Source organism: Paenibacillus solani (genome assembly GCF_050475945.1).
In the GTDB taxonomy this organism is placed as follows: Bacteria; Bacillota; Bacilli; order Paenibacillales; family Paenibacillaceae; genus Paenibacillus_AQ; species Paenibacillus_AQ solani_A.
On sequence record NZ_JBCMXJ010000018.1, the window covers coordinates 115,343 to 173,013 of the forward strand.

Below are 57,671 nucleotides of genomic sequence, written 5' to 3' on the forward strand. Positions count from 1 at the left end.
GATGATTTTAACGCAAAGGTAACGAAGAAAGAAGGCGACAAAACAACACGTTACGCGTTCTCTGTTCCAGGTTGGGATACATGGTACTATGACCCGTGGAACATTAACGGTGGCGGACAGATTCTAACGGATGACATGAGCGCTTCTGCGGTAGAGAATGAGGCCTCCCTCCGTTATATCCAGAATTTCTACAAATGGCAAAATGAAGGCAACATGCATATGGGCTTCGGTAAAGGGGCCTCCGATAATATGCGTCAAATGTTCCTGAACGGCGAAATTGCCATGGTCCAGCATACTTCGGCTATGCTGAAAATGTATCGTGAGAATGCAGACTTTGAAGTTGGCGTATCCTTTATTCCTGGCGACAAGGTCCGTACCTCCAACATTGGTGGAGCGGGAATTGTGATGATGGAAGGTGCCAAGGATTTGGAAAAAGAAGCGGCTTGGAAATTCATCGAGTTCATGACTTCAGCAGAGCAGAATATTAAATGGGCGGAATCCGTTGGATACCTGCCGACAAGAAAGTCCGCGATCGAGTCCGAGGAAGGCGATCAATATTTTGAGAGATGGCCACAATACAGAGCGGTATACGAGCACTTTGATGAAGTGACACCGCGTCTGCAGCACCCGGCTTACCCTGAGTTCAGCGAAGTTTACAAAGAAGTTGTAGGTGAAATGGTATTGAACAAAAAAGATCCGACACCACTTATGCAGGAAGCAGCCAAGAAGATCAACGATATTCTGGCTGACTATGAGTGATGCATATGGAGACCAGTAAACAAATGACAAAGGCGGCGTCCAAACGGGCGACCGCTTCGGTCTCTAAACGGATGTCCCATACGGTGATCGAAAAGTGGAAGGACTTTTCGTTCGCGGTCCCGGCTTTGTTGTTCATGGGCGTGTTTTTGTACTATCCGCTGGGCTACTCTATTTATCTCAGCTTTACGAATTGGAATATGACGCGGCCCGTGAAGAAGTTCGTGGGTGCTGATAACTATACGCGCCTGTTGTCGAGTCCGGATTTCTATAATTCTCTAAAAGTCACGTTCCTGTATACGTTTATGGATGTGGTGCTTACACTGGCGATCGGTTTGTTGTTCGCCCTGCTGCTGAACGTATCATCGTCCCGGTTGTTCGGTTTCATGCGCGGCGTGATATTCATGCCGTACTACGTTTCTATGGTTGTCGCAGCCATGGTATTTACCTGGATTTATAACGGGCAATACGGGCTTTTGAATACCGTAGTCTCCTGGTTTGGCATGGATCCTGTCGAATGGCTGAATAATCCGTCCACGGCGCTGCCGGCACTGGTTGCTGTTTCGGTTTGGAAGGGCGTCGGATTCGCGATGATCCTCTTTATTGCCGGCATGCGGGGTATTCCCGCCGAGTATTACGAGGCGGCCTCCATTGATGGAGCCAGCAAGATCCGGCAGTTCCGCAATATTACGCTGCCGCTCTTGTCGCCGATGACGCTGTTCCTTGTTATCACAAGCTTTATCTCTTCTATGCAGGTGTTCCAGTCCATCGACGTAATGACAGCTGGCGGACCGCTGAAGGCGACGAACGCGATCGTTTATTGGATTTATACAATGGCATTTAGCGAATTCAAGACAGGCAGAGCCTCGGCGCTTGTCATGATTCTGTTCGTTATTATATTGCTGTTAACATTAGTACAATTTTTGGTCAGCAGGAAGAAGGTGCACTATGAAGGATAATTATATGGCTGGATCTGCCAAGAACCGAAAGGCCATGATGGCGCTCCGCATTACTGGAGCCGTGATCGTGACTCTCGTTATGTTCTTTCCAGTGTATTGGCTGCTGATCAGCGCGTTCAAGACGCAGTCTGAGATGCGGATGGCTGTTCCAACGTTCTGGCCGGAAACCTTTGCCTGGCAGAACTTTGCCGAAGCCTTCAGAGTTATCCCTTATGCGCGTTACTTCGGTAATACGCTGCTCATGGCGGTAGGAACGATCATTTTGCAGCTAAACGTAGCACTCATGGCCGCTTATGCGTTTGCCAAAGGGCAGTTCAAAGGACGGGATACCCTGTTCTTACTGGTTCTGGCTGCGTTGATTGTACCGGAGCAGGTCATTTTTGTTCCGGTGTATGTGATGATGTCCAAGCTGGATTGGCTGAATACCTTCTGGGCACTTATCGTGCCGCACGGAGCTTCCGCCTATGCCATATTTCTGCTTAGGCAGGCATTCAAATCGATTAACAACGATGTGCTGGAAGCAGCTCGGGTGGATGGAGCAGGGCGCTTTTCCATCCTGTACAAGCTGTTGTTCCCGATGGCGATGCCAACGATCGTTACCATGGGCGTATTGATTTTCATCTCGTCCTGGAACTCGTATTTCTGGCCGTTGATCATGACCAATAATAACGACATGCGCGTACTTACAGTAGGTATTGCCATGCTGCGGGATTCCATTGCCGGGAACGAAGCCATGTTCTTTAATGTTATTATGGCATCCAGTGTCATGGCGATTATCCCGATCGTTATCGTATTTACGGTCATGCAGAAACACATCGTTGCCGCGATGGCAAATTCGACATTCAAATAATCTTGTACCAGGAAAGTCGTGAAATGACATCAAGATGGAGGGGATCGATATGGAAATACGGGGATTGGCCCATAGGGGATATCCGCTGAAGTACCCGGAGAATACGATGCTGGGCTTTCGAAAAGCTTTGGAGCTGGGCTTCTCGCATCTGGAGCTGGATGTTCAGCTGACGAAGGACGATGTGCCTGTTGTGATCCATGATGCTACGGTAGACCGGACAACCAATGGAACAGGAGCTATTAACTCCTTCACATTAGAGGAAATACGCAAGCTGGATGCAGGCCAGGGGGAGGTCATTCCCACACTGGAGGAAGCACTGCGTTTTGCCAAGGATCGGATGATCGTTGATATTGAATTGAAGCAGATGGGAGATACCTACCCGGGTCTGGAGCAGAAGGTCATTGACTTGATTAAGGAAACAGGAATGGAGAAGCAAGTATTCCTGACCTCCTTCGATCATTATTCTATCGAACGGGCCCGATCCATTGATCCTGACATCGAGCTGGGCTTGGTGATCTACGGGGCGACACCGTCGGTTTTTCCTTACTTGGATGAAATCGGAGCACGATATGTGTCTGTGAAATATGTGTACGTGACTCCTGCCTTTATGGAGGAAGCACGGAAGCGAGGCATACAGCTGATTGTCTGGACGCCGGATGATGAGGCTGTGCTGGCAACTCTAGCCCAATATCCTGAGCTTCTCATCGTAACGAACAATCTTGAAGGATGGGCTAAGGTATACAAAGATAAGATTGCTATGGTCTAGAGCTAGTCTATTGTTAAGGATCTGCCCTACGTATTAAAGAGGCAGGTCCTTTTTTATATGGAAGGCTTGTATTTATGAAAATGTAGTGAAAATTTTCAGTTGACCTGCGGACAATTGTCCGTTACAATAAAAAACGCACTACCGGACAATTGTCCGTGCACACGGATTAAGGGAGGATAAGGTCTTGGATATGGGAGTGGGGCCGGGTTCGGCCAAGATTGACTTAAGTAAAATAAAGAGAGGGCCGATTGTTGCCGCCCTGATTATTGGTGCGTTCGTTTCCATCTTGAATGAAACGCTGCTGAATATCGCTTTTCCAAGTTTAATGGAGCAGTTTGGCATTGGGGAATCGACCGTGCAGTGGCTGTCAACAGCATACATGCTGGTTGTGGGCATATTAGTGCCGGTTACGGCACTGCTGCAGCTGTGGTTTACAACAAGACAGATGTTTATAGGCGCGATGACGCTGTTTCTTATTGGTACGATAGTTTGTGGTTTTTCACCGGTATTCGGTGTGCTGCTGGTAGGTCGTATTCTGCAAGCTGTCGGAACGGGGCTTATGCTTCCGGTTCTGATGAACACGATACTTAGTATTTATCCGCCACAGAATCGCGGAGCCGCGATGGGTATGATCGGTCTCGTTATTATGACCGCCCCGGCGATTGGTCCAACGCTTTCCGGCTTGATCGTGGATGCGCTGAATTGGCGCTGGTTGTTTTATATGGTGATTCCACTCGCAGCATTCTCCATTGCGTTTGCTGCGGTGTTCTTGAAGAACGTATCGGTACTTACCAAGCCGAAAGTCGATTATATCTCGATTCTTCTGTCTACCATCGGTTTCGGGGGAATTGTGTATGGATTCAGCAGTGCCGGGGAGGGCACCTGGTCTGATCCGAAAGTAGTATGGTGCATTACGGCAGGAGCCATCAGCTTGCTGCTCTTCGTATGGCGCCAACTGAAGATGGAAGAACCAATGCTGGATCTGCGCACCTTCAAATTTCCGATGTTCTCACTCGTGACGGTGCTGATGCTGGTCCTGATGATGAGTATGTTCTCCACCATGATTATGCTGCCATTGTTCCTGCAGAATGCACTTGGCCTAACAGCGCTTGCCGCAGGTCTCGTTATGATGCCGGGCGGTATCATCAACGGTCTGATGGCGCCGATTACAGGGAAGCTGTTTGATAAATTCGGACCGAGAGTTCTGATTATTCCAGGGCTTGCTCTATTGATCTTGGCAATCTTCCTGTTCTCGCGCATTGATGCTTCATGGACCGGTGGTTACGTCATCTTCCTTCATGTTATGATGATGATAGGGATTTCAATGGTCATGATGCCTGCTCAGACAACTGCCTTAAATCAACTGCCACGTCTGCTGTACCCGCATGGTACAGCGATCATGAACACGCTTCAGCAAGTAGCCGGGGCAGTAGGTATGGCACTCTTTATCAGCATCATGACAGCAGGTGCCAAAAACTACGTGACAACAACCGGGGATCTCAATCCGGTACAGAGCATGGTTGCAGGTCTTCACAATGCATTCGTCATCGGTCTCATTCTTGCAATCGTAGCCTTTGTGCTGGGCTTATTCGTGAAACGTACATCTTCACCCGTTGAAGAAGAACAGTCTGCTGCATAGGGTTCCCGTGTTTTAATTAGAAAGGGATGCGTGCATGTCGAAAGAGAATGATGAGTTGGGTCAGAAGATACTGGACACGGCCCAGGCCTTATTTGATAAATACGGAGTCGAGGACGTATCCATGCATCAGGTAGCGAAAACGGCGGGAATCGGGCAAGGTACGTTGTACCGCCGCTACCCCAGCAAGAGCAAGATTTGCTTTACGCTAATGGAAGCGAAGATCGATCGTTTTATAGAAGGGCTGGACGTATATCTGCGTGAGAGCGAAGAAGATTTGGTTGCCCGCAGGCTGCGAAAGGTTATAACGAAGGTCATTCTTCATTTCAATGAGGACTTGGAGTGGTTGAGAGTCATGCTGACCTCCGACCGATTGGAAGATACCAAGAACATTTTGTGTGAGAATCCGCCCTTCACGTACTTGCGATTACAGATTCAGCGACTGTTGGAACTTGCGGTGGAGCGTGAAGAATTGATGCCGCTTGATCCGCAGTTCACCTCTGTGATGCTGGCATCTCTGCCACGTGCCGATATTATCCTATATATGCGCGATATGGGATACAGCGCGGAGCAGATTGCGGAGGAGTATTGCAGAAGCTTTGTCGACCCGTTGTTTATTCAGCGTTAATCGCATAGCCGTTAGTCAAGGGACCGTTTTGAATAGACTGAAGAGTCTGTTTGAAACGGTCTTTTTGCATATAGTTTGCACAAGCATTTATGGATTCATTGCAACATTTAACCATATAACCCGTCAGTATAAGAGTACAGGATAATTTAAGACACCCCAGAAAGGACGATGAGCATGAACAAACAATGGAAGAAGCAAGCAGCAACTCTGATGGTAGCAGCCTTGGCTGTATCCGGCAGTGCAGCGGCATATGCAGCACCTCAAGCAGTAAGCAACCAGGAACAGAAACCGGTCGTCATATCGGCTGCGATTGATTATGCAATTTCAGTTAATGGACAGGAAGCGGCAGGCGCTGGATATATGAATACCGATGCGAAGCTGGTTATGATCCCGCTGCGAAGCGTATCGGAGGCGCTCGGATTTGATCTCAAGTGGAATCAGGAGAATCGTTCTGTCGAGTTGACAAAAGAGGGATCGCCGATCTGGACCCAGGTGCAGACGGGCAAAGATCAGTATACAGTGAACAAAATGTACAAGTCCCTTGGCGCTGCGCCGGTGAATGTAAAGGGCACGCTCTATGTCCCGGCTATCTTCTTCAGTGACGTGCTTCAGGCTAACGTATCAGTCGATGGTATGAAAGTCAGCATCACATCTGAGGATGAAGTGAAGAAGGAAAACGTAAGCGGAACAATAACAGAAATCATCAATACTGAACATCGGACAGCTATTCACATTAATGGTACTGAAACAGAAGGCATCGTATTGAATGTCGATGAGAATACGATCCTGCGCGATGCAGAAGGCCAGAAGATCGAGCTGAAGGATCTTGCGAAAGGGATGGAGATTAAAGCCGTTCACAGCTTGGCGATGACCATGAGCTTGCCGCCACAGACGTATGCGTATGAGATTCAGGTTCAATCGGACAAGGAGGAGACAGAGATGCTTGCCACTTCGGGTGCGATTGCAGACATTCAGGCAAATGGCGACAGCCTGCGTGTAACCATCAAAGGCAAAGGATTAACCGCACAGTCTCCGGATGTAGTGATTCTGAATTTGACGCCTGAGACGGTGATCGCGCATAAAGATGGCAGAGCCGTGAAGTCAAGTGAGCTCAGCAATGACGATGAGATCATTGGTTACTATAGCCCGATGCTCACCAGAAGCCTGCCGCCAATCGGCACAGCTGCAAAAATCGTTCTTCAATAAGGAATAATGGAAGAAGCCTGGCGGTACCGCCAGGCTTCTTTTTTTGCTTGCGAACGGTACAGCAGAGGTAGCACCCTCATCCTTATTAGCAGCCCATCTTGATACGGTTAAAGAGAATCCCACTAGCCCCGTTAGGAACAGGAATATTCAAGCTGCATACCGAATACTGTACAACAAAATCTTCCATAAGGGTTGGAGGGAAGCAGATGAAGCGCAGCTGGGTGAATTCGCCTTATTCTTTTTCACTGGGCATGTTTGCCATGATGGTTCCAAGTCAGGCATTCAGCTCATTCTACATCTTTTTCTACGTGGATACATTGGGTCTCGGCATCGGGTTGGCATCCTTGGCACGGACCGTATTTCTGATCTGGGATGCGGTGAACAACCCGTTGATGGGATATTGGTCTGATCGGACGAAGACCAGGCTGGGGCGGCGCAGGCCATGGGTATTCGGTGCCATTCCGTTGTTCATGCTGACCTTCGTACTCGTATTCTCGCCACCGGAAGGATTAACACAAAACGGGCTGTTTACCTGGTTTTTGGTTGCGCTTATTCTATATGAAGCTGTAGCTACGGTCTTATGGGTCAATTACGGCGCTCTCTTCCCCGAATTGTTCCGTGGAGACCGCATCCGGGCAAAGGCATCAGCGATCCAGCAGGGTTATCAGGTGGTAGCTTTGTTGATTGGTACCGCGCTTACACCAATCATCTATGACGCTCTGGGATTTTCGAATATGTCAATGCTGTATGCGCTGCTGTTCGGTGTGTTCATGTTCCTGTGTATGATGAGTGTCCAAGAACAAGAGGTGTATAGTACGAACGAGCCGCTGAGGCTCGTCCAAGCTTTCCGGCAAACGCTGCGCAATAAGAAATTCTGGGTATTCAATATCTCCAATTCATTTGCCCAGACGGTTAACGGGCTCATCAGCTCGACAATTCCCTTCTATGCAAAATACGTGCTCCATATTCCCGATAATCAAGTCTCGATTCTGCTTGCAGCCGTGTTTGTATCGGTCATACCGCTGGTATTCGTATGGTACTGGATTATCCGCAGGATGGACGGCGTGAAGGCGTGGCGCCTGTCGCTCGCGGTGTATGGCCTATCTGTCATCCCCCTCTGGTTTGGTTTTGATTTGATCAGCGGAATTCTGGCAGGCATCGGTGTCGGATTCGGTCTGGCGGGGTTCCTGGTAACGCCGGCTATGGTGAGCGGCAATATCATTGACGAGGATGCTGAGCGGACGGGTCTGCGCAGGGAAGGCATCTATACAGCCGTCAGCGGATTTATTACACGTTCCAGCGGATTGATATCCGCCCTGGCTTTTTTTGCGGTAGGCATCATCTTCGGATATGAAAGCGGTGACAATCCTGGTCGTGATCCTGAATCGACTTTCAGATATTTGATCAGTGTCGTTCCTTTATGCTTGCTGGCTATTTCCTTCCTGTTATCGTATGCAACCAAAATCGAATTTTCAAAAACTATAGGAGGCGGGCATGACCATGGAACGAAGATTGATCATCAACTGTGATGATTTTGGGCAAAGCAGGGCCATGAATGAGGCAATCCGGCATTTGTTGGAGGAGAATAAAGTCTCCTCGGCAACCATTATGACCGTAGCCCCCGGCTTTGAGGAGGCTGCCTCATGGGCCGCGCGCCGGCGCCAACCGAATGTAGGATTGCATTTGACCATGACCAGTGAATTTGAGGCTCTCAGGTGGAGCAGCTTAACCGGACATCCTTCCCTGCATGACGCAAATGGTTATCAATACCGAACAGTGGCGGAATTCGAACGGGGGGCAGAAACAGGTGCAGTGATTAAAGAGATGGAAGCGCAGTATCGGCTGGCAAGCAAGGCAGGCATTCGCATCAGTCATATCGATAATCATATGGGCAGTCTGTATGGGATGGAAACAGGGCGGAGCTTCATTCCGCAGATGCTGTGGAAGTGTTCACGGTGGCGTCTTCCGTCACGGCTATTCCGCTGCATCCATCCGGAAGACCCGCTGCTGAGCTCGCTGTCCAATATCGAGCGTCCGGTCGCGCTTGCCTCGGGACTCGCTGATACGTTCGGCGTGCCGATTCCTGACTATTTGCTTTCCCATCCGTTTCCGATTGTCGAGGGGGAGACCTACGAGACTTTCAAACAATCGCTGATTAATAAGCTGTATAGACTCCCTGAAGGGGTCAGTGAAACTTATGTCCATCCCGGAGCCGAGGATGAGTGGATGCTGGCAAATATCCCGAATTGGGAGAAGCGGGTGTGGGAGTACCGGCTGCTGTTTGATGATGATTTTGCTTACGGAATGCGGGATGCCAAGGTTATCCTGACGGATTACCGTTATGTGGAGGAGCACTTGAAGCGTCCCCGCGTGCGCTCTGCCGTTAAACTTATGAAGGTCATGACGAAAAAATAGTGATATAGGCCTATACAGAAGAACAACCCCTGCCGCGGCACCGGTAAGGGTTGTTTGTGCTTTAAGTAGGATCGGCTTGCGCCGACATGTGCTGCTCCGTATAACCTTACTTCGCTTCAGCTTCCAGCTTGGCGATCTGTTCCTTGTATTGGTCCAGCAATTCCGTCAGCGCCTTTTTGATAGAGTCGGAGTCCTTGGAATCCACCGCTTTGAAGAGGTTAATTCTGGCATGGATGAACGCCAGATCCTCATCGTTGATCTTCACTTCCAAACTTGCTGCATCACTGATCTTCACTGCCGCGAAACTTGCTGCCTCGTCTTGGATCACGTCGTATTTCACTTCACCGGACTCTGCATTCACCATTTCGGCCCTTTCCAGCGTTATGCCTTCAAGCGGCGTGATAACGTCCTTAATCTGGGTTGCTTTGAATTCCTTGATGTCCCCGCTGTCTATTAATTCCTGGATATCTTTTGCCGGAGAAGTCTTCAGAGCAACGGAAACCTCGAACTCGCCTTCAGCCACAACCGGCTTCATCTCTCCGGCAACGGCAGTTGTAGCCTCGGAGAAAAAGAATGCTCCCTCAGCTCCGGCAAGCTTGCCGTACTTCTCAAGCGTCTCCTTCCAATCCTTTACCGTTTCCGGTGTGTATTTCTCAGCCAATTCCAGCGGATTCGGCAGAATGGAAATGGTTGCAGTAGTTTTAAGAGGCGCGCTTTTGCCTGTTTGATTCGGGACGTCATTTGGGGTATCAGCACCAGAGGCATGTACGGGCAGGGCGGCTGATCCCAGCAGGGCAGCGGATAGGGCAAGTTTACCAAACAGTTTGTGTTTCATCGTATAACACTCCTTATCGGGTTGGTTGTCTTACAGTACCCAGTGTACGAGTCAGCATTGGCAGAACATTGGTATATTTGTGGAAAAATAATGGCATTCCCCTTCATCATTCCGGAGCTTGGTATACTGGGAGGAGACGAAGCTCGGAGGTACATGGATATGAATCAAAATTATCTCATCGCCGTGATTGACGATGATCAGCATATACGAAATTTGGTGGAAGCTTATTTGCGTAAGGAAGGTTATCGAACCGTGGGCCTTGGCACGGCTGAGGAAGGGTGGGAGATGTGGAGAACGAACCCGCCGGATATGTGGGTGCTGGATATTATGCTGCCCGGTATGGACGGTTTCGAATTGTGCCGGCGAATCCGTGCGGAAGCCGAGGTCCCGATCATCATGATCTCTGCCAAGGATAGCGAAGTGGATAAAATACTGGGGCTTGAGCTGGGAAGCGACGACTACATGGTCAAGCCATTCAGTCCCCGCGAGCTGGTTGCCCGAATCAAACGGCAGCTAAACCGATGGTACAAATTCAATCAGGCGGAGAGCGTTTCACGGCTTGCGGCCGCTTCCCCTGAGCTTAGCAATGGACGGCTTCAGTTAATGCTGGAGGAGCGGCGCGTGTTCTGGAACGGGGAAGAAGTGGATATGACGAACAAGGAATTCGAGATGCTAAAAGTGTTTGCCGAGCATCCGAACCGTGCGTTTACCAGGGACGAACTGCTGACCTCCGTATGGGGGGACGACTATTTTGGAAGCGACCGGGCGGTCGACCATCTCATCAAACGGCTGCGCAAGAAAGTGGAGCAGCTGCCGATCGAGGCCATATGGGGACATGGATACCGAATGAGAACGGATGGGGAGGAAACGTTGATATGAAGCTGGTGCATCAGATCAATCTTGCTTTTGCTATATCGCTTATACTCGTGCTGTCCGTGACGGCCGTCGTTATTCATTATGTGCTGCTGGATCACTTCATTGGTACGCAGCGAAAGGATATGCAGTCCATTGGAGCCGAACTATCGGCAAAGCTTGAGACGGCCGCTGCGCAGAGCGTCCCGTTCGATAGCACGCCGCTCGCTGTTAGTGGCTTTGCCGCTTCCCGGATTGCGGATGTCGAAGTCATTATTCAGGATGCTCAGGGAAATGTGGTGGCTCCTATGGCGACTGCTCCTTCCTATCCATATACGGAGATAGCCCGAAATACACCGGAATACAGGGCAACCTTCCAATCCGCGGCGAAGAGTGACATGTATCTGACAGAAGTTACCGCGGTTCCCCAAGGCACGGTAACACTGATTACGCCGGTCAGCAAGATCAAGGCCATTGAGCAGGCGCTGCTGGGGCGTTTGATGCTCGTATTTGGTGTAGGGGCCATGCTCATGGTGATCTTAAGCCTGTTCATTACCAAGAGGCTGATTAAGCCGCTCATGCATCTGCGCGAAGAATTGAAGAAGGTGAAGGAGCGCCAGTTCTCCGAAGTCCGGCGTGTGTCCGCAAGCGGGGAGATCGGTGCAGTTGCAGAGTCCGTCTACGATATGGCGGGTGAGCTGGAGCGGTACAACCATGTGCAGAAGCAATTTTTCCAGAATGCCTCCCACGAGCTGAAGTCGCCGCTCATGTCCATATCCGGCTATGCGGAGGGAATTCGGGACGGCGTATTCGAAGGGGAGGATATCCGCAGAGGGCTGGATATCATTATGAGTGAGAGCAGCCGGATGAGAAATATCGTGACCGAGATGACGCTGCTCGCTAAACTGGATAGTGAAGATGATATATTCAAGGCGACAGAAGTGAATTTGAAGGATCTCGTGGAAGAGACGATCGAAAGAGTCAATCCTCTCCTGGTGAAAAAAGGACTGTTCGTGCATCCTTGCTATGGAGATGATGAATCGTTAACGGTGTATGCCGACCGGGATAAGCTGCTGCAAGCACTGCTGAACATTGTTTCGAATGGAGCAAGGCACGCGAGCAGGCACATCTACATCCAAGCGGACATCCAGAAAAACCAAGTGGTGCTCACCGTTTCTGATGATGGCGAAGGCATATCAGAGGAGCTGCTTCCGTATTTGTTCCACCGTTTTGTGAAGGGCAAGAACGGGGACTCGGGTCTGGGCCTGGCGATTGCCCGCGCCATCGTGGAACGCTGTGGAGGGTTGATCACGGCGGGGAATCGGAAAGAGGGGGGCGCCGTCATCTCGCTGGGCTTTCCTCATTATCGAGAGGCTTCCATGGCTTAATTAACGTGTGCTAAGTCGGGTGTCCACGAACGGAACTGCCATCCAAATTGGGTAAGAGGGGGCTTTTTTGGGTATATCTCTACTTAGAGCATATACTCGGGAAGTGCCCTTTTTTCTGTGATGATTCAATAGGTTCCAATAAAACGAGTAAGATATAGAGGAATTCCAGCCGAAAAGCAGAATTCTCTATATATCCGGGCAAGCTGGATGATAACAGAGGATAAGCATGATACAAAATAATCAAAAGGCGATGGTGATGTTGTCCATGGATACGCAGTTTCGAATTGAAAAGGATTTTCTGGGGGAAAAGCAGCTGCCTGCGGAGGCCTACTACGGCATTAATACCGTCAGGGCTGTAGAGAATTTTCCGATCAGCGGGGTGCCCATTCATGCGGAGCTTATCTCTGCGCTCGGCGAAGTGAAGAAAGCCGCGGCTCTGGCGAACATGGAGCTTGGCCTGTTGCCCAAAAAGATAGGCAGTGCCATCATAGAGGCTGCCGAAGAGATCGTTTCAGGCAACCTCCGTTCCGAATTCATTGTCGATTCCATTCAAGGCGGAGCCGGCACTTCAATCAATATGAATATGAATGAGGTACTGGCGAATCGCGCACTGGAGATTATGGGAAAACAGAAGGCGGAGTACTTCTATTGTAACCCCAATAACCATGTCAATATGTCGCAATCCACCAATGACGCGATTCCTACGGCAATCCGTATTGCAGCTTACCGTCTGGCACAGGATCTGCTTGCGGTATTCCGGACCCTAGTTGCTGGTATAAAGGACAAGGCCAAGGAATTCGACGACGTGATCAAGATGGGACGTACGCATCTGCAGGACGCGGTGCCGATCCGGCTTGGCCAGGAGTTTGGGGCCTATGCCAATGTTCTCACACGTGACATCCACCGCATCGAGCGGGCAGCACAAGGCCTGTTAGTCGTCAATATGGGCGCAACGGCAGTGGGTACGGGGCTTAATGCACCGCCAGCCTATATGCATAGTGTCGTTTCGCATTTGGTTGAGCAGACAGGCTACCCGTTGAAGCAGGCAGAGGATTTAGTCGATGCTACTCAAAATACGGACGCGTATATGGAATTGTCAGCTGCGCTTAAGGTATGTGCAGTGAACTTCTCAAAAATATGCAATGATATCCGGCTCATGGCTTCCGGGCCGCGAGCGGGCTTGAACGAGTTGAATTTACCTGCGAGACAGCCGGGCTCATCAATTATGCCGGGCAAGGTTAATCCGGTTATGGCTGAGGTTATGAACCAGGTATCCTTCCAGGTCATCGGCAATGATCATACGATCAGCTTGGCGTGTGAAGCTGGACAATTCGAGCTGAATGTCATGGTTCCGGTTGCTGCCAACAATTTAATGCATTCTCTCAAAATCCTGAAGAACGGCATGGATGTATTCTATAAGAATCTGATGGTCGATCTTCAAGCGAATAAGGAACGCTGTAAGCATTTTGTAGATACAAGCTACGGCATCATTACAGCACTGAACCCGCATCTGGGCTATGATGTGGCCTCAAGGTTGGTCAAGGAAGCGCAGAGGACAGGTCTTGGGATCAAGGAGATCATTCTGGAGCAGGGACTTCTGACAGCAGAACAGATACAGGTTATCCTCGATCCGTATCATATGACTTCCCCAGGCATCGCGGGAGAAGAGTTTTTATTGAATCAATAGCCAGCGAGCAGCTATGATGTGAATTTAATACCTCTAATTAGAGTCGACCAAGAAGAAATCCTTGGGCCGGCTCTTTTTTTGCCAATAGGTCCCGAATCGTTTCTAACAGTCGCAGGCTCTATTTTCCGATAAAAGTGTTAGAATGAACATGGCACTATATAAGAGATATGGCAGTATGATAAAAAGGGGCATGTGATTTTGGACAATCGATTTGGTGCAATAACCGATCAGGAGATCATTCGGCAGGCGAAACAGCATTGTATAGACAAGGGGATGACCCCGGAGCTTATTCCAACACATACTCACCAATTGGATCATGAAACATTGGCCGCAAGGCGTGAAAAATATAAAGAATACATCGAAGTCATACAAGTATTCGTGAATAAGTTCCTAACCTCCGGGTCAGGAAATCCGGTTGTAATTACGATTACGGATCATGAAGGATACATTCTGGATCAAGCTGGCGACCCCACCATCATAGAAACAGCAAGGTTTTTGGGCATCATTGACGGGATGGGCTACTCGCAGGAGGACGGTCCAAGCTCGATCCATTTATGCCTCCAGTATAAGCGGCCTTTTACGTTAATAGGGGAAGATCATTTCCACCAGATTCTTCACCGTATGGCGTGTTACTCGGCACCTTTTCACAATGAGGACGGGACCGAGATTATCGGAACGATTTCTTTAATGACCCATAAGGAGTATGCTCACCCTCATCTGTATGCTTTACTCTGCACTATGGCTGATTCTCTGGAACGGGAAATTGTGACTCGCAAGCAGAACACACAGCTGCAAACATTGAATCAGGTGCTGCTCAGAACCAATCATTACGGCGTGATTATTACGGACGCAAAGGGCCGGATTCTGGAGTTGAACCAGCACAGTCTAAGACTGTTGTACCCCGAAGGCAGCGACAAGGACCGGGACAAGTACGTAAACCGATCTGTATTCGATTTGAAACCGATTGGTGAATATTATGAACGTGTGATATATGAGCAGGAGATCTGTATCGGTAAGGAGCTTTCGTTTGAGATATCGGGAAGCTTGAACCATTATATCCTCGATGTTCAGCCCGCCTATGACCGGGAGGGGAGACTCATGCGGGTCGTAGGTTCTCTTCGCGATATTACGGAGATGAAACGAACAGAGGAAGTGCTGAGGAATACGGAGAAGCTGGTATTTGCCGGCCAGGTTGCGGTAAGCATCGCCCATGAAGTGCGGAATCCGCTGACGACGGTAAAGGGTATGCTGCAGCTAGCCAATAAGGAAGTTTGCCTTCGACATTATGATTTGATCATGTCAGAGCTGGAGCGGGCAAATCTGATGGTCGGGGAATTCATGATATTGGGTAAGCCCCAGGCCGCCATTTTTAAGCTTGAGGATTGCGGTGAAATATTGCAAGAGGCACTTCACTTGTTTATGATTCAGGCGAAGCTCAGCGAAATTGAAATCACGCAACACTTGGCTGAGTCTGCCACGATCTTGTGTGACCGGAATCAAGTCAAGCAAGTGTTCCTTAATATTTTGAAAAATGCGATGGAAGCCCTGCTTCAGGGCGGAAATATTCATGTTCTTCTGGATGTGCATGAAGGATATCAACGCGTGACCTTTACCGATAACGGCTCCGGCATGACGGAGGAAGTTCTTCGGCGGATCGGGGAGCCCTTTCATACTACCAAGCCGGACGGCAATGGCCTGGGCATTATGATTGTTCAGCGGATCATGGAGAGCCATCAGGGTAAAATGAACATCCGCAGCGAAATAGGGCGCGGAACCACTGTCGAAATCATGCTGCCCATACCAATATGTAGAAATGAAAACTCTGTTTAATAGAAACAGCGCTGAGCATGTCAGCGCTGTTTTTTGTCGTGCTATTGTTTTACGAAAAATGCCCGTTCGTGCGGTAGCGCCGCCTCGCGATTCATCTGGATGCAGAGCTACCGCATACTGCCAGCCTTATAACCGGTTCCAAGCAGTTCATTGACATTGTGCGTGGTCACATAGGCATGTTTATCTACTCCACAAATCAGTTGTCAGAACCGTCAGTCCCCCGGACATCGCCGTTGTAACGTTCTGCAATGCTCAATGTTCGACACGATAGCGAACTTATGGAGGGGTTTCACTTGCCAAATTTCCGATAGCGGGTATGATTTAGGTATCCGTGCCGGCTGCCATTCAGGGCTTCACGGAAAATGGTAATGATGGGAGTGAGGGAATCATGGCAGAACAGAGCCGGCCCCTTGTCCAGCAAATACGTATCGGGATTATCGGAACCTCGACGATCGTTGATAAGATCATGAAGGGGATTGAAGCTTTCCCTTCCTTCGATGCACTGCCGTTGGTTTATCGGAATGAAGAGGAAGCACCCGCCTTGGCTGAGCAGATCGGAAGCGAAGTTGAAGTATTACTCCTCTCGGATCCGTTATCACAGCGCAAAGTGAAGGAGCTTGGCAAGGTTGCAATCCCAGTTCATCATGTACCCGTTACGGACGCGGGTTTATATAAAGCACTATTTCATGCGGGACTGCAGGAAAGGCTAGATGGAGGCATATCGGTGGATACCTTGACGGAGACGATGGTAGTCCGGACTCTGAAGGATTTAGACATCCCTGGTATGCAGGCTGCCGTTTATGATGGACCCGCCTATGCTCCTAAAGAAAGCCTGATTACTTTTCATCGGCAACAGTATGAATCCGGGGCAAGCTCTGTTGCATTTACAGGTGTGGAATCTGTATCTCAAGAGCTGACACGGCTGGGGATCCCTAACGAATGGCTGCTGCCATCGGACCAGGATATTGTGGTATCCCTGGAGCGGGCGCTGTTGTCTACAGCCTCCCGCAGAAGCAGGGAAGCCCAAATTGTGGTTGGGATGATGAATATGGATGATTTTGGCACCCAGGCGCTCAGACGAAACAGTGAGCATGAGGTGCAGAAGTTGAAGCTGGATATTCACCGGATGGTGCTGGATTATGTGGAATCGCTGGATGGCTACCTGACCCATCTGGGCGGTGATGAATATCTGTTCTTCACGACCAGGGGGATCTTCGAGCGGGAAACGGGCGGCTATAAAACGATACCACTCGCCAAGGATTTGAACAAAACCCATGGAATATCGCTGAGTATCGGCATGGGGTTTGGTCAGTCGGCCAGTATGGCGGGAACCAATGCTCGCATTGCGATGCGCAAAGCCAAGGAGGTTGGCGGCAATGCCTGTTTTATCGTCCGGGAAGACGGCACGCTGATCGGGCCGCTGGAAATGGCTGATCCTGTGCAGGAGGTCCTTTCCTTTACGGATGCGGAGCTGATCAAGCGGGCTGAGGATGCGGGAATGACCAGTGCCTACTTAAGCAAGCTGTTGAATCAGCGTGCCCGTTCCGGCAAATATGAGTACAAGGTTCATGAGCTCGCTCACCTGCTGGATATTACCGTCCGCAGCGCGCATCGGCTGCTTCAGCTGTGGACCGACAATGGTCTGGTCGAGATTTCGGGAATCGAGAAGGTGCCGCGGGGCAGACCAAGGCAAATCTTTAGATTCGTCTTTTTGGAATAGGATCAGGACAGTGAGGTGATAATGGAATGAATAGATTCAAGACTAAGCTTTCCCGGTTTGAGAAAATCATCATCAGCACGCTGTTAGGACTGTCAGCCTCTCTTATCATTGCATTCTTCGTGCTACGATATATTGTACTTAATGTTTCGTTTGCTCCCTGAGAAGGGGGCATTTTTTTTGCTGTTTTAGCCTGGCAGGCTTCATGTTTCCGCAGACAGTGTTGAAGCGGATGCAGCAGCAGCGCCGTACATTTAAAGACTATTTAAAGATTTGTCTTTATATCAAAACCGACCGTATGATGAAGAGGAATCATCAATCCGAGGAGGTAGCGTATGAATCAGAAGATCCTTCATATAACAAAAAAACCGCCGGTTATTTGCCATGATCCGCATCCTCATTCTGTCATTCCAATCCATGAAGATTACATGAACTGGATATATGAGAACTATATTCAACTCAGTTCCTTCAAGAATATTACCGATAGAGTGAATTTGACATGGATTGAATACATATTCCTGAATGATTATTACCATAATAATCCGTTTGTCGAAGTCGAGATTTTATCTGAAGGAATTGTAACGGAATCCATCGTAGAATTGATCATTGACCATATCAATCAGCATCAATATATCGGTATTTGTGTAGACCGTTTCTATATTCAAGAACATGTGAATTACAAGCTTGATCATCTCCCGCACGGTTTGTTGATATATGGTTATGATTTAGATCGACAAGTGTTCTATGCGGCAGATTTTTTTAAAAGAATTTATTCATGTAAAGAAATACCTATAAATCAACTCGTAGAAGGGTATACTGCCGCTACGAATGAACCCAAGGTCATGAAGTTTAGTTACAAGGACAACGTAAAATATGAACTGAACGTTCAGTGCGTTTTTCAAGCGTTGGAAGATTATTATACGTCGAATGATTATCATATGAAGGTGGAATATTCATTGCAGCCGAGTATTCCAAAAACATTTGGTTTAGACACCTACAGGGTGTTGAAGCAGCTCTATGAGGTGACGGCGATTGAAATGATACGATTGGATATCCGTCCTCTTCATACACTTTATGAGCATAAGAAAAGGATGACCAGCTTATTAGAACATCTGTCCAGAGCTGGAATGGTAGAGATCGATCCTAACTGGATCCAAGGCTATAAGGAGCTGTTGAGAACATCCGAAAGCATAAGAAACTTATTTATAAAATGTGAACTTACGAGGGACCAGCAGTATTTAGCCAGAATTATTCAATGGCTTGAATGGCTTTCAGAACGGGAAAGAGGTATTTTGGATCCGATGCTTAACCGATACACGAGCATTTCCTAGGCTGAAAGGAAAGACTTCATACATCAGGGACAAGGACTCTTTGTGAGTGCCAGATGTCCCTTTTTTTCGTCCATGTCTCTTATTATGTAAAGCAGTTATTAGAGTCCAATGCCAAATTACAACTGTAATTATATGGAATAAAAGGCTCAGCTCTTTGTTTTATGAAATTCCTCTAAGATTTTATGAATTTCTATCAGTTTAGCATTTTCCACAGGCAATGAACCCTTGATACATAAGGGTTTTTTGTGTTTTCTTATGTTTTTATTCAAAAATGAACAGATTGTTGAAAACGCTTTATTTACAGCGCCTAAAGCCGTACTTATACTTTGGGGAAATCAAGTCAGTCACAAAAAAGGAATGATGAAAGGGAGGCATACAAGGGGATGATCGTGGATTAGATTAGGGGTCAAAGGGGAATTTTTGCAGGGAAAGAAAGTGCCTTTGTTTACGAAAAGAGATAACGTTTCAACTAATGATTTGATCGATTTTGTATGGAATGGTTCTCACTACTAACTTTCAGAATTAGAGGGAGGAAAAGAAATGTCGAAGAAACTCTTCAGTTTGGTCGTTATATTCACGATGGTCTTCTCTGTACTGGCAGCATGCGGAGGGGGCGGTAAAAATAATGGAGCCTCGAGTGGCGGCAATAATGATGGTGACACGAATACGGGCGGAAACAATGGCACCTCTACCGAAGTAGCAACAGCTGATTATGGCGATACAGGCGGTCTGAAGCTTCCGATCGTTGATGAGCCGGTTACTTTAACCTGGATGCATTCCGGGAACGCGACGATTACAGATGAAATGCTGGTTGTAAAGGAAATTGAAAAGCGTACAGGAGTTAAAGTGAAATTTCAGACCTACTCTCCTCAAACTTATGAAGACAAGCTGAGAGCGACGGTTGCTTCGGGCAAGCTCCCGGATATCTTTAACGGCTTGAAGGCTGCCGAGTTGAAGGATATCGGCAAGCAGAAAGGGGTCGTAGCTATTACCGATTATGCGGATATGCTGCCGAACTTCTCAAAGCTTTATTTGGAAGAGAATCCTTGGGTGCTTAAGTCCTATGGGGATCAGGAAGGCAATCTGTATACATGGCCGATCTACCAGTTGAATCGCGACGTTAACCATGGATTTATGTATCGTAAAGATATTTTCGACAAGCACGGCATTAAACCTTGGACGAATACGGAAGAATTCTATGAAGCTTTGACAAAGCTAAAAGAGCTCTATCCGGACAGCTACCCATACGCTTCCAAAAACACGGAGTATATTTTCAGAGACTGGGCATACGGATGGGGAATTAGCGGGGATAACTACCCGACTTACTATGATGAAAGCGATGGAACCTGGAAATTTGCCGCTGTGCAGGATGCTCATAAAGAGATGCTTGATTTCATGAAGAAGCTTTATGCTGAAAAATTGCTTGATCCTGAATTCTTGACAGATACACAGGAGTCTTGGACGACGAAGATGACAACGGATAAAGCGTTCGTTACATGGGATTGGATCGGCAGATTGGAATTGTTCCCAAATCAAGTGAAGGAAACGATGCCGGAGTATGATTTAAGATATGCGCTTCCGATCGGTCCTACAGAGAACGTAAAATCCTTGCCAGAAGTCAGTGACTTCAGTCTTGCCGTTGCGAACAATAAAAACAAAGAAGTGGCTTTGAAGCTGCTCGATTACTTGACGAGTCCATCCGGAGCAGATTTGATGACACTCGGCGTAGAAGGCGTAAACTTCGAATGGGGTGAAGACGGATATCCGGTATATCCTGAATTGAAGGATCTGCCTATCGTAGATATCAGTGTTCTTGAAGATCGTTACGGAATGTGGCAGGAAGGCGCGTATTTGAGACCGAACCGCAAGAGCGTTTATTTCAAATATTCCGAAAGAGAGCAGGAAGCTCAAGATATGATCATGAGCGAAGACCGCAGGGAAGCACGGGATCCGATTCTGAACTTTACGGATGAAGAAATTAAGGCTTTGTCTGAACTGCAAACCTCTCTGCAAAAAGCGGCAGAAGAGTTCAATTCCAAATATGTATTAGATAAGAATTATGGCGACAAGCAGTGGGAAGATTGGAAGGCCAAGGCTGCCAAAGCGGGCGTTGATAAAATGCTTGAAATCTTCAACGCAGCGCAACAAAGATATGACGCTGAATAATTAGAAACGAATTGTAACGGTGCCAGGCGCCCAGAGATTTACTTTCTGGGTGCCTATCATTAAATAGGAGGGAAAGAATGTGCAACAACCAAGTGTCGAGACTGGCAAACTACGCACAAAGAAACCGCTCGATTCCCGTTTCGCCGCTGCGCTTAAGCACATCCGGCGGGATCGACAGCTGCTCTTACTCTTTATTCCATGTGTTTTGTTCTATGTTATATTCCGTTACGGACCTCTATATGGACTGGTTATTGCCTTCAAGGACTACAGTGTGTTTCAGGGGGTATTGGGAAGTGAATGGGTAGGACTGGAGCACTTCCAGAAATTTTTTAGCAATCAAGACTTTTGGATGCTGTTCAGAAATACGTTCCTGCTCGGCTTTTTTACACTGATATTTGGCTTTCCATTTCCGATTATTTTGGCGGTACTGCTTAATGAAGTCCGGGTCAAATGGTTTAAAAAATCCATTCAAACCTTTAGTTATTTGCCTGCATTTTTATCAGTTGTAATCATCTCTAGTATGATCATTGACTTTTTGTCCCCTACCAATGGGCTGATTAATCAATTTATTTCCTTTTTAGGCTTTGAGAAAAAGTACTTCCTCGTAGATCCGAACTGGTTCAGACCGATTTATGTCATTTCTGAAATATGGGCGACGATGGGGTATCAGGCCATTATTTATTTGGCGGCTATTGCCGGTATTAATCCGACCTTGTATGAAGCGGCCAAAGTGGATGGTGCGAACCGATGGCATATGATGAGAAACATTACGATTCCAGGACTGATGCCTACAGTGATTGTCATGTTTATTTTGAACACAGGCAACATGTTCCGTATCGGTTATGAAAAAGTATTGCTGCTCTACAATCCATTAACCTACGATGTGGCCGATGTATTCTCCACCTATGTTTATCGGAAAGGGTTGCTGGAATCAAGTTACAGCTATGCTGCGGCCGTAGGGATGTTTGAATCAGCAGTGGCACTGGTCATGCTTCTGGGAGCGAATCAGTTAAGTAAGAGGATGGGAGGCAGCGGTTTATGGTAGGAAAACGCAAACTATCGATATTTAGCATACTGAATACAATCCTTTTGATCGGGGTTGCGATTGCCACGCTATATCCGGTCTGGTATATCACCGTCATTTCTTTCAGCGATACCGTTTCTGTACTGCAGGGCAAAGTGTTTTTATGGCCTAAAGGCTTCAATTTTGATGCCTATGTACAAGTGCTGAAGGATAGTAAAATTCCAAGAGCTTATTTGAATACGATCTATTATACCGCTTTGGGCACCTTTATCAATTTGCTGTTTACAGCGGTTGCAGCTTATCCTCTCGCACAAAGGGACTTTTTCGGGCGTAAATTCTGGATGCTTGGGATCATACTGACGATGTTCCTGAATGCAGGAATTATCCCTACTTACATGATCGTACAGAATTTGGGATTGATCGATACGGTATGGGCATTAGTTCTGCCGAACGCTATATGGACTTTTGAATTAATTATTCTGAAAAGTTTTTATGAGAATATGTCTTCTCAGATCAGAGAGGCGGCAAAAATCGACGGTGCTTCGGAATACCGTATTTTGTTCAGTATCGTCATTCCGCTTTCCAAGCCAGCACTGGCATCCATCGGATTATTTTATTTTATGGGACACTGGAACAGCTTCTTCCTGCCGCTCATCTATCTGAATGACAAAGATATGTTTCCTTTGCAAATCGTTCTGCGAGATATGTTGATCTTTAACTCGGAGTCAGATTCAGCCTTGGTGGATAGAGCTGCACTGGCACCTCAAGCGATGAAAAACGCCACGATTGTATTATCGATGATTCCGGTGCTGCTCATCTATCCGTTTGCTCAGAAATATTTTGCCCAGGGCGTTATGTTAGGTTCTGAGAAAGGGTAATGCCCAAACGCGCACAATTAGTTGGGAAATATGTCATGAATTCAATGAGGGGCACGGGGTAAGAAAACGGTGAATGCTCTGCTATATAACAATGTCATAGCATACAGTTTACGGTAATATTTGACAAAAAATATAAGATGTTTTACGATATGCTGAGGCATACGGGTAACGGCTCGGCAGAAAGCAAATCTTAGTAACAACTAGAGATGGACTTTCTGCTTCATGGGCTGCCCATCATAGCGATTCCCCTACCTCTGCATGAAAAAGTCCAGCTTTTTTCAACAACTCCACATCGTTCACACCGAATATTTTTCAGGGAATCAGGATTCCTCAGCATTCACGACAACCTTCAAGAATTCACTTTGATGTATCTCCTAACGATTATAGTAAAACAGTCCATAAACTATTTGGAGTGTGATGTCATGGAGAAAGCACTTCCTGTTACTTACCCCGCAATTGATGCATACAACAACACTGCCAATGTGCTTTCTATTATTCAGGGAGACGACCGAGTCGCAGAATGGCTCCACAGTCATTTTATTCAGTTGTACCATGATAAGTCTTTCAAGGACGGCTTCACATTAAGCTTTTATGCCCCTTACTTGATCAAAACATGTCCATGGCTGGATACTCAAATCATTCATAAAAGAATCATGGAAAAGGGTTGGAGTGACATCACTTCCTTTTTAATCGATTGTATCGATTCGGGCTGTTATGTGATTTTGCTCGTAGACCAGTATTATATCCCCAATTCCGTCTATTATCAGAAATCACACCGTCCTCATGAATTGTTTGTATACGGCTATCATTTGGAGAACGAGGAGTTTTATATCTCTGATAATTTCGCAAGCGGAAAATATAAAAGACTTGCATGCTCGTTTGAGGACATGAAAACAGCCTATACTAACCTCTCAGCTGAACTGGAATTAAATTACAATAATTATGACGGAATGATGCTGGTTCTGTCGAAAAAAGAGTTGGCAAAGCCAATTCCTTTTCATCCGCAGCTGGTAATTTCTCAATTGGAAGATTACTTGCACGCTAAAGATTCCTCTGATGCCGATCAGACGCTTTATGCTCACAACAAACCGGATTGGAATTATGGACTGCAGTGCTACAGTAATCTGATCAGGTACGTGGGCCATGTATGTGATGGTCAAGAATACTTGGATATACGCCCATTTCACGTTATCTATCTTCATAAAAAGCAGATGTATTCCAGAATACAATTTATGCAAACAAAAGTTGATTTGCTGAGTGGCGAAGACTTAAAATCTCGTTTTTCCGAACTGGAGAGAACGAGCTTAATTAATAGAAATTTGGCGATGAAATATAACTTCTCGAAGAATCCCGATCTGAAAAAAGACATGATTGACCATTTGGAAGCGATGGTGAGTATGGAGAAGTTGATCATTCCCCAGCTTATCGAACAAATCAAGCTCGGTTTTAAATTGAAAGAGGGAGGGAAAGGATATGCTGTTCGTTAATAAAGCCTTCTTCACTTCTGGGAATTTGGAACGGGTTCAGCGTCACATTTCCCAGATGCTCTCCGGTAGCCAAATCACAGGTCATATCATCGCAGCGGCATTGAGAGATCCGATCGAAATCATCGCTTTGGTGAAGGAGGTCATTCATGCTGGCGGCTCCATTCTGCTCATGAATGGAGATACACCGAGGGAACAAGCAGCACAATCAGCGCAAGAGGCTGGCTGCCATGCCTTATTTCACGGCTCTTTTCAAGAGGGACCTTACATGCTGAATGGCAGAGCACACATAGATATTCCTTCTCTCTTTCAATTTAGTTCTGGCACGACAGGGAAGCCCAAGATGATCAGAAGAGCTTGGAGCCATGTGGAGAGGGAGATTGCAAATTATAATGAGGCTTTACAATCCGATTCAGCGGAACAACCGATCGTGCTTGTTCCGGTCTCTCATTCCTTCGGGTTAATTACAGGTGTTCTTTCGGCCCTCGAGCGAGGGGCGGCTCCGATTGTGGTAACGGATAAGAATCCAAAGTTCGCGGCCCATCTGATCCAGACCACACCGACCTCGATTGTATATGCAGTTCCGTACTTATTCCACATTTTGCATTCCATCACGAAAAACAGCATTTCATTCCACAAGGTAGTAAGCTCAGGGGCACCGTTAACAGGGGCTCTTTTTGAAAAAATGAAAAGCTGCACACAGCATGTTTATCAGCAGTACGGTTGCTCGGAGCTGGGATGCATTTCCATCGGATCAGATCCCTCATCGCATGCGGATGTAGGAACACCTCTGAAGCATCTAAAGGTGGAGGCGGAAGGCAGCGAGAAGGAGCCGGGGGAAATTGTCGTTACGATGGACGAGTATACCGTTCACACACACGATGCGGGCTGGAAGAATGCTGAGGGAAGATTGCATATGGCAGGACGAATGGATGATCTGATCAATGTTACAGGCTTGAAAGTCATACCGTACGAGGTAGAACAGGTTCTGTTCAGCGTAGATGGAGTGGAAGAAGCCGTGGTGTATAAGACGCGCCATAAGGTTTGGGGTGAAGCGGTGAAAGCGATGGTCACAGCTACGTCTAGTCTTTCCCCGGAAATGTTGAAGCAGCGATGTATGGAGCGACTGCCCAGCCACAAAGTTCCAAGCACGATTGTTGTGGTGAATGAAATCCCTAAAACTGCTGCCGGAAAAGTTAGCCGAAAGTTGTTGTCTGAACACTATTAATGATAGGAGTGGAACACAATGAACAGAATGGAAGTTTTGGAAGCGTTGAAAACGATGATCGTTGAAAATTTGGAGCATACGTTACCGGATGAGATACATGAATCGGACCGAATCTATGAGGATTTGGGGATTGATTCTATCATGGTGCTCCAGTTAGTGGTCTATCTGGAGGAGGAATTTCATGTCGAGGTCCCTGAGGAAGATGTGGATCCAGCCGTATTCGGGACGCTCGGATCGCTGATTACGTTTATTGAACAACTGCAAGCTGCGCAAACCGCATAGGGGGCCGGCGATGAACATTAAGCTTGGAATTGCGGGCTTTGGGAGAATTGTTGAACTGGTTCATTTGCCGCTGATCAAGCAAATCCCGGAAATTGAAGTGTCTGTCGTGTATGACATTACGGAGCAGCGGCGGGATTTGGCTGCAAAACGAGGGTTTCGTACGACGGACAAGCTTGAGACCTTGCTCGAAACGGACGTGGATGTCGTTCTCGTCTCCACCCCGCCGAATTCCCATTATGAGATCGCAAACCAAGCGCTCCTGTTCGGCAAACACGTCATTATCGAGAAGCCGGTAACCGTTGAGTATAGTGATGCGGTAGCTCTTAAGCAGACGTCGGAGCGTGTTGGAAAGTCCGTAACCGTGTTTCACAATCGAAGATTTGACCCTGATTTTAAGCTGGTTCGCCAGCTTATCGAAGATGGATCGCTTGGCAATCTGTTATTTGTAGAGCGGCGGCATCACATGTTTGGATCAGGTGGCAGCTTCGGAGTGAAATCATTTCATCCAGGCTGGCGCAACACGAAGCAGTACGGTGGCGGGGCTCTATATGATTGGGGCATTCATCTAATTGATCAGCTGCTTCAGCTAAAAGCGGGAGCGGTGAAAGAAATTCACTCTTTCATGCATTGCTTTGATTGGACTCAAAATCAAGTCGATGACTACGTTCGAGCGAGTCTGGTGCTGGATAACAGTGTCCTTCTCAGCATGGAGGTGAACTTTGCTTCCCATAGCGCCGCGCCAATGTGGGTTGTAGGTGGCGATGAGCGGACGGCCGTCGTTGTCTCACCGCAGGAAGCACTACTCCTTGAGAAAGGAAAACCGGATCAAAAGCTTCACCTTGAGCCTGCTTCAAGGACATCAGCTTTGGCGATCTATCAATCGCTGGCAGAGCATATTATTCATGGCAGTCCTCTGGCCGTAACTTTAGGGGAAGCCGTTGAAAGCATGCGCGTGGTCGACGAGATCATGATGAATAAGAAGTGGACTGTTCAAAAATAGGAGGGGATCTCAGTGGGCGTTTTATTCTCTAGTCCTCAGGTCGAATTTGAAATAATCAGGGACAAGTGGTTGGAGGGAGTGGCGGAATTAGGGCGGAAGGGCGTTTTTGTCGGAGGAATTTCTGTGACGTCCTTCGAATCCAAATTTGCCCAGTATATCGGAACCGGCCAAGCCATTGGCGTAGGCAACGGAACAGATGCCTTATATTTAACCCTGAAGGGGCTTGGGATCGGTCCGGGGGACGAAGTGATTACAGCAGCCAATACGTTCATCGCTACCGTGGAAGCCATTCACCATACAGGTGCTATGCCGGTGCTTGTCGATTGCGAGCCCGATACCTATCTACTGAATGTGGAACAAGCCAAAGCGGCGGTTACGACACGGACGAAAGCGATCATTCCTGTACATCTATATGGCCAAATGGTGGACTTGTCCGAATTGACTGTATGGGCTGCAAAACGGAATATTGCCATCGTGGAGGACAGTGCCCAAGCGGCAGGCGCCAGAATGAACGGTCAAATGGCCGGAAGTATCGGTACTGCCGGCTGCTTTAGTTACTACCCGGATAAAAATCTGGGAGCTCTGGGTGACGGTGGCGGGATTACAACCTCGTCCGATTCCCTTGCTTCGGTGATCAAAAAGCTTCGTAATCACGGTGGTGAGGTTAGGTATCAGCATGAGATTCCCGGGTTCAATAGCCGCTTGGATCCGATGCAGGCCATCGCTCTCGGATTAAAGCTTGCCTATTTGGACAGTTGGTCTGCGAAAAGACGAGAGGTTGCTTCGATGTATGAGGACCATTTGCACGATATAGGGGGCATTGTTCTGCCGAGGCACAGAAACGATGAGAGCCATGTGTTCCATCTGTATATTGTCAGAGTAGAAAGAGAAGTAAGGGACAAGCTTCGAAAACAGCTGCAAAAGAAAGGGATTTTAACAGCCGTTCATTATCCGAAACCAGTTCATAGAACAGCAGCTTTTTCATATTTGCCATATGATGAGGGGACTTTCCCGAATGCGGAAAAGTACGCGGAAGAAATCATCTCCTTGCCGATGAATATCTCTGTAACCGAAGAGCAGATTGGACAAATCGCACAAGAGATAAAAGCCGTATTAGGCAAAGTACAAGTTTGATTGAGGAGGATCATAACGATGGAGACGATACAAACCGAGCAACATATCCAGAGTTTTTTGAAGGATCGTATTTGCGATCTGCTAGAGCGTCCGGGTTTATCGGACGAATTGACGATCGGTACTCAGCTATCGGAGGTTGGTATGGACTCCGTCATGCTTGTCAATTTGATGGTACAAATTGAACAGCATTATCAAATTTTTTATGAGGACGACGAATTGCTGGCCGAGAACTTTGCTACGATTCAGATCATAACTGACAAGATCCAAGAAAAACTAGGCTTGGGAGATTAATCGTCGTGCAGCAGATTCATTGCCTGCTGAATTCCTTAGCGCATTGTATTTCTCCAAAGGCAGATGCCCGTCCTCTGTTTTTTGGCGCATGGGACACCCCTTTTGCCGTAGAAGAGGACCGTTTGACGTATTTCTCTTCTCAGATCACGAATGAAACCTATGTTTCAATGTTTGAACTGCTCTATGAAAAGAAACTAGAAACATGGTATGACTATCAACTAACCAAGGAAGCCAATTATGAGCGGCTGCGAAATCTGGCGGAATCAGTTACACCCGGAAAGCACCTGCTTGTTCAACTGGACTTATATTATTTGCGGTATGAAACACGGAGTTTCGGAAATATTCATCAGCCGCATTTTGTGATCATTCTTCATCAACAGGACGAAAAGTGGTTTGTTCTTGATCCATACTTTGCATGGGAAGGAACCCTGACAGAGGAAGAGATGTACAGCGCATTTTTTAATAATGCTTTGGGTGGAGGCTTTTTTCTGGATACAGAGAATTTCCGTTCGCCCTTGAAGGATGCGGTTTGCGCGCAGTTTGAACAAGGATTCGCTTTAGAACGCAATCAGCTGGCACATGAAACCAAGGAGCTGGTTAGGCGGTTCATGGATGAGCCCTATGAGAATAGCAAAGCAGTTCTTACCAAAGCCTTCTCACAAGTAGGGATTATTTCCAAGCGGAAGTGGTGCTACGTGCTGGCATTTGATTATTTTAGCGAATCCGAGGGGATTCATAGTGATACGCAGGGCTTTGATGAAGTGGAGAAGCTGGTGAAGGGATGGAATGCATTCGGATATTTAGCGATCCGGGCATCGATGGGTGTGACCCCATTGCATAAACTGCTTGAGAAGGCGGAAGAGCTGGAACTTCAGGAGCATCAGCTCAAAGAAAAGCTCTGGAACTTATACAAGGCATGGAGGAGGGCGCAGTCGACTTGAAGAAGATGCGGATTGGATATATCGGTGGCCATTCGCCGAAGGTGAATGAGCGGGCAATCGATGACCAGTGGACTCGTTATCTTGGGGAATATGCAGAATTGGTAAGGATCCCTCCTTTATCCTTTATGAAAATGTTCGGTGGCTCGATCGATAGTTGGAAGAGGCGTTTCCCTGATAATGTAATGGAGCTTGGAGAAGGGCTGCAGTCCTTATGCTTGAAATATGATATTCAGACATTCTATCTAAATCTTCCCTTCGTCATACCATATGTGATGATGGCAAGAAACGCCAGGGGCATCGATCTCTCCATGCTGTTTATCGCCCATTCGGTAGCTACGCCGTTTTGGTTGAAGCAATGGCTTGCGCTGGCTCCGTTTGTAACGGAAAAGGACGTAGTGCTGCATAGTACGGCTTCCTGTAAAGAAGCGTTATTGCGAATATCACCGCGATTTGAACTTTCCGTGCATGCGCCGCTGTGTATTGACTTAAGGAACGCAATCCCGAATACAGGGGGCAAGGACCGGGTCATGCTGGCCATCGGCCGAATTGAAGATGTGAAGAATGTTGATTTCCTGCTGAACTGCTTCGCAAAAATTCGCGGACAGGTTCCGGACGCGAGATTGGTCATTGCAGGGGAATATACCGGAACAAAGCAGCAGATTGAGAAGTACAGAGGCCGTATAGAGGAATACATGAATCGTAACGGTTTGCACGATGCTGTGGAGTTTACCGGAGCTGTTTTGGGAGAACAGAAGCAAAAATTGTTTGCTGAGTCGAGATTGCTGGTCAATTTATCAACCGATCCAGGGGAAACGTTCGGGTTTAATTTGCTGGAAGCAAAGGCTTCTGGTCTGCCTGTAGTGTGCACACGCTGGAATGGATTTCAGGAGCTGGTCGCTGAAGGAGAGGACGGCCTGTTTGTCGATTGCAGCTGGGCATCTCATATGCCCGTTATCGATGAAGAACATGCAATTGAGCAGTGTGTGAGGGTTTTGACGGACAACGATTTACATCGCAGGCTTTCTCAAGGCGCTCTGTCAAGGGTCAAGGCGTACAATTACCAATCAGTTATGCCCCGAATTGTTGAGCTTGCGATTCAGGCAAAAAGCCACTCTTTCAGTGGAATAGAACAAAAACACGTCGTCCGCATTGCAAATACTGCAATGGAAGAGATGCAAGAAATATACTTGCTGGAACATCTACAAAGGTTCGGATGGCTGAACCAAACGCCGTACACTGTATTATCCGTTTCAGAGGATGAGCCATTATCCGAATGGATGAATAAAGTAAAGCCGATCATTGATCATTTTACAGGGGAGGCTCCAATTCATGCACAGCATTAAATTGTTTTTGCGATTAGTGCCACATGTAAATATTCGCTGGAAACTGACCCTCCTAGCTTATCTCTCTACTTTTATACAGCTTGCCGCACTCATGTGTCAGCCTCTCATTTTTGCTTATCTAATTGATCATGTGCTAATTGAAAAAAAGACAGAAATGATAACGCTGCTTCTCTCTCTCTCCGGAGGATTGGCTTTGGTCGCGGTAATCTTTTCATTGATTCGTTCGGGTATTTTCAGGTATCTCGGAATCATGCATACCTTGGATATTCGGGATGTGCTGCTTCGGCATATTCGCAAAATTCCGATTCCCGAAATTGAAAAGAACGGTGCCGGTAAATTCATGGCACTGCTCGGATATGATACGGGGACCATGGGCAATTATCTCAACCATGTTATCGTCGAGCTTATTTCGCAGGTGTTTATGATGCTGCTGGCCTTCGGGGTGTTGTTTACGATGGACTGGAAGCTTGGCTTGCTTGCAGCAGCCGGCCTGCCGATATTGTTTTGGCTGCCGCGCATCGTAAAAAAACCGCTGGCTCAACATATCAGCCATGTGCGTACCCACAATGAGGAAATCGGGACAAGTTTGCTGGAATGCATTGACGGTTCACGAGAGATTCGTGTGTACGGACTCGAAGGTTGGGAACACGAACGCAATCAAAAAAAGTATAAAGGGCTCGTGAGCTCAAGCACAAAGGAAACTCTGTTTCGAGTGCTGTCCTTTCAGTCCAGCAGCCTTTTCATCAGCTTGATCATCGTGGTTGTCTATGGGGTAGGAAGCCATCAAGTCCTTGGCGAAGCGCTGACGATCGGTATGCTGGTTGCATCCGTCACCTATTTGCAAAATGCCCTCAATCCGGTGCAAGCCATTAATAATTTTTATGCTGAACTTCAAGGCTCCGAGGTTGCCCTGCAAAGAATTGAATCCTTTCTTCAGACGCCGCCAGAAGAATTAGCTGCCCGTAATGGGGAGGCTCTTAGCAAAGATGAAGACAACAACGTTCACGCCCAGCACTTTGATTCTGCTGCGTCTATGAACGAAGAATCACAGGCTGCCGTAGAGGTTGAATGTTTGCAGGTTTCATATGATGGTGTTCACATTTTGAAGGACGTGGACTTGTCAGTGGAACGAAATCAAACGGCTGCCTTTGTCGGGCGGAGCGGTTCAGGGAAAACGACGTTGTTCAGAACCCTTGCCGGCTTTATGGGCATCACTTCCGGGGATGTGAAGATTGGCGCCCGCTCGCTGCACGAAATGAACAGGCATGAGTTGAATGCTCAAATAGGCATTGTTTTTCAAGAATCTTATATTTTTAAGGGAACCATTGCCGAAAATATTAGACTGGGCAATTTGCAGGCATCCGATGAGGAAATCGTTGAGGCGGCCTATAAGGCGAATTTGCAAGAGCTGCTGGAGCAGCTTCCGGATGGAATTCATACGGTCATTGACAATAAAGGTTTTCAACTGTCGGGAGGACAGCGCCAGAGGGTTGCGATTGCCAGAGCTTTTTTGAAGAAACCGGATATTCTCATATTGGATGAGCCAACATCTGCATTAGACCGGTTGACAGAGAATGAAGTCATGACGGCACTGAAGGAGCTCATGCGAAACAAAACGACGCTGATCTCGACGCATCGTCTGAATACGATTATGCATGCCGACACCATTTTTGTGATGGAACAGGGCAAAATTGTAGATCAAGGCACACATACGGAATTGCTTGGGCGAAGTAAGCTGTATAAAGCATTGATTGCGGATATGGATAAACAGGAGAGTACAGACGAACAGCTTGAGGCCGTTCCGGTTGCGGCAGGTGCGGAGCATGAATGAGCTGAGTTACTTTTTTCGACAATATCCTCGTGCAGATCGCGGTGTATTCGAGACGAGGCGAGGAAACACCCGCTACGTTTCTTATGCAGAGCTCATCGAATCTGCGAAGGAATTATCAGCTTCGTGGGAGAGGTTGAAGTTAAGAGATCGATTTATCGCTGTACTATGGATGGAGCAATCGATTGAGGGTATGCGATCAATGATGGCGGTAGTGCTGGCTGGCGGAATTCCAGTACCGATGCATCCTTTTTCATCATTTGCGGATATCGTGCGTATCACAAAGGAAACAGAAGCCGAGATGGTCGTTGTGCCGAAGGACAAGTATCTCGCAGTCAGTCAGTCTGCAATCCAGAACGATATAGAGCATGCGTATGTTATCGCGTGTGAGACCGGGAAGCTGCTGAGAACTCCGCTAAGCGATGTCATATCTTTCGGAATAAAGAGAACGTATACACCGCCGCAAGAAACGGCCGTCATCTTTATGTCTTCCGGATCGACGGGTACTCCGAAAGGGATTATGCTGAGCGATCGAAACGTACTGTCCAACGTAGCGTCCATACAGAGCTATGTGGACCTGCAGCATGATGATCGGGTATTGCTGTTCAAGTCGTTAGGTTATTGTTCTTCCATTACCGGAGAGTGGCTTAGTGCACTCTTTGCCGGATGCAATCTTCAGTTAACGGAATCATTTATGCATCCTTTTGAGATGCTTCGATTTATCAAGGAACACGAAACGACGTTTATGTGCACCGTTCCTTCTGTCCTGATGCCTTTGGTCAAATCGGATAAATGGGGTGAGAAAGATGTTGTCTCTCTTCGAAAAATGACCATAGTGGGGGGACCTATGCCGAGTGAAGGGCTGCTTCAATTAAGCAACAGGTTGCCATCCGTCGAACTCATGCCTTCGTACGGACTGACAGAGGCTTCGCCGAGGGTCTCTTATTTGCCTGGGACAGAGCTGAGACATCGGCCGGATTCTGTTGGAATTCCGGTAAAGGATGTAGAGATTTGTATCGTCCAGGGGGGACGAGAGGCTTCGGCCGGAGAAACAGGGGAGATCGTGGTTCGAGGCCCCAACGTGATGCTTGGCTACTACAATAAACCGGAAAGCACCGCCGAAAAATTGGGTATCCTGGGCCTGCATACATCTGATATCGGTCATCTCGATGGAGATGGTTACCTGTATGTCACAGGCCGGAAAGACAACGCAATCAATATCGGGGGACATACCATTTATCCGGAAACGACAGAGCGGGTATTGCAGGATTTTGCAGGAGTACATGAGGCTGCGGTGACGGGAGTTCCAGATGATGTATGGGGAGAGAAGATGGTTGCATTCATCGCTTTTCAGGACCCGTCCTCCTCTCTGGATGAGTTGATCCGCTATATTAAGCAGCATTTACAGCCTCTTTTTAGACCGAGAGCCTATTTCCTTGTAGAAAGGGACGGGCTGCCCAAAACGGCGGTAGGCAAATTAAACAGGGCCGCGCTTAGAAGCATGGCAAAGGAGTGGGAAGATGCAAAGTAATAGTCATGGGCATGTTGATGAAGCTGTTATCGCTACCATTGCACGATGCTGTAACAAGGAAGTTTCTGAGATTCGACTTGACCATTCCTTGGCGAACGATCTTGACGTCGACTCGATTTTATTCCTTGAACTTCTTTTCGCCTTGGAGGAACGGTTCGGCTTTCAGATGGACGTTGATGACTTGCACCCCGAGAAATTCAGGTCCGTTCAATCCGTCATACGCTTCGTAGCGGGGAAGATTGCAGCATGAAAGCGCCCGTCGATATGGAACGCAGGCTTCACCAATTTATGGAGTCGTTAACTGAATATCCATACTATCGGGCACTGCAAGATGTTCGGCAATGGTCCGACCTGCCCGTGACGGATAAGGCATTAATCAATGAAAAGAGAGAGCTGTTCGAGCTCCCCCATCATCAGGGGAAAGTCTATGAATCTTTCACTTCAGGGACGACAGGGATTCCTTTTCGGTGTGTAAAAACAGCAGAGGAACGTTGGCGCTTGGCGATGGCGTTGTATCGTCATCGAAAAAAATGGGGGCTGCCTCCAAAGCATCATATGTTATTGCTTAGCAATCGCAGTCTGTCTGAAAGTCATCACTTGGACTACTACGCGAACCAGCTTCAGCGACAGGACTATCATATGATCCAGGGCAGGGCGTCGGCGCTGGTATCGCTAGCCCAGCATATCTCGCAAAAAAATATGGAAATCCCGAGTTCATTGTTATTTGTTCAAAACTGGGGAGAGCCTGTGCATGCTTCTCAAAAGCAGACAATCGAACGGGCTTTCCGTGTACCGCTGGTCGATTATTACGGCTTGGAAGAAATATGGTGTATCGCATTCTCCAATCAGCTGGGACAGCTGGAGATCGATGAAGATTCCGTCTACGTGGAAGTGCTGGAGCCGGGAACGAACCTGCCTGTACAGGATGGAACTTACGGGGAGGTTGTCGTTACTTCATTTCTTATGAGAAGCATTCCTTATGTGAGATATCGGACGGGAGATATTGGACGCATCAGGCGAAATGAACACGGTGCACAAATTATTGAGCTTTTTCCAATAAGGAATGCACAGATTAAGCTGCCAGGACGCGAAATCCATTCCTCTATTTTTCGGTATTTGGACAAGTTCTTTTATGAGCTGGCACAAAATGAGCAAATCAAGCAATTTCAAGTCGTTCAAGAATCGTATACCGAGTTTCGGCTGCTTATTGCAGGGAGTTTATCCGAAGAACAGCACTTGAGAACAAGGCTGGAGAAGTTCCTGCAGCAAAGCTTAAAGACAGAAGTAAGCCTGACCATTGAAAGAAAGGAGCAGATTCCGCTTACGGCAAGCGGGAAGCTGCAATCCTTTATCAGTCTCGTGAATGATAACGCGTAAGGGATGAGGTGGCTAGATGGAACAGACGAGTCAAACGGTGGTTAAGCTGGCGGCTATGGAGTGTGCCGCCTCATGTTTATTGACGCTGCTGCAGATGAAGCAAGTCAGTTCTCAGTATTTTTTAATGAATTATTGGAGTTTGAACTACAGCTCCGGCCTCTTAATGTCAGGAAAGAACATCAGACTGTATAAACTCGACTATCTCTACGGTATCCAATCTGAATTTATGAAGGGGACAGAGGAAGATCTCGTTCAGCTCATCCGTGAAGGAGGAGCGGTGCTGCTGATGTGCCGTGCCGCGGATATGGATTATTTCCCGAGAGGGCTTCTGACACATGAGGAAAATGGTATCCAGCATTTTGCGTTGATTTACGGATGTGATGCTTCTGGGAGCCGGTTTCAAGTGGCCGATCCTACCGCAGACTATATCGGTACTTTGACAAGGGAACAGTTAGGCCGTGCGCGAGTTAAGGGGAAAGACAATTCATTATATTACTATACACTCGTCCCTCCGAATCAGTTTGCACTGCCTGATCCGAAGGAAGCCTTTCAATTTACCTCGAGGCAAAATCTGCAGCTCTACACAAAAGGGGATCTGAATTTCGGATACCGGGCAGTTGAGCTGTTTATAGCGGATTTGATGCAATCCCTTCAGTGGGATAAAGAACGAAGGAATTCATGGATCTATCAAAATAATATCACGATATCCTCGATCGTAAAAACAAGGAGCGCGGTTTGGAATAGCATTTGCGAGCTGCAGCTGCTCAGCCCTTCACAATTGGAGGAAGGGAATTTAGGAATCGATCGATTACTGAAGTTGTGGACAACCGTAAACTTTCTCCTGATTAAATATAAGAAAAACTACACAGACATGGCGCTGCTCAGTCAATTGAAGGATAAGCTCATGGAAGTCGGGGACCATGAAAAGCAGTTTTTGCTGCAGATGGAACAGATGGGGAGTGAACTGTTATGAAATATAGTTTATGTACCATTTCTTTTCGACATGAATTAGTCTCCTTCGAACATCTGATTGAGTATGCACATCGGACGGGTTTTGCCGGGATCGAGCTATGGGGAGTTCATGCTAGAGCCTTGGCCCATACATTCCAGTCTCAGATTGAACCGTGGATGAGTAAGCTCAAGTCTTATGGTCTGAAAATCCCCATGATCAGTGATTACGTCGGGCTTATGGACAACCAGTCGCCGCCGTCCGCCATGAACATGAAGCTTCAGGAATGGATTGATCTGGCTTACCGATTTGAGACAAGACAAATTCGCATCTTTGCAGGGCATTTGGGGAGCTCGCAAGCGGACGATGAGCAGTGGGAGTTGTGCATGGACAGGCTGAGGAAGCTTACGGAGAAGCTTGCAGAGAACGGTTTAACACTTGTGCTGGAAACACACCCTAACACCCTCGCTGATACGCTGGATTCGACACTGCGGATTTTGAAAGAAGTTGATCATTCTTCTTTAAGGATTAATCTTGATTTTCTGCATATTTGGGAGGGGGGCTCGGATCCGATAGAAGCCTACCAAGCATTAAAACCATGGATTTCTCATTTCCATATGAAGAATGTAACGGAGCCTGAGCAATTGGCGATTTTCCAACCTCAAAACGTGTATTCTCCCAGCGGATTAAGGGAGGGGATGGTCTCTCTAAGGGAAGGGATCGTTGACTTCGAACGAATCGTCACATGTTTAACAGACGACGATGTGGATTGCTGTGCTTCATTAGAATGGTTTGGCAAGGAGCCGTTTCAATACTTAAGTGGTGAGATGGAATGGCTCCGTCATGTATCCACTCCATCAATTCCATATGAGGTGAGGAGATGAAGGCGGAACGTTTTATTAGCAGCTTGCTTGACATTCAAAGTCCGAAGCTATGGTATTCCAACATCAATTGGGAGCAGAAAAGCAGAATCGGCGTACGCCTTCCGCAAATCCAAAATGCGACGACGGATTCTTTGATGAATCAGATGCATATTCACCAAATCTATTTGGCGGGTCCGGAGGATGAGGTGATCGTTCAGGAAAGCCCCGACCCCGAGTTTCTGAGTTATCTGGAAGAGCGGGGAATTCGTATCCCCAAACTGCTTGTAGGTCATCCGGAGGAGTTTGCCGGCAAACTGAAGGGAACATATACAATACCTTATCTGATGGATGTACAGCAGGCTGAATTTATAAGTTCGAACGGGGGCATCGGGGTTGGTCCGCCGCCGGAGTTGGCTTTAAAGCTGAACAATAAAGTGTATACCCGGTTATTTTGCGAACAGCATTCGATTCCCGTGAGCGACGGCATCGTTTGTACAAGCTTTGATGAGCTGGAGGGAGCGTTCCATCAGCTGCAGCAAGAAACGAATGCAGATCGTTACGTATTAAAAACGGCCTACGGCTCCTCAGGTAAAAATTTGTTCCATATTCGAAGCCGGAAGGAATTTGATTTTATCTGCATGTATTTATCCAGACAACGCCATGTGGAGGATTTCATGGTGTCGATCGAACGCTGGCATGATGTGGAGTATAACTTGAATGCGCAGCTGCTGTTGTGGAATGGGGAATGCCGTGTGCTGGCCGTTACGGGGCAGGACAACAATGATGTCGGTGTCTACAAAGGGAGCGATTTGAATCCTCTCATTCCTGAGCATGTGATGAGGCACTATTTGCAAGAGCTGGAATCGCTGGGGCAGCTTTTGTTAGAGGAAGGCTACCAGGGTTTTATGGGAGTCGATTCGGTGATGGACAGGCACGGAAGATTGATTCCCGTCATCGAAATCAACGCGAGACTCACGATGGTCACCTACACGCTGTCTATCCGGGAACGATTGCTTGGGGATGGCTTTCCTCATATTTGCGTTCAGTTCTTTGATGTAAAGATACCGCGGAGGATGGAATTTTCGGTACTCCGAAGGCAGGTTGATGAGATAACGGCCACCTATTCAGGAGGAACTCTCATTTACGGTTTTCATGAGGTGTTTGACCCCAAACAGCAAGTGTATGTGTACCGGATTTTTATGATGTTCTGGGAAAAAGACAGGCATCGGCTTGCTACGATGGTCCAGCGCATTGAGCAATTCATGAGTGCGACTAAATTGACGGAGATGAGGTGACTTCCTTGGAAACGATTGTGCGAGAGGCGGATACAGTTTCCGAAGCATTGGAGCGTTTCGGTTCCCCTTTGTTTCTGTACAGCGAAAGACAATTGGAAGATGATTATGCCAGAATCCGCAGAGCCTTACCGGAACAAGTCGGGCTGTATTATTCAATGAAAGCGAATCCAAATCCTTATATTTGCAAAATGGTCCACCAGTATGGGTCCCCGATCGAGGTGGCTTCGATTGGAGAGTACCACCGAGCTGTTTCCATTGGGGTGCCAGCCGAACAGATTGTGTTTACCGGACCGGGAAAAAGCAGGGAAGAAATTCATACCTGTATAGATGGTGGTGTTTTTTGTATCAATGCTGAATCGGTGCAGGAGCTCCAGGTAATTCAAGAAGAGGCTTCTCGCTTGGGAAAAAAGGTGCCGGTTACGCTCCGGATCAACCTGATGACGACACGGCAAGGATCACGCATGGCGTCGGTCGGTATCCCTACGCAATTCGGCATTGATGAGGAACAACTTGATAATGCTGTGGAATATGTAATCGGTCAATCCGGGCTCAAATTAATCGGACTTCATACGTATCAGGGGACACAAAATTTTCATTTGGATTATTACAGGGAAAGCATTCCCAGAATGTTTGCCTGGATTCGAAGACTAAAGGAAGTATATGCCCTGCCTTTAACGACAGTGGGCCTAGGCGGAGGCTTTGGAGTACCTTATTTCAGGGGAGATGATCCGTTCCCGATCGATGAGTTTGGACAGCTTCTGTCTGAAGAAATATCGAAGAATGAGGATTTGCACTTACCGTATATTTTCGTAGAGTCGGGCCGATATATCACCTCGCGTATGGGCAATTATGTAACACGGGTGCTGTACACCAAGCAGTCGCATGGAAAGAAATTTGTAATTGTCGACGGGGGGACCCATCATCGTGCATTCAGCTCCGTGATGGGCAGAAGCTTTAAGACGCCCCTGCCTAACCGCTATATGCTGCATGACAGCGAACATGAAATCATGGAAGAGCCTGCAGAGTCCACGAATGGATTTGTTCCAGCCCAAATCGTTGGCAAGCTCTGCACACCTACGGATGTAATCCAGAGCTCCGTTCTGCTGCCGGAGAATATAGCGATGGGGGATACGATCCTGTTTCCCAATTCAGGAGCTTACGGCCTAAGCTGCGGGAATATGCATTTTTTATCCCATACGCTGCCTAAAGAAATATGGGTTGCAAAAAACGGTACCTTGCAAGATATTAGCTGGCTATAAATGGTGTGCTGATCAATAGTGGCATCACTATACGGAGGGGATTCGATGAATATATTGGCACTTGGTGGATCGAGTCATGATTTTTCCGCTTGCCTGATGTTGGATGGAAAGATAGCTGTCGCGATTGAAGAGGAGCGCATTACCAGAATCAAGCATTCCCTGGATCTGGATGTCAAATCGTCTGGAAATCAAGCGGCTCTCTATTGTCTGGAAAGCCAAGGTCTAACGCTATCAGAGATCGATCTCATCATAGGCAATGATATTATAGACCGCAATTATTACAAGCCGTACCGGGACCGGATGGTCCTGATGAACCATCATCTTGCCCATGCATCCAGCGCCTATTATCCATCGCCGTTCGAAGAAGCGGCCATTCTCGTCGTCGACGGGGCAGGCAGTGAGATAGGCGGTCTCAATGAGACCACAACCTATTACTATGGGAAGGGCACTGAAATTCAAGAGCTCTTAAAAATAACAGGGAAAATGGAATGGAACCAGGTGCTTTCGCCTGTGGAAAATTCAATGGGTTATTTTTATGATGTGTTAAGCAATGGCATCGGTTTTCACAAGCTGACGAACGGAAAGACCATGGGATTGGCACCTTATGGTTCAACGGCATACGTCAAGGAATTCGAACGCTTCTACACGATGGATGACGAAGGACGGTTTATCCAAAGCAAAGAGCATATTCAGGAAATGAAAAAATTTATTCGCCACACCGTCGGGGTCATTCGGGATGAGGAGCAGCGTTTTCAGGCCAAGGCGGATATCGCATATGCCGGACAATATCATTTGGAAAGAGCAATGATCAAAGCCTGCCGGTATCTACATGCGAGAACGGGGTCCCGTCACTTATGTCTTGCAGGTGGTGTGGCGCTGAATAGCGTTGCCAACTATAAAATTTTGGAGGAGACTCCATTCGAGCGTATTTTTGTGCAGCCTGCAGCCGGGGATGCTGGAACGGCGATCGGAAGCGCCTATTACGGGCACCACGTCAAGATGAATCAGCCGAGAGGGGATGTATCCATCCCATTTTCTCCATACTTGGGCAGAGCATATAGCGCAGAAGATTACGAGAGTGCACTGCAGCGGTATAGTGAACATATTACTGTGGAGTCGCCGGACGATCTGTATGGCTCTGTGGCCAGCATTTTAGATCAAGGCGAGATTATCGGGTGGTTCCAGGGCTGCTCTGAAATCGGTCCGCGTGCGCTCGGAAACCGAAGTATTTTGGCTGACGCCCGTAGGAAGGATATGAAGGATTTAATTAACTCCCGGATCAAGCATAGGGAAGCATTTCGTCCGTTCGCACCGATCGTACTGGAAGAGGAGCAGCCGACATATTTTTCGATGGAGCACCCATCCTATTATATGCTGCTGGTTCCATATATTTTGGAAGAGAAGCGGAGTGAAGTTCCCTCGATTACACATGAGGACGGTACGGGGCGGGTGCAAACGGTATCGAGAACGATTAATCCAAAACTGCACCAGCTATTGTCTTCTTTTCAGCGTTTGACGGGGACACCGATTCTATTGAATACCTCATTTAACGATAATGGGGAACCGATTGTTGAAACGCCAGCGGATGCTGTACGCTGTTTTCTTAATATTGATCTTGATGCTCTCGTATTGGACAAGTGGCTGATCCGCAAAAAGAAATGAGAATCGTGTTAAAAGGCTAGATTTGTTATGAAATGAAGTACTCTGGTAGAAGTTCTCATAATAAGATATAAAAAACACATAATGAAGTGCTGGAGGTAAACCAAATGAAGGCAGTAGCAGCTAGAGATGGAAAAGCAGCCGTAATTGAAGTGGATGTACCGGAACTAAAGGAAGGCCATGTTCTCATACGAACGGAGTTTTCAGGAATTAGTCCAGGAACGGAAATGGGCATCATTAAGAATTCGGCTGGAAAGAGCGTCATGATGGGATATAGCGCGGTTGGCCGAATCGAACAGTTAGGAGAAGGGGTAACCGATTATGAGATTGGCGAGCGTGTCGCATGTTACGGCTCTCCTTTCGTACAGCATGCAGAGATATTGGCCGTTCCAACGAATCTGATCACCTCTGTACCCGAGCATGTATGTTCACAAGAAGCCGCATTTACCGGTTTGGGTGCCATTGCGATTCATGCTTTACGCATCGCGGATTTGCGATTCGGAGAATCGGTACTTGTTGTGGGGCTGGGGATATTAGGGAATTTAGTGGCGCAAATTGCTTCAGCTGCCGCCTACAGAACGGTAGGTCTGGATCTAAGCAGTGAGCGTGTGGAATTACTTAAGCAGCAAGGCTTGTCGCAAGTTTTTGAACGTACGGAGGATTTGGAAGAACAGCTTGATGTTTTAACGGATGGTCATGGCTTCGATTCCATCATTCTATGCGCAGGCGGCCCCGGTGAGGAATTGATCAATAGCTCGTTTGAGTGGCTGCGGGACCGGGGAAGTGTGGTCATCGTCGGCAATTTAACGATGGAGTTCTCCCGGGCAGCAATGTTCAAGAAGGAAGCACGCGTATTGATCTCCAGAGCAGGCGGACCAGGACGGTACGATAATCAGTACGAAAAAGAAAATCGGGATTATCCGGTCGGTTTTGTGCGTTGGACGGAAGGAAGAAATGTTGGGGAGTATGTTCGGTTGTTATCAGAGAAAAGGATTTCAGTACAGCCTTTAATTACGGATCTGTTCGAGCTGGACCAAGCGGATCATGCCTATGAAAAATACGAATCGGACAGCAAAATACTGGCTTCATTAATTAAGTACTAAAATTATTTTGTGAAACTATTTGCATCGGTTATTTCGCTTGCTGATTTTTCGATAGATTGCAGACTATCCATGGATTGGTCTGAATCTGAGGGATCGAGCAGGTACCTAGGCGCAGACCAAGGCAGATTTACAGATTTAGTTTTTGGAATAAAATATGAAATTGCTTTGCGAATGTGCGCCTCTTCTGTTATGCGACGGAGGAGGCGTTTTTTGCGTTGGACCAGACCCGATGTGATAATTTTTTATCTCCCCCGCAACCATCCATATGATGGAACCGTTAGTAGATAAAATGGAAAAATATCCATCTATAGGGGGGATAAAGTATGAGAAGGCGGGGTTTATGGATTGCTGCGTTGATGCTTATCGTATTGCTGTTTAGCGGCTGCTCTTCAGGTTCTCAAAGCAAAAATGCCGTAGGTGCTGCGGAAACCCATACGCAAGCATCAATGGCGGATCAAGCCTCAAACACAGAGGGAGGGGCGGCGGCCGAAAATGTAACCGAGGCGGAGAGCAATGACAGCGCAGAGGTGCCGGCATCGCCTGATGCGGGGCTTCCGAATATGCCATCGCCTGCTCAGACTTCCGGCGCAGGTTTTAATTCGCAGGATTTGTCGAGCGGGCTCAACAAAAAGCTGATGTACAAAGCAAATATTGTGATAGAAATTCAGGATTATGGGAAGGCACAGTCAGAAGTCCGGAACTCAGTGACGCTTTCCGGCGGCTATATCGTTAATTTCAGCGAAACTCAATCCAGCAGTGAAAAAGGCGGCACATTTATTGTGAAAGTTCCTGCGAACGGTTTCTCCTCCTTTTTAAACCATTTGGAGAACATCGCGCATGAAAATCTGCAGCGAAGTATCGAAGGGCAGGACGCGACCGAGGAATACGTCGATTTGGAATCCAGGCTCAAGGCCAAGCAAATTATGGAGGAGCAGTATGTAGCCTTCATGAAACAGGCGACCAAAACAACCGACCTTGTTGCTTTTGCTAACGAGCTGGAGCGGATTCAATCGGAAATCGAGCAGATGAAAGGACGGATGCGTTACATTGACCAGAACGTGTCCTATTCCACAGTAGAAATCAGGCTTTACGAGATGCCGCAGAAAAAGGATGATCCCAAAGGGTCCGCCATCCAGGCGCCGCTCGGGCAGCGGGTTTCCGAAGCTTTTCAGGGCAGTATCGATGTGATTACCATTATCGTCCAATGGATAATCGTTATCCTTTCCGGATCACTTCCAATATTGGTCATCGCGGCCTTCGTTCTGCTCATTCTATGGCTGGCCCGAAAATCGGGACGGCGGAAACGGGAAGAGGCAGCCCAAAAGCGAAAGCTGCTCAACAGCGGAAAGGCACCTGAGGAAGAGCATCCGAACGGCCAAAAGGACGAGGAAAAATGAATGAATCTTGAATTCAGCCCGGGCTTAAGCAAATGCTTCCGAAGGCGTTTTCTGCGAAAATGTGTAGCTCGCTCCTAACGCCCTAGCTTCATCTAACCTAAAGCGTTTTGAAAAAACGCACTTCGGAAGCATAAGCTTGGGTGCTTAAAAACCGACTTTTTGAACTCGCACGAATAGGTTCTATAAAATCAAGAAATCTGAAACCAACAGCGATTGCAGGAACATTTTACGTACTTGCCCTAACCTCCATCGATTTAAAGACGATTTAAAGATTTGTCTTTATATCATGTCTCCTCGTATGATGAAAAGAGAATCAATACGAGGAGGAGATGGAATGATGTTAACCGTTGCAGAACTGGAGCGTAAGCTTGCCGAGCCTTCGGAACAGCTGGTCGCTGACCTAGCGTCATTGGATGGCGATATTGTAGTACTGGGCGTCGGGGGGAAAATGGGTCCGAGCCTTGCGAGACTGGCAGCAAACGCTGTTCGTGAAGGGGGCGGGAACAAGCGGATTATCGGTGTGTCCCGGTTCTCCAACCAGGAGGCCAGACGCGAGCTGGAGGAAGCGGGTGTCCACACAATCTCGTGCGACCTGTTAAACGATCAAGAGCTCCAGATGCTGCCGGAGTCTCCGAACGTTATCTATATGGCCGGAAATAAATTTGGTACGGCAGGACGCGAGTATTTCACTTGGGCGATGAATTCATATTTGCCGGGACGGGTCGCCGAAAAGTTCAAGCAATCCAAAATCGTTGTGTTCTCGTCGGGTAATGTATATCCCTTCTCCCCAGTAGGGAGTGGTGGTGTGAACGAATCGGTTGCACCGGAACCGATTGGCGAATATGCACAGTCCTGTCTGGGCCGGGAACGTGTCTTTGAATATTTCTCTCATCAAAATGGAACGCCGATGGCTATTTACCGTCTTAATTACGCCATCGATATGCGGTACGGCGTGCTGCATGAGCTGGCCAAGTCTATCCACGAGGACCGCCCGATTGACCTGACAATGGGACACGCGAATATTATATGGCAGGGGGATGCAAACGAAATGGCGCTACGCTCTCTCTTGCACTGCAGTAACCCGCCGGAGATTATCAATATTACCGGGCCGGAGACGATGTCGATCCGCTGGGCGGCACAGGAATTGGCCAAACGGATGGGGAAAGAGGCACAGTTTAATGGCACGGAATCCGAGACAGCACTGCTGAATAATGCGTCGAAGTCGCATCAGCTGTTCGGCTATCCAAAGGTATCCCTGCTGCAAATGATCGATTGGACCGCAGCATGGGTACAAGGTGGAGGCGAAAGCTGGAATAAGCCAACACACTTCCAAGAGCGAAAGGGGAAATTCTAAATGAGCGGACAGACCTGGGCAACCGTGCAATTGGCACCTGAAAAACTGGAAGCGCTTCATCAAGGGCTCGTTATTCCCGCTCACCCTCTCGCCTTGGACGAGAACCGGAAGCTGGATGAACGCCGTCAACGGGCACTGTCCCGTTATTATGCGGCCTCTGGCGCTGGTGGTATCGCAGTAGGCGTGCATTCGACCCAGTTTGAGATACGCGAGCCCGGCATTGATCTGTATGAACCGGTGCTGCGTCTGGCGGCTGAAGAGATCAGCAAGGCAAAGCTTGAGCGCCCGTTCATCATGGTCGCTGGCGTCTGCGGCCCGACTCCGCAAGCACTTGAGGAGACAGAGATAGCGCGGAAGCTCGGTTATGATGCAGTGCTCCTCAGCATGGGCGGCCTCGATAGCTGGAGCGAGGAAGACATTCTGAAGCGGACCGAGTCGATCGCAGCTGTGATGCCGGTCATCGGCTTCTATCTGCAGCCGTCAGTTGGCGGAAAGATCTTTTCCTTTGATTTCTGGCGGGCCTTTGCCGAGATCCCGAACGTTGTTGCGATTAAGATGGCACCTTTCAATCGTTATCAGACGATTGATGTTGTGCGTGCCGTCTGCTATTCAAGCCGCAGAGACGAGATTGCGCTGTATACTGGCAATGACGATAATATCGTGAACGATCTGCTGACCACGTACCGCTTTCAGGTCGACGGGGTGCCTGTAGAGAAGGAGATCGTTGGCGGACTGCTCGGTCACTGGGCTGTATGGACCCAAAAAGCGGTCGAGCTGCTGGAGGAAATCAAGGAGGCGAGGAAGGCTGGAAGTGTATCCAAGGAATGGCTAATGCGCAATGTGGAGATCACGGATTGCAATGCGGCCTTCTTTGACCCGGCGCACGAGTTTGCCGGATGTATCCCGGGGATACACGAAGTGCTCCGGCGTCAAGGATTGCTGAAGGGCACCTGGTGCCTGAATCCGAATGAGACGCTGTCGCCCGGGCAGGCTGAAGAAATTGACCGGGTTTACCGCGAATATCCGCATCTGAATGACGACGACTTTATTCGTGAACAGTTGGAAGAATGGCTTTTAGACTGATAGAATGAAGGCAGAATAGTCGAAAGTGGGGAATCGCGCATGCGGTTTAAAGATGTGTTTTCAATTATAGGACCGAGTATGGTGGGGCCATCGAGCTCCCATACCGCGGGAGCCGTCCGAATCGGAAGGGCAGCGCGGCGCATATTCGGTGCGTTCCCCGACCAGGCGGAAATCGTATTTTACGGCTCCTTTGCCGATACTTTCCGCGGTCACGGTACGGACTTGGCTGTCGTCGGCGGGCTGCTGGATTTTGCTACGGATGATATGCGCATCCGCAATTCTATTGAACTGGCCGAGGCGGCAGGTATGCATCTGACCTTCAAGACAGCGCAGAATGTTGCTTTTCATCCGAATACGGTGGAGCTTAGATTAGCAAGCAGAGAACGTGAGGAGCGCGAAGATCGTATTGTGGGGGCTTCCATTGGCGGAGGCAGCGTTGAGATGCTGCAGGTGAACGGCTTTGACGTTAAATTCACGACGAACTACCCGGTGCTGCTGGTCTTCCATGACGATACGCCAGGCATGGTAGCGCATATCACCCGACTGCTTGAGGGCGGAGGCGTCAATATTGCCTATATGGACGTTGATCGTAAGGGACGAGGCGGCGATGCCATAACTGTCGTCGAATCGGACGAGGCCGTTCCACTGGAGCTGATAAAGCATATTGAGAGCTTGCCGAGTGTGCATCGCGTCGTATTTGCGGATCTGACGACAGAGGAGGAGGCAGCCTCATGAAGTTTTCCACATTGAAAGACATCATGGCCTGTTGCGAGAAGGATCAGGTAACGATCGGTCAGCTGATGCTGCAAGAGCAGATCAAGGAAACCGGTAAAAGCCGGGAGGAAATATTTAAGCAAATGTCCGATTATTACGGCATTATGAAGGAGGCCGTTCACCGGGGCATCCATGAACCGGTTCCGTCGAAGAGCGGTCTGACCGGAGGGGATGCCGTCCGCGTCCACGAATATATGTCGACGGGCGTGCCTGCGCTGGGCACCGATGCTTGCACGGCGCTCGCCTATGCCCTGTCCGTATCGGAAGTGAATGCGTCCATGGGACGGATTGTTGCCACCCCAACCGCTGGCTCATGTGGCATTATTCCAGGTGTGTTTGTCAGCGTGCAGCAGCGATTTGGATGGGATGACGATTACCTGGTCATGGGGCTGTTCAGTGCGGGAGCCATCGGGTATGTGATTGCAAATAATTCATTCATATCGGGAGCAGAAGGAGGCTGTCAAGCCGAGGTGGGTTCTGCGATCGGCATGGCGGCAGGTGCATTGACAGAGCTTCGCGGCGGCACTCCGGAGCAGGCAGTTCATGCCGTAGGGCTTGCACTGAAAAACTCGCTGGGTCTCATCTGCGACCCGGTCGGAGGACTGGTAGAAATCCCATGCATCGTACGCAACGGTTTCGGTGCAGTTACCGCGCTGGCGGCTTCGGATATGGCGCTGGCCGGCGTTCGAAGCGTTATCCCGTCGGATGAAGTGATCGATGTTATGCTGGAGGTTGGCACGGCCATGCCTGCCAAACATCGGGAGACCGCCAAGGGCGGGCTTGCGCAGACGCCGACTGGTAAGAAAATTTTGAAGGATCTCTACGGTAAGGAAGGCAAGAAGCTGCGCGAAAAGGGAGCAAAGGGAAAGGGAGAATAGCCGAAAACTGGGGTTGTTTTGGACATTATCGTGGAGTCACTAAGGTGGCTCCTTCTTTTGATTCGGGAAGGTCAAGGTTGCGAACACGAAGTATCCTTAAAATAAGCCAGGCATATTGGACAGGAACGGCGAAGAACCCTCTGGTCTGTCGAAGAAGTGAGTGCTAGTATGAGTACAAAAGAGAAGTCTGTGTAGTTGTATTGTAGGAACGTGTGAGAAATCGTGAGCAAACTTTACATGAAAGTAGGGGACGCCTGTATGAGAAGACCAAAATCATGGTTTTTATTTCGTATGGCAATTGTATTAACCATGATCGCGTCGATGCTTGCTGCTTGCAGCGGGAGAGGCGGGGGGACGGCACCTGAGATGGGAGACGGTCAGGAAGCAGCACCTGCTGTGGTTGGTCTGGCCCCATACGGAGATACAGGTGGGCTTACGCTACCGCTGGTGCATAAGCCGACCACAATTACATGGATGGTGGTAAGTGAGAAGACCAACCTTAATGATTCACTGCTTGCCAAAGAAATCGAAAAGCGCACAGGGATTAAAATCAACTTCCAGGCGTACTCAGCGTCCACGTACAACGACAAGCTGAAGGTGACGGTCGCCTCCGGCAAGCTGCCGGATATTTTCCATGGCTTGACGCCATCGGAGTTGAAGAAGATCGGCAAACAGAAGGCGGTTGTTGCGATCAACGATCATCTCGACATGCTGCCGAATTTCAAACGTATGTATGTTGACGAGAATCCTTGGGTGATTCCTTCTTACGGAGATGAAGCCGGGAACATTTATACCTGGCCGGTGGCGAATATCAACCGTGACGTGAATCATGGCTACCTGTACCGTAAGGACATTTTCGACGAACAAGGCATTAAGGAGTGGACGAACACCGAGGAGTTCTATCAAGCGCTCAAAAAACTGAAGGAGGCTTATCCGGATTCCTATCCGTACGCTTCCAAGACAAAAGAGAATATTTTTCGCGACTGGGCATACGGATGGGGCATTGGCGGCGCGAACTATCCGGTATATTACGACGAGGCGGCTAAGGTCTGGAAATATGCAACCGTACAACCAGAGCATAAGGACATGCTCGATTTCATGAAGAAGCTGTACAAGGAAGAGCTCCTCGATCCGGAATTCATGACGGATACCGACGATTCCTGGACGGCGAAGATGACGAGCGGTAATAAATCCTTTGTTACCTATGACTGGATCGGCCGACTGGACCTGTTCTATAACCAAGTAAAAGACCAGAACCCTAACTATGACCTCCGCTACGGCAATCCTATCGGTCCAACGGGCAATGGCAAGACGCTTGAGAGCATTACGAATGGCTTCAGTATCGCCGTAGCGAACAATGATAACAAAGAAGCAGCACTGAAGCTGCTGGATTATTTGACTAGCCCATCTGGTGCGACACTGGTAACAATGGGTGTAGAAGGCGAGACGTTTAGGATTGAAGGTGATAAAGCTATTTATCCGGAGCTGGCGGACGTTCCACTGGTGGATATCAGCGTGCTGGAGGACCGGTATGGCCTATGGCTGCAGGGCTTGTATATCAATGCCGACAAGCGCAGCGTGTATTTCAACTATACGGAGAAGGAACAGGAAGCTCAGAATAAGCTGCTGGATGGCAACAAATTTGAACAGCTAGATCCAGTTCTGAATTTCACGGACGACGAAACATACGCCATTGCGGAAATTCAAACATCACTGAAAAAAATGGCGGATGAATTCAATGCGAAATACATTCTGAACAAAGACTATGGCGACATGCAGTGGCAGCAGTGGCAGGTACAAGCCGAAAAGCAGGGCGCGAAGCAGATCGTCGATATTTTCAACGCCGCCCAGAAGAGACTGGATAAAGCTGCGAATTAAGCAGGGAAGGGACCGTAGCCATGCATGTTGAATATGAAGGGATGACTTCAAGAAAGGTGAATCCATAATGAATCGATTGATCGCCAAGAGAGGACTGCTTCAGATATTCTTCGCTCTGCAACTGGTCATCGGCATCATGTTCATATTCAATTACATTGTGTACAAAAATTCTATCAGCGGAATATATGAAAAGGTGAGCGACAACAACCGAATGGTGATCAAAAACGTCATTCAATCGTTTGATACCAGCTTCTCCTCCGTCAACAATCTTATTTTCAACATTCATGCGCTTCCTTCGGACCGGATTCTGACGGACGCGGGTGGGCTTGACATGGAGAAGGTCATATCCTTGCAGGACAGCTTAACAAGCATTGTGTCCAATTTGGATATTGTGGAGGACGTGATCATCTCATTCAATGATCGTGATCTTGCCATTACGACCCGGGGAACGAGCAGCCTGGACACTCTCTTTGATAGACGTTACATATCGCAGCGCTATAACTCTATGTTTTGGCGAAATTTTATGCGTTCCGAGCATGGATTTACCGTATTTCCAGCCGAGGATTATGCGGATCTTAACAGTGGCTATGGACGCAATTTGATGGTTGCGGTGGACGGGAACAAGGTCCGGATGTCAAACAAGAACCTCATGATTTTTATCGATGTAAGCAAGCTGTTGAAAGGAATCGATCTGAATTCAATGATTCCTGGTGCTTCGCTGATCGTTCTGGACTCCAATCGTAACGTCATCCTCAGCACGGAGAAGGACCTGGACTTGGTCGACATTTTGAACGACGTGTACTTTAATCCTTCTCAGGAAGCTTCCCTGACGAATGGCAATTACGAATACAATTTTTATAAGTCTGACTATAACGGGTTCATCTATATCAACAAGCTGCCTTACAAATTTCAAAATATCGATTCCGTGACCAATGCCAACCAGTGGATTATGTACGGAGCGATTGTACTGGCCGTGCTGTTGTCGCTTCTGCTAAGCGTCTACCTGTATCGACCTGTCAAAAATATCGTCAAGCTGCTTGGAGGCAACACGCTCAAGGGGAATGATTTTGTAAAGATTCAGAGTGGCATCATCAAAGTGCAGCGGGAGAACGAATCGCTCAAGAAGCAAATGGAACTTGTTGAGGAGGAAATACGGAGAGGCGTGTTCCTGCAGACCCTGGACGGACAGAGTCATTCGCGTGAACAGGAAATTCAAATGCAGAAGCAGTACACGCATTTTTTCCAGAGCAGGCATTTCGTTATGGCAGCTATCTACTTAAAGCCTGACACTGAAAGCGAGTTTGTGCTGGAGGAATTAACGGCAACAATCAGGAAGGATCTGGCTGAGTGTTATGAGCATGCGATCGTTTACCATACCGAGCATTTGAAGTTTCTGGCGCTGATCGGGTTTGACCAGCCATCGGAGCGCATGAAGATCGTGCAGAAGTTTGAGCAATTTCTTGAGGCCGCCAAGAAGGGTTATTTGCAGTCATTCGATGTATGGGGATGTGTCAGTCGCTCTTACGAATCTAAGATCAGCAACTGCCGCGCTGCCTCTGAAGATATTAAGGACGGGCTGTTGTACAGGCATGTAAACGAGGATAACTGTGTCATCGACACAGAACGAATCCGGTATGTCCCTGAGCTGTACTTCCCACTCCAGGAGATTGAAAAGCTGAGCAATTGCATGCTGAGTGGTAAAGTGGAGGAAGGGCTGCGGATCGTCAATGAAATCATTCAGGAAAATGTCTCAGTACAGATTCATCATCATCAGATGATCCATATTGCCAAGAGCATGTTTTTTATCGTCCTACAGCAGGTGGAGTCTTCTAAGGCAGACCGTACCGAGTTGTTTCGTTTGGAAAGCGCTTTTATCGACAAGGTCGATCAGGCATTTACTTATAAGGAGATTGTGGATGCGCTCGTTGAGGTGATCCCGGTGATTGCGAACATGCGTAACCACGATCCGCGCAGCAAGCTGAACCCGGCGTTTATTACTCAATATATCGAGCTTCATTATATGGAGAATCTGTACCTGGACCATATGGCTGAGGTGCTGGATACGAGCCCCAAATATTTCTCGAATTATTTTAAGAAAACATTCGGCGTGAATTATGTAGAGTATTTGAACAAGGTCCGATTATCGCATGCGCGTGAATATCTGCGCAATACAGACCTCAGCATTGCCAAAATCGGGGAGATGACGGGGTACTCGAACTCGTCCACATTCACGACAACCTTTAAAAGATATTACGGTGTCTCACCGAGCGAATATCGAAAGACATCAGGAAAATAAAGCGGAGCAGAATCGTTCATATGAAGGTGCTATCCGCGAATCAACGAAACGGCTGCTCCCTAAAACCGATTGACTACAGCGCGCTATCGAGATACAGTCATTTCATCAGAGTATCCGTCATTGACGGGTACTCTTTTTAATTCCGGCAGGCCTTTTAGGAGTACCAGGTGGATAAACAAGCCATTTAGAAAGCCTTTACAAAACCATGGTGCGGGCCCTAGACTTAGGGATAGAAGCATGCATGTCAGCAGGGGGGATGACCTTATGATGGAGCGTTTCAAGCAATGGGCCAGCGGATTGAACTCGATCCGCAACCGAATTTTTTTCTCCATCCTGCTGTTTTTGGTTATTCCATTTCTGCTCTCCAATCAGTATTTGGATAAGCCTATGGAGAGAGCGATCGAACAGAAGATTTCAAAGTCTTCGCAGGATGCACTGGTTCTGATGACCTTTAACGTTCAATTGTTTTTGGAGGATATGCTGAACTCCGCAGTCGATATCACCACCAATGATGACACAAAGAAAATGCTTAAGGATCCGGATGCCTTCACTCATTGGCAGAAGCTCAGACTGAATGATGTTACGCTTAACCGTTCGTTCAGCTCGTATTTCTCGAATACCTATGTTACTCTTTTCGACCGTCACGGGAATTGGTATAGCACCCGCTATCTGGAGGAGAGCCGTTATCAGGAGTACATTCATTCCGACTGGTATGAGAAGATGATAAGCCGCCCTTATCAAATCCGCTGGATGTTTAATAACCAGCAGTTTCTATATACGGACCGTGAGCCGATTTTATCCCTTGTGAAGAGTATCACAGAGCTTCAGACCAATCAGAATATTGGCATGATCGTATTCAGCGTCACCGAGAAAGACATTCGCAAATATTTGACCGGACTTGAGGGCGATGTGTATCTTGTGGATAAAGAGGGGAATATCGTCTCCAGTCCGAACAGGGAGATGATCGGCAAGAGTGTCGCCGAAGAGTCTTATATGTCCAGCTTGTGGACAAAACGCAGAGGGCAGGCCATGGTGGAGAATGCGGACCAGAAATACATCGTGAATTTTGATACCGTTGATTTGAACGGGTGGAAAATCGTACAGAAGGTTCCTTACGATGCGGTCTTTAAAGAGATATACGATCTCCGCAAAACCAAATCACTCATTGTGCTGCTGATCTTTGGTATTTTTGCTGTGATCACACTGTCTATTTCATACGGGATGTCTCGTCCCCTGAAGCTGTTGAAGAAACGGATGCAGGTGCTGGAGGAGAAAGATTTCCATTCCGTATTGTCAGTGGCAGGTCCGAAGGAAATTTCGTCTCTTATTGAAACTTACAACAAGATGGTCACTGAAATTCGTCAGCTGCTAAACCGGGTGAAAGACGAGTATCAGCAGAAGGAGGATATGCGGTTTCGCGCGCTCCAGGCGCAGATCAACCCGCATTTCGTATTGAATACACTGAACAATATTAAGTGGATGGCTTATATACGCAATGATAAAGAAGTCGGCGACATGCTCTCCAGCCTGGGAGCTGTTCTTGAGCAGAGTATCGGGCGTGGCGGAACGCTGATTCCGCTGCGGCAGGAAATTCAGTATATCGAGAATTATATTGAGCTGATGAAAATGAAGTTTAACGACAAGCTGTCGATGGAATATGACATTGATGATGAGCTTATGGATCAGGAAGTCATCAAAATCATGCTGCAGCCTGTGATCGAGAACAGCCTGATTCATGGCATTGAGCCGATGAACGGAGCAGGCAGAATCCTTGTCCGAGCCTGGTTGGAGGACGACCACATCCTATTGACGGTTGAAGATAACGGTGTCGGCATTTCTCCCGAGAAGCTGCAGGAGCTCGAAGCGAGGCTGGCAGCTGGATCGGAAGAGCTGCCTGAGCGCATCGGCATCAAGAATGTGCATGATCGTATACGACTTCAGTATGGAGAGCCTTACGGTATCCAAATTCACAGCAAAGTTGATGAAGGGACGACGGTGGCATTTTTGCTTCCGTTCAAAAAAGTGCAGGAAGGGGATCACGATGACCTTAAAAGTGATGCTGGCCGATGACGAACTACTTGTACGCTTGGGGATTAAATCGTTGATCGAATGGGAACAGCACGGCTTTTCCTTTATTGGTGATGCTCCGGACGGTGTAAAAGCGCTTGAACTAATGGAACAGGAAGTGCCGGATATTCTGCTTACCGATATAATCATGCCCCGGATGGACGGGCTTGAGCTGATCGAGACAGCCAAGGAGCGGTACCCGGATACGCTGTTCATCGTGCTGAGCAGCCATAACGAGTTTGACTATGTCCGGAAAGCGATGAGAATGGGCGTGGAGGATTACATTCTAAAGACGTCTTTAAAGCCGGCTGAACTGCTTCAAATATTGGAGGAGGCGTCTCATAAGATTGCCAAGAAGCGGGAGCATCATTTCTCAGATACCGCTTTGGCAGAGCAGCGGCTCTCGCGGAAGGAAGTTATATCCGGGAAGCTGCGATCCTGGCTCGAGACGAGCTACACCGATGGAATGGAGGCGGATTGTCCAGAGGAAACTGAAGGACTGCCAGCTGACAGCTTCCTATTGATTGCACAGCCCCGCCTTTTGCGCGAAGGCGTGCAGGAGTCCTCGGCCATCAAAATGCTGGTGCATCTCTTTCAGTCGGAGCTGGGAGAGCGGCTCGTCTGCAGCCCTATTGAGACAAAAGGCCAGGAAATCGTGCTGCTGATCTCGGAACCGGATTCTGCTGCCGTGCCGGAGCTGCTGATTGGAGCGTCCAGCCGGATGCTTGGCATAACCCTGAACGTGGGGGTCAGCGAAACCGTAAGAGCTTGGCAGGATCTTGGCACTGCTTATGCCCAGGCAATGGACATGCTGAACGAGAATCGGGTAAGCGGTACGGCGAGGGAGGATATTAAGCGCCTGCTGGACTTCATGAAAGAGAACTATGCGCAGGACATTTCACTGAGAACAGCCGCAGACATTGTTAACATGAGTGAGAGCTATCTCAGTTATATTTTCAAGAAGGAGACTGGGACTGGTTTTACAGATTACCTCAACCAACTGCGGGTAGATAAAGCGGCTCATTTCTTGATGAACTCCCAGCTGCCTGTTTATGAGATTGCCATGGAGGTCGGGTACGAGAATATCAATTACTTCGGCCGGATTTTCAAAAAAATAAAAGGAGTCAGCCCGCAAAAATACAGAGCGCAATATAAATAAAGAAAAGTGGGTTGAAATCCTTGCGTAACCAAGACTGCTCTTTAAAAGGTCACGATCTTTTAGAGTGCAGTCTTTGTGTGTTTTATGACGGAACTGTGCGTCAGGGCGAGCAGAAAACTAAAAATATTGAATGTTTCGCCATGAAATTGTGAATATGTATGCGCTATCAAAACATTGTGAATAAAGTCCGTAAATCCGTTCCTGTTGCCTCCAAACTCCAAACCCTATACTTGGTGTAAGCCCTTTCAATTGAGGTGAAAGGGAGAAATAGAAATTGCAATAAGAAGGGGAGCACAGCACAATGGAAAAACATGATTTGAACAAGTTCAGAGGTGTCATTGTTGCTTTCTATGGTTGTTATGACGGCAATGGAGAGATGGATCCGCAAGCAGTGCGCAAATTGGCCCGTTATTACAAGAATGCGGGGGTGAAGGGGCTTTACGTGGGAGGCAGCAGCGGCGAAGGTATGCTTCAATCGGCCGCAGAACGCAAGCTGGTGCTTGAAACCGTCATGCAGGAAGTCGGCGGGGAAATGACGATCATCGCCCATGTCGGAGCACCTTCGACCCTGGAGAGCGTAGAGTTGGCCATCCATGCCGAATCGGTATCGGCGGATGCGGTATCTGCGGTTCCTTCCATCTATTACAGACTCTCTGCGGATAGTGTGGAACGCCACTGGAGAGCCATGATCGACAGTACATCGTTGCCATTCATCATTTATCATATACCGCAGTTAACTGGATTCCATCTATCGACGGGGCTTTTGAAGAAGCTGTCTGCACTGGATAAAGTCATCGGTGTCAAAATATCATCGGAGAGCACGTACGAGCTGCAGCAGTTCAAAGCGGCTGGAGGAGACGACTTCCTCGTTCTGAACGGTCCGGATGAGCAGTATCTGGCAGGGCGAAGCATTGGTGCGGACGGAGGCATTGGAGGAACGTATGGTGTGATGCCCGAGCTGTTCCTCAAGCTGGAGGAGTGCATTAACGAAGGCAATCTGGAATTGGCACGAGAGTGGCAGGGCAAGATCAACGAAGTCATCTCCGAGCTGCTCCAGTTCCCGTCGCTGTACGGTGGCTGCAAGGCTCTCTTGAAGCTGCGCGGATTGGATATCGGAGAGCCTAGACTTCCTCTGCTTCCGGTGACGGATAGCGACCAGGAAGCGGTAGCCCAGCTTCATGACAAACTGACCCGATATATTGAGCAGGCCAAAGGATAAGGAGCCGATAATAATGACGCGTAAATTGAATAAAGCTATTTTTGCTAAACAAGGATTGATTGTTTCCTGCCAGGCGCTGGAACACGAACCGCTGCATGGCGGCGATGCCATGGCCAAGATGGCCAAAGCAGCCTTTCAATCAGGAGCCATCGGTATCCGCACCAACGGCGTGGACGATATCAAGACGATCAAGGAAGCGGTGAATCTCCCCGTCATCGGCCTGATCAAGCGGGATATACCGGGCTCTGACGTTTTAATTACACCGACGCTGGACGAGGTGGTGCAGATCATCGCTGCGGGTGCGGATATTGTGGCGCTGGACGTCACAGACCGGGAGGACCGGCTGGTCAAAGCAGCTGAATTGATCGATTTCGCCCATAAAGAAGGCATTGCAGTCATGGCGGATGTATCCACCTATGAGGAAGGGATAGCGGCTGAAAAGCTCGGTGTAGATTTTATCGGTACAACACTGTCGGGCTACACGCCTTACAGCAGGCAGAGCGAGGGGCCGGATCTGGACTTGGTGAGACGCCTTGCAACCGATGTTCAAGTACCGGTTGTAGCTGAGGGACGCATCTGGAATCCGGAAGAAGCAGCTGCAGCTTTGCAGGCAGGGGCCACTTACGTGGTTGTGGGAAGCGCCATTACCAGACCTCAACTGATTACAGAACGTTACGTGGAGGCGGTTCGGAAAGTCATCGGATCGGAGGCGTAACGCATGAAGAATGAGGCAAATTCACTTCAGGCTTATGCCATTGGAGTCGACGTTGGAGGCACCAAGATCCATGCCGGGATTGCGAACAAGCAGGGAGATGTCCTGTACTCGGTCAACCTCGCCACGCTCGCCGGGGAGAAGAAGGTGCCTGACCGGATTGTGGAGGCGATTGAAGTTTTAATGGCTGAAGCCCCGCAGTCTGAGGGCGGTTATTCGATTCAGGGCATAGGCATCGGAACGGCCGGCCAGGTAGACCAGTCAGACGGAAGCATCCGGTTTGCGTCTGACATTCTTCCTGGCTACACGGGAGTTCCTCTGAAGCGTATCATCGAGAAACGATTCGGGTTGCCCGTGTACGTG

49 protein-coding genes (2 of these 49 running past the window's edge) are annotated in these 57,671 nt (G+C 48.2%); 48 read left to right on the forward strand and 1 reads right to left on the reverse strand.

Annotated elements, in window-relative coordinates:
* The 9 genes from ABEQ74_RS24050 to ABEQ74_RS24090 form a co-directional block, all read left to right on the forward strand.
* On the forward strand, positions 1-759 hold the 3' portion of the coding sequence (locus tag ABEQ74_RS24050) for an ABC transporter substrate-binding protein (protein WP_430124730.1). The gene continues 579 nt to the left of window position 1, outside the view; 759 of the gene's 1,338 nt are visible here — the last part of the coding sequence; its start codon lies off the left edge, out of view; its stop codon occupies positions 757-759.
* The gene (locus tag ABEQ74_RS24055) at positions 759-1,715 is read left to right on the forward strand and encodes a carbohydrate ABC transporter permease (protein ID WP_430124919.1); all 957 of its coding nucleotides are present in this window, start codon (positions 759-761) and stop codon (positions 1,713-1,715) included. Before ABEQ74_RS24050 ends, ABEQ74_RS24055 begins: the two co-directional genes overlap by 1 nt.
* Complete coding sequence (locus tag ABEQ74_RS24060) at positions 1,705-2,565, forward strand: carbohydrate ABC transporter permease (protein ID WP_430124732.1); 861 nt, start codon at positions 1,705-1,707, stop codon at positions 2,563-2,565. The genes ABEQ74_RS24055 and ABEQ74_RS24060 overlap by 11 nt, the downstream gene beginning before the upstream one ends.
* A 49-nt stretch (positions 2,566-2,614) precedes the next feature.
* A complete protein-coding gene (locus ABEQ74_RS24065; RefSeq protein WP_430124733.1) occupies positions 2,615-3,331 on the forward strand; it encodes a glycerophosphodiester phosphodiesterase in 717 nt (238 codons plus the stop codon).
* Between the two features lie 190 nt (positions 3,332-3,521).
* Positions 3,522-4,970 (forward strand): MDR family MFS transporter, encoded by a 1,449-nt coding sequence (locus tag ABEQ74_RS24070; RefSeq protein WP_430124921.1) that lies wholly within the window; start codon positions 3,522-3,524, stop codon positions 4,968-4,970.
* Between the two features lie 34 nt (positions 4,971-5,004).
* The gene (locus ABEQ74_RS24075; RefSeq protein ID WP_430124735.1) at positions 5,005-5,595 is read left to right on the forward strand and encodes a TetR/AcrR family transcriptional regulator; all 591 of its coding nucleotides are present in this window, start codon (positions 5,005-5,007) and stop codon (positions 5,593-5,595) included.
* 174 nt (positions 5,596-5,769) lie between these two features.
* A complete protein-coding gene (locus tag ABEQ74_RS24080; RefSeq protein WP_430124736.1) occupies positions 5,770-6,801 on the forward strand; it encodes a copper amine oxidase N-terminal domain-containing protein in 1,032 nt (343 codons plus the stop codon).
* A gap of 206 nt (positions 6,802-7,007) precedes the next feature.
* Entirely contained in the window at positions 7,008-8,330 is a 1,323-nt protein-coding gene (locus ABEQ74_RS24085) for an MFS transporter (RefSeq protein ID WP_430124737.1), read from the forward strand.
* On the forward strand, positions 8,302-9,216 hold the full coding sequence (locus ABEQ74_RS24090; protein WP_430124738.1) for a polysaccharide deacetylase family protein: 915 nt from the start codon (positions 8,302-8,304) through the stop codon (positions 9,214-9,216). The genes ABEQ74_RS24085 and ABEQ74_RS24090 overlap by 29 nt, the downstream gene beginning before the upstream one ends.
* 106 nt (positions 9,217-9,322) lie before the next feature.
* Here the strand turns inward: ABEQ74_RS24090 and ABEQ74_RS24095 are convergent, their stop codons facing one another.
* A complete protein-coding gene (locus tag ABEQ74_RS24095) occupies positions 9,323-10,051 on the reverse strand; it encodes a hypothetical protein (RefSeq protein WP_430124739.1) in 729 nt (242 codons plus the stop codon).
* A 159-nt stretch (positions 10,052-10,210) separates the two neighbouring features.
* Here ABEQ74_RS24095 and ABEQ74_RS24100 point away from each other — a divergent pair, with 159 nt between their 5' ends.
* The 39 genes from ABEQ74_RS24100 to ABEQ74_RS24290 form a co-directional block, all read left to right on the forward strand.
* Positions 10,211-10,930, forward strand: coding sequence for a response regulator transcription factor (locus ABEQ74_RS24100; protein WP_430124740.1), 720 nt, complete (start codon positions 10,211-10,213; stop codon positions 10,928-10,930).
* A complete protein-coding gene (locus tag ABEQ74_RS24105) occupies positions 10,927-12,291 on the forward strand; it encodes a sensor histidine kinase (RefSeq protein ID WP_430124741.1) in 1,365 nt (454 codons plus the stop codon). The genes ABEQ74_RS24100 and ABEQ74_RS24105 overlap by 4 nt, the downstream gene beginning before the upstream one ends.
* 265 nt (positions 12,292-12,556) lie before the next feature.
* Entirely contained in the window at positions 12,557-13,978 is a 1,422-nt protein-coding gene (locus ABEQ74_RS24110; RefSeq protein ID WP_430124922.1) for an aspartate ammonia-lyase, read from the forward strand.
* Between the two features lie 192 nt (positions 13,979-14,170).
* Entirely contained in the window at positions 14,171-15,808 is a 1,638-nt protein-coding gene (locus ABEQ74_RS24115) for an ATP-binding protein (RefSeq protein WP_430124743.1), read from the forward strand.
* 388 nt (positions 15,809-16,196) lie between these two features.
* Complete coding sequence (locus ABEQ74_RS24120) at positions 16,197-17,528, forward strand: hypothetical protein (protein WP_430124744.1); 1,332 nt, start codon at positions 16,197-16,199, stop codon at positions 17,526-17,528.
* Between the two features lie 332 nt (positions 17,529-17,860).
* Positions 17,861-18,856 carry a hypothetical protein gene (locus ABEQ74_RS24125; protein WP_430124745.1) on the forward strand — a complete coding sequence of 332 codons (996 nt, stop codon included), beginning with the start codon at positions 17,861-17,863 and terminating at the stop codon, positions 18,854-18,856.
* Between the two features lie 540 nt (positions 18,857-19,396).
* Entirely contained in the window at positions 19,397-21,022 is a 1,626-nt protein-coding gene (locus ABEQ74_RS24130) for an extracellular solute-binding protein (protein ID WP_430124746.1), read from the forward strand.
* Positions 21,023-21,101: 79 nt separating this feature from the next.
* Entirely contained in the window at positions 21,102-22,067 is a 966-nt protein-coding gene (locus ABEQ74_RS24135; protein ID WP_430124747.1) for an ABC transporter permease, read from the forward strand.
* Positions 22,061-22,924 carry a carbohydrate ABC transporter permease gene (locus tag ABEQ74_RS24140; protein WP_430124748.1) on the forward strand — a complete coding sequence of 288 codons (864 nt, stop codon included), beginning with the start codon at positions 22,061-22,063 and terminating at the stop codon, positions 22,922-22,924. The genes ABEQ74_RS24135 and ABEQ74_RS24140 overlap by 7 nt, the downstream gene beginning before the upstream one ends.
* Positions 22,925-23,346: 422 nt before the next feature.
* A complete protein-coding gene (locus ABEQ74_RS24145) occupies positions 23,347-24,411 on the forward strand; it encodes a BtrH N-terminal domain-containing protein (protein ID WP_430124749.1) in 1,065 nt (354 codons plus the stop codon).
* A complete protein-coding gene (locus ABEQ74_RS24150; RefSeq protein WP_430124750.1) occupies positions 24,398-25,636 on the forward strand; it encodes an AMP-binding protein in 1,239 nt (412 codons plus the stop codon). The genes ABEQ74_RS24145 and ABEQ74_RS24150 overlap by 14 nt, the downstream gene beginning before the upstream one ends.
* 18 nt (positions 25,637-25,654) lie before the next feature.
* A complete protein-coding gene (locus ABEQ74_RS24155) occupies positions 25,655-25,918 on the forward strand; it encodes a phosphopantetheine-binding protein (protein WP_430124751.1) in 264 nt (87 codons plus the stop codon).
* A gap of 10 nt (positions 25,919-25,928) precedes the next feature.
* Complete coding sequence (locus ABEQ74_RS24160; protein WP_430124752.1) at positions 25,929-26,918, forward strand: Gfo/Idh/MocA family protein; 990 nt, start codon at positions 25,929-25,931, stop codon at positions 26,916-26,918.
* A gap of 12 nt (positions 26,919-26,930) precedes the next feature.
* On the forward strand, positions 26,931-28,052 hold the full coding sequence (locus ABEQ74_RS24165) for a DegT/DnrJ/EryC1/StrS family aminotransferase (RefSeq protein ID WP_430124753.1): 1,122 nt from the start codon (positions 26,931-26,933) through the stop codon (positions 28,050-28,052).
* Positions 28,053-28,070: 18 nt separating this feature from the next.
* Positions 28,071-28,343: an acyl carrier protein gene (locus ABEQ74_RS24170; RefSeq protein ID WP_430124755.1), complete on the forward strand. Its 273-nt coding sequence runs from the start codon at positions 28,071-28,073 to the stop codon at positions 28,341-28,343.
* 5 nt (positions 28,344-28,348) lie between these two features.
* Positions 28,349-29,284, forward strand: a complete 936-nt coding sequence (locus ABEQ74_RS24175) for a DUF6005 family protein (RefSeq protein WP_430124756.1) — start codon at positions 28,349-28,351, stop codon at positions 29,282-29,284.
* Between the two features lie 5 nt (positions 29,285-29,289).
* Positions 29,290-30,627: a glycosyltransferase family 4 protein gene (locus ABEQ74_RS24180; protein WP_430124923.1), complete on the forward strand. Its 1,338-nt coding sequence runs from the start codon at positions 29,290-29,292 to the stop codon at positions 30,625-30,627.
* Entirely contained in the window at positions 30,614-32,458 is a 1,845-nt protein-coding gene (locus ABEQ74_RS24185) for an ABC transporter ATP-binding protein (protein WP_430124757.1), read from the forward strand. Before ABEQ74_RS24180 ends, ABEQ74_RS24185 begins: the two co-directional genes overlap by 14 nt.
* The gene (locus ABEQ74_RS24190; RefSeq protein WP_430124759.1) at positions 32,451-33,986 is read left to right on the forward strand and encodes a class I adenylate-forming enzyme family protein; all 1,536 of its coding nucleotides are present in this window, start codon (positions 32,451-32,453) and stop codon (positions 33,984-33,986) included. The genes ABEQ74_RS24185 and ABEQ74_RS24190 overlap by 8 nt, the downstream gene beginning before the upstream one ends.
* Positions 33,976-34,236 (forward strand): acyl carrier protein, encoded by a 261-nt coding sequence (locus ABEQ74_RS24195; RefSeq protein WP_430124761.1) that lies wholly within the window; start codon positions 33,976-33,978, stop codon positions 34,234-34,236. Before ABEQ74_RS24190 ends, ABEQ74_RS24195 begins: the two co-directional genes overlap by 11 nt.
* A complete protein-coding gene (locus ABEQ74_RS24200) occupies positions 34,233-35,363 on the forward strand; it encodes a hypothetical protein (RefSeq protein WP_430124763.1) in 1,131 nt (376 codons plus the stop codon). Before ABEQ74_RS24195 ends, ABEQ74_RS24200 begins: the two co-directional genes overlap by 4 nt.
* A gap of 16 nt (positions 35,364-35,379) precedes the next feature.
* A complete protein-coding gene (locus tag ABEQ74_RS24205; protein ID WP_430124764.1) occupies positions 35,380-36,336 on the forward strand; it encodes a hypothetical protein in 957 nt (318 codons plus the stop codon).
* Positions 36,333-37,196, forward strand: coding sequence for a sugar phosphate isomerase/epimerase family protein (locus ABEQ74_RS24210; RefSeq protein ID WP_430124765.1), 864 nt, complete (start codon positions 36,333-36,335; stop codon positions 37,194-37,196). The genes ABEQ74_RS24205 and ABEQ74_RS24210 overlap by 4 nt, the downstream gene beginning before the upstream one ends.
* Positions 37,193-38,470 (forward strand): ATP-grasp domain-containing protein, encoded by a 1,278-nt coding sequence (locus tag ABEQ74_RS24215; RefSeq protein WP_430124766.1) that lies wholly within the window; start codon positions 37,193-37,195, stop codon positions 38,468-38,470. The genes ABEQ74_RS24210 and ABEQ74_RS24215 overlap by 4 nt, the downstream gene beginning before the upstream one ends.
* Positions 38,471-38,475: 5 nt before the next feature.
* Positions 38,476-39,729, forward strand: coding sequence for a hypothetical protein (locus ABEQ74_RS24220; RefSeq protein ID WP_430124767.1), 1,254 nt, complete (start codon positions 38,476-38,478; stop codon positions 39,727-39,729).
* A gap of 45 nt (positions 39,730-39,774) precedes the next feature.
* Positions 39,775-41,391: a carbamoyltransferase family protein gene (locus ABEQ74_RS24225; protein ID WP_430124768.1), complete on the forward strand. Its 1,617-nt coding sequence runs from the start codon at positions 39,775-39,777 to the stop codon at positions 41,389-41,391.
* 104 nt (positions 41,392-41,495) lie between these two features.
* Positions 41,496-42,491 carry a zinc-dependent alcohol dehydrogenase gene (locus ABEQ74_RS24230; protein WP_430124769.1) on the forward strand — a complete coding sequence of 332 codons (996 nt, stop codon included), beginning with the start codon at positions 41,496-41,498 and terminating at the stop codon, positions 42,489-42,491.
* Positions 42,492-42,814: 323 nt separating this feature from the next.
* Positions 42,815-43,888 carry a DUF4349 domain-containing protein gene (locus ABEQ74_RS24235; protein ID WP_430124770.1) on the forward strand — a complete coding sequence of 358 codons (1,074 nt, stop codon included), beginning with the start codon at positions 42,815-42,817 and terminating at the stop codon, positions 43,886-43,888.
* A 337-nt stretch (positions 43,889-44,225) separates the two neighbouring features.
* Complete coding sequence (locus ABEQ74_RS24240) at positions 44,226-45,242, forward strand: NAD-dependent epimerase/dehydratase family protein (RefSeq protein WP_430124924.1); 1,017 nt, start codon at positions 44,226-44,228, stop codon at positions 45,240-45,242.
* On the forward strand, positions 45,243-46,325 hold the full coding sequence (locus ABEQ74_RS24245; protein ID WP_430124771.1) for a dihydrodipicolinate synthase family protein: 1,083 nt from the start codon (positions 45,243-45,245) through the stop codon (positions 46,323-46,325).
* 39 nt (positions 46,326-46,364) lie between these two features.
* On the forward strand, positions 46,365-47,060 hold the full coding sequence (sdaAB, locus tag ABEQ74_RS24250) for an L-serine ammonia-lyase, iron-sulfur-dependent subunit beta (protein WP_430124773.1): 696 nt from the start codon (positions 46,365-46,367) through the stop codon (positions 47,058-47,060).
* A complete protein-coding gene (gene sdaAA / locus ABEQ74_RS24255; RefSeq protein ID WP_430124774.1) occupies positions 47,057-47,977 on the forward strand; it encodes an L-serine ammonia-lyase, iron-sulfur-dependent, subunit alpha in 921 nt (306 codons plus the stop codon). The genes sdaAB and sdaAA overlap by 4 nt, the downstream gene beginning before the upstream one ends.
* A 258-nt stretch (positions 47,978-48,235) precedes the next feature.
* Positions 48,236-49,855 carry an extracellular solute-binding protein gene (locus ABEQ74_RS24260; protein WP_430124775.1) on the forward strand — a complete coding sequence of 540 codons (1,620 nt, stop codon included), beginning with the start codon at positions 48,236-48,238 and terminating at the stop codon, positions 49,853-49,855.
* 67 nt (positions 49,856-49,922) lie between these two features.
* A complete protein-coding gene (locus ABEQ74_RS24265) occupies positions 49,923-52,151 on the forward strand; it encodes a helix-turn-helix transcriptional regulator (protein WP_430124776.1) in 2,229 nt (742 codons plus the stop codon).
* Positions 52,152-52,415: 264 nt separating this feature from the next.
* Positions 52,416-54,221 carry a sensor histidine kinase gene (locus ABEQ74_RS24270; protein WP_430124777.1) on the forward strand — a complete coding sequence of 602 codons (1,806 nt, stop codon included), beginning with the start codon at positions 52,416-52,418 and terminating at the stop codon, positions 54,219-54,221.
* On the forward strand, positions 54,193-55,377 hold the full coding sequence (locus tag ABEQ74_RS24275) for a helix-turn-helix domain-containing protein (protein WP_430124778.1): 1,185 nt from the start codon (positions 54,193-54,195) through the stop codon (positions 55,375-55,377). The genes ABEQ74_RS24270 and ABEQ74_RS24275 overlap by 29 nt, the downstream gene beginning before the upstream one ends.
* 301 nt (positions 55,378-55,678) lie before the next feature.
* Complete coding sequence (locus ABEQ74_RS24280; RefSeq protein ID WP_430124779.1) at positions 55,679-56,596, forward strand: dihydrodipicolinate synthase family protein; 918 nt, start codon at positions 55,679-55,681, stop codon at positions 56,594-56,596.
* A gap of 13 nt (positions 56,597-56,609) precedes the next feature.
* The gene (locus ABEQ74_RS24285) at positions 56,610-57,311 is read left to right on the forward strand and encodes an N-acetylmannosamine-6-phosphate 2-epimerase (protein WP_430124781.1); all 702 of its coding nucleotides are present in this window, start codon (positions 56,610-56,612) and stop codon (positions 57,309-57,311) included.
* Between the two features lie 3 nt (positions 57,312-57,314).
* On the forward strand, positions 57,315-57,671 hold the 5' end (the start) of the coding sequence (locus ABEQ74_RS24290) for an ROK family protein (RefSeq protein ID WP_430124782.1). It continues 618 nt past the right edge of the window; only the first 357 of its 975 coding nucleotides appear in the window; its start codon is at positions 57,315-57,317; its stop codon lies beyond the right edge, outside the window.

Coding starts and splice junctions, on each gene's coding strand:
- ABEQ74_RS24055 (WP_430124919.1), top strand. CDS start 759: ATGCATATGGAGACCAGTAAACAAATGACAAAGGCGGCGTCCAAACGG.
- ABEQ74_RS24060 (WP_430124732.1), top strand. CDS start 1,705: ATGAAGGATAATTATATGGCTGGATCTGCCAAGAACCGAAAGGCCATG.
- ABEQ74_RS24065 (WP_430124733.1), top strand. CDS start 2,615: ATGGAAATACGGGGATTGGCCCATAGGGGATATCCGCTGAAGTACCCG.
- ABEQ74_RS24070 (WP_430124921.1), top strand. CDS start 3,522: ATGGGAGTGGGGCCGGGTTCGGCCAAGATTGACTTAAGTAAAATAAAG.
- ABEQ74_RS24075 (WP_430124735.1), top strand. CDS start 5,005: ATGTCGAAAGAGAATGATGAGTTGGGTCAGAAGATACTGGACACGGCC.
- ABEQ74_RS24080 (WP_430124736.1), top strand. CDS start 5,770: ATGAACAAACAATGGAAGAAGCAAGCAGCAACTCTGATGGTAGCAGCC.
- ABEQ74_RS24085 (WP_430124737.1), top strand. CDS start 7,008: ATGAAGCGCAGCTGGGTGAATTCGCCTTATTCTTTTTCACTGGGCATG.
- ABEQ74_RS24090 (WP_430124738.1), top strand. CDS start 8,302: ATGGAACGAAGATTGATCATCAACTGTGATGATTTTGGGCAAAGCAGG.
- ABEQ74_RS24095 (WP_430124739.1), bottom strand. CDS start 10,051: ATGAAACACAAACTGTTTGGTAAACTTGCCCTATCCGCTGCCCTGCTG.
- ABEQ74_RS24100 (WP_430124740.1), top strand. CDS start 10,211: ATGAATCAAAATTATCTCATCGCCGTGATTGACGATGATCAGCATATA.
- ABEQ74_RS24105 (WP_430124741.1), top strand. CDS start 10,927: ATGAAGCTGGTGCATCAGATCAATCTTGCTTTTGCTATATCGCTTATA.
- ABEQ74_RS24110 (WP_430124922.1), top strand. CDS start 12,557: ATGGATACGCAGTTTCGAATTGAAAAGGATTTTCTGGGGGAAAAGCAG.
- ABEQ74_RS24120 (WP_430124744.1), top strand. CDS start 16,197: ATGGCAGAACAGAGCCGGCCCCTTGTCCAGCAAATACGTATCGGGATT.
- ABEQ74_RS24125 (WP_430124745.1), top strand. CDS start 17,861: ATGAATCAGAAGATCCTTCATATAACAAAAAAACCGCCGGTTATTTGC.
- ABEQ74_RS24130 (WP_430124746.1), top strand. CDS start 19,397: ATGTCGAAGAAACTCTTCAGTTTGGTCGTTATATTCACGATGGTCTTC.
- ABEQ74_RS24140 (WP_430124748.1), top strand. CDS start 22,061: ATGGTAGGAAAACGCAAACTATCGATATTTAGCATACTGAATACAATC.
- ABEQ74_RS24145 (WP_430124749.1), top strand. CDS start 23,347: ATGGAGAAAGCACTTCCTGTTACTTACCCCGCAATTGATGCATACAAC.
- ABEQ74_RS24150 (WP_430124750.1), top strand. CDS start 24,398: ATGCTGTTCGTTAATAAAGCCTTCTTCACTTCTGGGAATTTGGAACGG.
- ABEQ74_RS24155 (WP_430124751.1), top strand. CDS start 25,655: ATGAACAGAATGGAAGTTTTGGAAGCGTTGAAAACGATGATCGTTGAA.
- ABEQ74_RS24160 (WP_430124752.1), top strand. CDS start 25,929: ATGAACATTAAGCTTGGAATTGCGGGCTTTGGGAGAATTGTTGAACTG.
- ABEQ74_RS24170 (WP_430124755.1), top strand. CDS start 28,071: ATGGAGACGATACAAACCGAGCAACATATCCAGAGTTTTTTGAAGGAT.
- ABEQ74_RS24180 (WP_430124923.1), top strand. CDS start 29,290: ATGCGGATTGGATATATCGGTGGCCATTCGCCGAAGGTGAATGAGCGG.
- ABEQ74_RS24185 (WP_430124757.1), top strand. CDS start 30,614: ATGCACAGCATTAAATTGTTTTTGCGATTAGTGCCACATGTAAATATT.
- ABEQ74_RS24190 (WP_430124759.1), top strand. CDS start 32,451: ATGAATGAGCTGAGTTACTTTTTTCGACAATATCCTCGTGCAGATCGC.
- ABEQ74_RS24195 (WP_430124761.1), top strand. CDS start 33,976: ATGCAAAGTAATAGTCATGGGCATGTTGATGAAGCTGTTATCGCTACC.
- ABEQ74_RS24200 (WP_430124763.1), top strand. CDS start 34,233: ATGAAAGCGCCCGTCGATATGGAACGCAGGCTTCACCAATTTATGGAG.
- ABEQ74_RS24205 (WP_430124764.1), top strand. CDS start 35,380: ATGGAACAGACGAGTCAAACGGTGGTTAAGCTGGCGGCTATGGAGTGT.
- ABEQ74_RS24210 (WP_430124765.1), top strand. CDS start 36,333: ATGAAATATAGTTTATGTACCATTTCTTTTCGACATGAATTAGTCTCC.
- ABEQ74_RS24215 (WP_430124766.1), top strand. CDS start 37,193: ATGAAGGCGGAACGTTTTATTAGCAGCTTGCTTGACATTCAAAGTCCG.
- ABEQ74_RS24225 (WP_430124768.1), top strand. CDS start 39,775: ATGAATATATTGGCACTTGGTGGATCGAGTCATGATTTTTCCGCTTGC.
- ABEQ74_RS24230 (WP_430124769.1), top strand. CDS start 41,496: ATGAAGGCAGTAGCAGCTAGAGATGGAAAAGCAGCCGTAATTGAAGTG.
- ABEQ74_RS24235 (WP_430124770.1), top strand. CDS start 42,815: ATGAGAAGGCGGGGTTTATGGATTGCTGCGTTGATGCTTATCGTATTG.
- ABEQ74_RS24240 (WP_430124924.1), top strand. CDS start 44,226: ATGTTAACCGTTGCAGAACTGGAGCGTAAGCTTGCCGAGCCTTCGGAA.
- ABEQ74_RS24245 (WP_430124771.1), top strand. CDS start 45,243: ATGAGCGGACAGACCTGGGCAACCGTGCAATTGGCACCTGAAAAACTG.
- sdaAB (WP_430124773.1), top strand. CDS start 46,365: ATGCGGTTTAAAGATGTGTTTTCAATTATAGGACCGAGTATGGTGGGG.
- sdaAA (WP_430124774.1), top strand. CDS start 47,057: ATGAAGTTTTCCACATTGAAAGACATCATGGCCTGTTGCGAGAAGGAT.
- ABEQ74_RS24260 (WP_430124775.1), top strand. CDS start 48,236: ATGAGAAGACCAAAATCATGGTTTTTATTTCGTATGGCAATTGTATTA.
- ABEQ74_RS24265 (WP_430124776.1), top strand. CDS start 49,923: ATGAATCGATTGATCGCCAAGAGAGGACTGCTTCAGATATTCTTCGCT.
- ABEQ74_RS24270 (WP_430124777.1), top strand. CDS start 52,416: ATGATGGAGCGTTTCAAGCAATGGGCCAGCGGATTGAACTCGATCCGC.
- ABEQ74_RS24275 (WP_430124778.1), top strand. CDS start 54,193: ATGACCTTAAAAGTGATGCTGGCCGATGACGAACTACTTGTACGCTTG.
- ABEQ74_RS24280 (WP_430124779.1), top strand. CDS start 55,679: ATGGAAAAACATGATTTGAACAAGTTCAGAGGTGTCATTGTTGCTTTC.
- ABEQ74_RS24285 (WP_430124781.1), top strand. CDS start 56,610: ATGACGCGTAAATTGAATAAAGCTATTTTTGCTAAACAAGGATTGATT.